Raw genomic sequence first — 42,112 nt, forward strand, 5'->3', positions numbered from 1 at the left:
GGAAGAACGAGTCACGTCTGGTGCTGGTGCCCGGGGACACTTTCCGCAAGCCCGTCGCCGCAGAGTGGGATGGCAAGGAGTTCGCCGTGCAGGGGCCTGGTTTCCACGAACCGCGGTCCGCCGGGCGGGTGGTATCGGACGACAGCGGGGCCTTCCTCCGCTTCGCCGGCACGGACCGCGCGGGAGCTTATCGGGTGACCGTGGCAGGTGAGCCGGCGGCGATGTTCGCCGTGCAGATGGCGGCGCAGGAGTCGGATCTGCGGCTGGTGGACCAGGAGAAGATCAAGACGGCACTCACCGTCACGCGGGCCCCTGGTGCGCTGGTGCCTGCCACACAGCTGGTGGTGAAGCAGGAGTTCTGGACCCCGCTGATGTGGCTGGTGGGGGCCTTTTTCCTGATTGAAGCCTTTTTTGCCCATCGCCTCAGCCGGGCCCGATCAGCATGAGTTTCCCGTCCCCCAGTTTTGACTTTGCCCTGGCCGCAACTGCTCCGCAGTGGACGTTGGGGTTCGAGGGCATATCACCCGGGCTGGCTGCCGGATTCTTCCTGGTGCTGTCCGTGGCTTGCATCTGGGCCTATGCTCGCTGGTCAACGGGGGTGGGCACGGGACGGCGCGTGGCCATGGTGATGCTGCGCGTGCTGGCGGCGCTGGTGCTCTGTCTGCTGCTGGCGCGCCCGGTGCTGCGGCTTTCTTTGAAGGAGCGGGTGCGGCAGCCCCTGCTGGTGCTGGTGGATTCCTCAGAGAGCATGCAGTTCCCTGATCAACGCCAGCAACGGGAGGATCTGCAACGGGCGGCCATCGCCACGGGCATGGCCTCGCCTGAAGGCGGTCTGGGACAGAGTTTGCCACCGAGTGCCGCCACGGAACTGGGTGAGGTGAGCCGTTGGGACCTGCTGCAGAAACTGGCGGCCAATGACCGCCTCGCGCTCTGGAACCGTCTTTCCGAGCAGGCGGATCTCCAGTTCTACCAGTTCGGCCGCAGTGCCTTCGCCCCCGCGCAGCCGCCTGCGATGGAGGAGGGGCGGCTGAGCACAGGCGAGGCGTCGGCTTTCTTCAGCCGGCTCAAACCGCTGGAGCAGGCCACGGCCATTGGCGAGTCCCTTCGGCAGGTGTTGCAGGAACCGCGGGCCCAGGCCCCGGTGGGCGTGCTCCTGCTGACGGATGGCGGAAACAACACCGGCACCTCGGCCATTGAGGCCTCGCAGATCGCCCTGGAGCAGAAGGTGCCCTTGTTCATCTACGGGCTGGGCGTGACCTCGCCACTGGATCTGCTGGTGAAGGAAGTGCATGCGCAGAAGCTCGCTTTTGCCGGGGAACGCACCGAGGTGAAGGCGCACGTGCTTTCCCAAAGCCTGCCAGAGCAGCGGGTGGTGGCCGTGCTGAAGGCCAACGGCGAGACGGTGGATGAACAGGAGCTCACGCTGGGCGGTGACCGGGATGTGGAAGTGGTGTTCCACTTCATCCCCCGCACCGCGGGCGAGCTGAAGCTGGAGGTGTCCGTGCCGCTCCTGCCCGGTGAGGCGGGGAAGGGGAACAACGTGGCGGCCAACACGATGCGGGTGACGGACACGAAATTCCAGGTGCTGCTCATCGAGCAGGAGCCGCGATGGGATTTCCGTTATCTCCTCGATTACCTGCAGCGCGATCCGCGTCTGGAGGTGAAGTGCGTCATGATCGACGGCGAACCCGGCCTGGAGCAGGCACCGGGGTCGCCCTTCCTCCCCAAGCTGCCGGAGGATCGTGAAACGTTCTTCAAATCTCACGTGATCATCCTGGGCGATGTGAATCCGGAATCACTGGGGCAGCAGCGCATGGAGATCATTGCCGAGTGGGTGGAGGCAGGGGGCGGCATCATTTTCCTGACGGGCTCAAATCACAACCCAAGGTCCTATGTGGGGACGCCCCTGGAACCTTTACTGCCGGTGGTGCCGGACACCGTGTCGCCGCGGGAGTGGGTGAGGCAGCGTGCGGCGGAGCCTTTCAAGCTGGAGCTTACCCGCCCGGGGCGGGAGTCGGCCTACCTGCAGATGGATCCCAACCCTGAGGTGAGCCAGGAGATCTGGAGCCGCTTCCCCGGGGTGCGGTGGACGGCACCGGTGTCCCGCGTGAAGACTGGAGCGGAAGTGTTATTGGTAGATACCCGGCCGGATCGCGAGGGCCGCTACGGACAGTTACCGGTGTTTGCCATGCAGGGCTACGGTGCGGGCCGGAGTGTGTACTTCGGGACCGATGAAACTTACCGCTGGCGGAGCCGCACGGGGGAGAAGTACTACTCTGTGCTCTGGGGCCAGATCATGCAGACGCTTTCCCTGCAACTGCTGGAGGGGGCCTCCCCGCTCACGCAGTTGAAGAGCGACCGCAAGCAGTACGTGGTGGGCGACCGGGTGGTGATCAGCGGCAATGCCTACACGGAAGGTTTCAGCCCGCTCATTCAGCCCTCTCTGGACGGGATGCTGAAGGTGGAAGGGGCGGAGGGGCAGCAGCCCTTCAGCCTGCATGCCACGGAGCGGAATGCCTTCCGCGGTGACTTTGTCGCAGAGAAGCCCGGACTCTACACCTATGTGACGCAGCGGGATCCAGATGGCATTGTTAGTTTCGAGGTGTTGGATGCCCGCTTGGAGCAGTCTCAAACTGCGCTGAATGACAAGCTGCTAAAGGCGATGGCGGATGCGGGTGGCGGGAAGTTCTTCCGTGAGGAGGATCTGCACACGCTGCCGGATCTGGTGGGGTCGCGTGCCGCCACGGTGACGTCCTTCAAAAAGCTGGACCTCTACCACTCAGGCTGGTTCCTCACGGCGCTGCTGGCGTTTCTGTTTGGAGAATGGCTGCTGCGACGTCTGAGCCGCCTCAAGTAATATTTGAATGCTGTCCTTTCCGAATGAGCACTGAAACCGCACCGCAACGACCCACTGCTGCCAGCAGGCCTGAGCTGCCCGTGGCCATCGGTCGCATGCTGGACCGCGTGCGCTGGCGGGAGGCCGGGCTGCAGGCGGCGGTGGGGCCGCTGTTGGTGCTGGCGGTCCTCGTGTTGCTCTGGGTGATCCAAGCTTGCCTGGACCGGCATCTGGATTTCTCGCTGCCGGTGCGTCGCTTGTTGATGGGGCTGGAGGTGGTGGCAGCGGTTGTTACTCTTTATTTCCTCGCCCTGCGTCCGCTGATGCGTTTGCGCTCCCGACGGCAGGCAGCGCAGTTGGTGGAGGGGCTGCGCCCGCAGTTCCGCTCAGCGTTGATCTCCGCGGTGGAGCTGACCTCACCACAGGCGCAGGTGGAGACCGCGCCGCAGTCCCGGGCACTGGTGGCGCATCTGTTGACCGATGTGTCTGAAGAGGTCGGGCGCTCCGATTTGGCTGCGGACCTGTTTCGTGCCGATCGGGTGAGGCGGTGGACGTGGATCTTACTGGCAATTCTGGTCGTGGCTGGCGGGCTCTGGCTGACGCAGCGGCCTCTCTCCACGCTGCTGGTGCAGCGGCTGTTCCTCTCCAGCGTCGCGCTGCCGGGTGACACGACCGTGGTGTCACTTACCGGGGACCTGCGTCTGGATCCGGGTATGGATGCGCGTCTAAGCGCCCGGGCGGAAGGACGGATCCCGCAGATGGGACGGCTCGTGGTAACCTATCCCGGTGGCCAGCAGGATGTGGTGGAAGTGACGCCTTCTGCCGAAGATGCCGCCGTCTTCACGCATACGGTCAAAAATGTGCGGGGTTCGTTTCAGTATCGTTTTGAGCTGAATGACGGCGTCGGTCCAGAGCATCGGGTGAGGGTGGTCATTCCACCCGCGCTGAAGGAGATCCGCTTCACCCAGATCTATCCAGGCTACACCGGACTGCCGGAGACGCGCATGGCGCCCTCGGCTCTGCGGCTGTTGCATGGTTCCAAGCTGCGCATCGAGGCGGTGGCGACTCTGCCTCTGGACTCGGCGGTTCTTGAAATAACGGGCGGAGAATCACGTCCGCTGGCCGTGACGGGTGAGGATCGGGCTGCCATGACGCTGGAGCTGCCGGTGCCGGCCCGTGGCTGGACGGGGCTGAGCCTGCACCTCAAGAGTGCGGATGGCACTCCGTCCGTGAATGACCCGGTGTACCGGATCGAGATCGCCACCGACCAGCCGCCGATGGTGGCGCTGCTTCAGCCGAAGAAGGACCGCCTCAGCTTGTTGCCCCGGGACAAGGTGCCGCTGGCGTTTCGTGTGACAGATGACTACGGCTTGAAGGGTCTCGTGCTGCAGTATCGCATTTTCCGACCGGGGTTGAGTGAACTGAGCGAGGCCACGGAGAAGGGCAGCGTGGGCATCGAGTTCCCTGCCGGTGAGAAGACCTTCGTTCACAAGATGGAATGGGACCTCGGCCGGGTGGTGCCGCCGCTCACCGCAGGCTGCCGCGTGACCTGCTGGATCGAGGCGGAGGACAATAACACAGTCACGGGGCCTTCCGTTGCGAAGAGCCTCGAGAAGCTCATCGACATCGTGACCGAAGAACAAAAGCGCCTGGAGCTGCTGGAACTCTTGGGTGAGCGTGCCCGCGCCATTGAGAAGCTCTATGACATGCAGCGGGCCACCAATGAGAAGACGGACCAGTCCATCCGCTAGAGAGCGCCCGTAGAAAAGTCGCCTGCCGCCACGTATTTATCCCCACCCTGAACGCCATGAAACCGCATCCCGCCCTGGCCACTGCGTTCGTCCTGCCCTGCTGCCTCACGGGCACCTTGCTGGCGCAGACCACCCTGCCGCCCCGCACGGCTGCCTACCAGCACAGCGTGTCCCAGGAGCAACTGCGACTGGAAACGCGGAGACAGGAGGTGGAGATGCTGGAGGTGCTGGGGGAACTGGGGCAGTACCAGTTTACCAAGACGGAGCACGGCGAACTCAAGGACGTGCTCGGGCAGCTGGACGGCGTGGCGGAGAAGAACATGCCTGAGGTGGTGCGCCTTTTGCGGGAGGCCAGCCGCCAGGATCAAGTGGACCAGACCAAGGCCCGCCTGGTCACTGCCAGCACGGGACAGAAGACCATCCAGGCTCAACTGCGCGCCATGGCGGATCGTCTGTTGCTTCAGCGCGATGAAGCCACCCTGCGGGAGCGGTTGCGGGCGCTGGCCCTGCGGCAGAAGACCAATCAGCGTGAAACGGAGCGGTTGGCGAAGCAGAATCATCGTCCTGAAGAGCTGCCCGCAGAACAAAGTGGGGCGCTGGCCCTGGCGAAATCCGAGCAGACCGGACTGCAGGAGGAGCTGCGTCTCATGAAGGAGTCGCTGGACCGTCTGGCCAATCATGCGAGCCCTTCACGGGATGCTTTCCGTGAGGCGCTCAACACGGCCAAGGGACGGGGGCTGGAGAATCTGCCCCGCGAAGCGGTGGAGAAGCTTCAGCGCAATCTCAACGAGGCCGCCCACGCGGAGGACCGCATTCATGAAGGGCTCATGGCAGTGATGGAGAACCTGGATGCGCGCAAGCCCAAGGAGCAGCAGTTGCAGGAGCTGGCGAAGGACCTGCGCCAGATGGCGGCCCAGCAGGAACGTCTTGCCCAATCCACTCCTCAAGCCAAGACGGCCGACCAACAGAGTTTGAAGAAGGAGCAGGAAAAGCTCTCTGACCAGATGGAGCTGGCTAGAGAGGCGCTTGAGAAGCTCGACCAACAAGCGGTGAGCGAGGCGCGAAAGATCGAGGAAACTTCCAATCAGCTTTCCGAGAAGCTGGACACCCAGGATCTGTTGTCCAAGGCCGACAAGGTGGCGGAAGTGGCAGACACCCAGCAGGCACTCGCGGACAAGCTGGAGGCCCTGGCTGAGAATCTCACCGCGCAGGCGAAACAGATTGCTGAGAACGATGCCTCGCAGCCGGAGCGTCAGGCCCGGGCTCTGGCGGAGAAACTCCAGGATCTGGCCAAACAACAAGACAACCTCGCCAAAGAAACGGCGGAGGCCACCGGAGCCAAACAGGAAGAGCTGAAGAAGCAGCAGGACCAGCTCGCGGCTCAGGTGGAGTCCGCGCAAAAAGCGATCGAAAATCTGAGCCCCGAAGCTGGCCAGAAGACGCAAGAAGCCGCCAAGGAATCCAACCGGGTTGAGGAAATGCTCGGGCAGCAAAGTTTCCTTGATACCCCGGAGAACAAGCCGCAGGTGGCAGACGCCCAGAAGAAAGTGTCGGAGCAATTGCAATCGGCCAGCAAGGCGCTGCAGGACAAGGCGCAAGCGCTGGCCGAAGCCCGCGCCCAGCAGCCGGATGCCGCGCAGATGGCAGAGCAGGCCGCGGCGGCAGCGGAGAAGCTGAAATCGCTGGCCCAGCAGCAGGAGCAACTGGCGGAGGCGGCGGAGGAAGCAGCTGGCGCAGAGGCCCAGGCAGATCTGCAACAGAAGCAGGCCGCGTTGTCGGAACAGATCCAGCAGGCTCAGGCGGAAGCGGCCCAGCTCAATCAAACGGCAGGGGCCAAGACGGCCGAGGCGGCCAAAGGTTCGCAGTCAGCCTCTGAGCAACTCAAACAGCAAAACATGCTGGCTCAGGCAGACCAGAAGGCGAAGCTTGGCGAAACGCAGCAGCAGGTGGCGGATCAACTCAACGCTGCCGGTGAGCAGTTGCAGGCGCAGGCTGAAGCGATGCTCCAGTCCCAGCAGGATGCTGCCCAGCAAGCCCTGGCCGCTGCGGTGAATGAGGTGATGAATGCCCGCAGTCAGGTGCAGCTCGCCCAGCGGCAGATGGAGCAGGGGACGGCTGCGGAGCAGGTGCAGGAGCGGCTCGGAAAAGCGGCGGAGGCTTTCGACAAGGCGAACCAGATGGCCGCGGCTCTGGCCAGCCCGGTGCCCAAGGCCGTGGGTGAGGCGCTGCAAGAGGGCAAGGAGAATGCCGGTGAAGCCAAAGCAGGACTGGACAAGAACACTCCGCAAGCCCTGCCCGCTGAGAAGGTGGCAGAGAAGACCGCAGAGGCGCTGCAAAACGCGGATCAGGCTCTGGCCGGACTGCAAGAGGCCGCCGCCCAATTGGCAGCGCAACAGGCGGTGGAAGATCAAAAGATGGCCCAGAACGCTGCCAAGCCGGGCCAGCAGCAGGGCAAGAACCAGCCGTCATCCTCCAAGAATGCGAACTCGCGGGGTGAGTTCATGGAAAGCAGGTCAGAGGTGTCGGATTTCTCTGCGATCTCGAAGCTGCGCGGTGGCCAGCGGGATGCCCTGGACCTGCTTAAGCAGGAAAAGGTCTCTCCCGAGTACGAGGCTCTGGTCCAGCAATACATTCGCAATCTGGCAGACGGCCAGGTGCCCACGCCCTGACGGGAGAGTCTTGATGAAACAACTTCTGCGCCACCTTTCCATCCTCTTCATGCTGGGCTGCTGTGTCGTCGCCAGGGCGGCAGAGGAGGATGAGATCCTCTTTGGCAGCAAGGAGAAGGATGCCGCTGGGCTGATTGCGATCATCTACGACCTGAAACAGACGCAGGCCCGCCAGCCGTCCAACGTCTCTGCAGGCGAGTACCCTGACGTCATCAAAGAATTCCTGCAGAAGGGCTGGGATGAACAGGTGCTCAACCGGTTCTTCCGCATCACCCGGCCGCTCTACTCCACTCAGATTTTCATTCCGCGCATCTCCGCCAATGTCGCGCCCAAGGCCTATGGCGTGGACAATGTGATGCGCCCCTCCGCCTGGGTCATTCATTACAAGGGCCAGGTCTCGCCCCCTGAGGACGGCACCTATCGTTTTGTTGGCTATGCCGATGATGTGCTGGCGGTGGCCGTGAACGGCAAGACGGTGTGCATTGGCGCCCGGCCAGACATGGAGATGAAGAGCGTCTGGAAATCCCCTGAGCCCTTGGAGGGGGCGGATGCCTTCAATGGCAATCTCGTGTATGGCGACTGGATCCCGATGAAGAAAGACGAGCCCGTCGATCTGGATGTGCTGGTGGGTGAGCGTCCCGGCGGTGAGTTCGGCGCCTTCCTGCTCTTCCAGAAACAGGGCGAGACCTATGGCAAGGACCGCCACGGCAAGCTCGTGCTCCCGGTGTTCCAACTCGCCCGACAGCCGATCCCTGGCAAGGACGACGGGAGGTCACCGCCTTTCCAGAAGTCGGACCTGCTGTGGAAGCAGCATCGGTAGGGGGGGAAAGACATTAATTAACCACAGAGGCACAGAGAACACAGAGACTGATTTTTTTGACAGAATTAACGGAATTAACAAAATTGAGTTTCCTGTTACGAACGCAGGTGAAAACACTCCTCACAGGAAGCTGAACCCTAATTCCGTAAATTTTGTTAATTCTGTCTAAACCTCAGTTTCATTCCTCTGCGTTCTCTGTGCCTCTGTGGTTTAACCGAAATTGCCGCCACATGAATCGCGCCCTTCTCCTCATCTTTATTTCCTTAATGCCCCTGGCCGTGCCGGCGGTTGTCGCGCAGGAGCTGGGGCCGGCGGCGTTTGGTTCTTCTGAAAAGACAGATGGGGCGATGATCGGCATTTTCTACGATCTGAAGCAGACTCAGAAGCGGGAGAACCTGCCCAATGACTATCTGAGAACCCTGGGCGAGTTCCTCGACAGCGGATGGGATGAGAACGTCTTGAGTCGTTTTTTCCGCGGCACCAAGCCGGTCTATGCCACCGAGGTGTTGATCCCCACGATGAAGGCTGCGGCAGCTCCGCAGGCGTTCCATCTGGAGAACGTGGTACGGCCTTCTAGCTGGTTCGTGATCTACAAGGGGCAGGTATCACCGCCTGAGGATGGCACCTATCGCTTTGTGGGCGTGGCCGATGACGTGCTGGCGGTGGGGGTGAATGGGCGCACAGTGCTGGTCTCGCACTTCAGCGGGATGACGGATCACAGTCACTGGGTGGAACCATCGCCCAAGGAGCGGATTCCCTGCTGGGCCGGCGTCATGAAGCGAGGCGACTGGTTTGAATGCAAAAAGGACCAGATCATTGATCTCGACATCCTCGTCGGTGAATTCCCTGGCAATCTCTTCGGCGCCTGGCTCCTCATTGAAAAGAAAGGAGAGACCTATCCGGTCGTCAAAGACTCCGGCGGGAAACCCATTCTCCCCCTCTTCCAAGTCAAAGCCCGTCCAGACAACGACAAGAAGAAGGACGTTCCCTTTAGCATCAACGACAAGCCCTGGACGTGTCACAGGTAGGCGATCCGGTTTTGGACTCAAAAGCTGTAAGACCAGCTTTTGCATGCCTGATCCCACGGTCACACGTAGGGAAAGTGCAATGAAATAAGTGCACAAAAAACCCGCAGCTCGGGCTGCGGGTTTTGCCAGCGAAAGGAGACTTACTTGCCGTCCCGATCGGCATCACCAGGCAGTGCTCGCTCCACCCTGTCCCACGCGGCTCGTGAGGCGTGCCTGGCTTTTTCCCAGGCGAGTCGGGACTTGCCTTTTACGGAATCCCAATTTCGTTCAAGGTCTGTTTCCGCCTCGTTGTACGAGGCATACTGGCCCGAGCGATAGCTTTCGTATCCGGTCCGGTAGGCCGGTCCCAGATCATCATAGGTGCTGTCGACATCCACGTAGTCCTCGTTTCGGTAGTTCTCATTCCAGTAGGCGTCTTCAACGGTGGGATCGACCGCTTCTGCGACGCCTTTGCCCGCGAGACCGCCTGCTACGGCACCAATTGCCCCGCCTACGATCACACCCACTGGGCCTCCAGCCGCGCCAATTGCGGCTCCAGCGGCGGCACCGCCTGCTGCACCGACTCCGGTGCCAACGGGATGGGCCCCAGGTTCACCCGTGATAGGGTCCTCGTTTCGGTCGCCTTCGGAAGGATTCTCTCTCTGTGGTTGTGATGTGCTCATGGGATTTTTTTGTTTGATGTTCGTGTTCAGTTTCTGATTGGGCTAAGCCACCCGGCGTCGGCCTGTCACCATCCGGTAGACGACCAGCAGCAAGACAGCCCCGATCACGGAGGCGATGAACCCCACCGGTTCACCTTCATTGTACCAGCCCAGGTTCCGGCCCAAGAAGCCGGCGACAAAGGCGCCTACGACGCCGATCACCATGGTGATGAAGATGCCGCCGGGGTCTTTTCCGGGCATCAGTAGCTTGGCGACAGCTCCTACGATAAGGCCGATGATCAACATCCAGATGAATGACATATTTTTAGGTGGTTGATTTTGAACGGGCTTGGGCCCAGTGCCATGAGATCGGCAAGTTATGGTGTCGCGCGCTTACATTATTTACGGATTGCGAAATTTTGATAAGCTCATCGAACCCGCGCTCTCGCCTCATGCGAGTCAGGTGCTGAGTGACCCCGTCCGACGCTTGCCTGCACTGTTGCACCGTTGAGCAGCAGGCGACGACATGCCTGTGTCCATGACCCAAAATCTGTGGTGACAGAACTGCTGGGGTCACTTGAAGTGCCCTGAGGGAACTATCCCTGCCGGGCAAAGGCCGCGGCTCTTGCAATGAGGGCAGGCTCTGGACGGATGCCGGTGTAGAGCACGAACTGCTCGACCGCCTGCAGGACAATGACATCCGCTCCCGAAATGCAGGGTTTGCCCAAACTGGTTGCCAGTTGGATCAACGGCGTTTCGGCGGGAATCGCGACCACATCAAACACGGCCTGTGCCGAGCGTACCTGTGGTTCGGTAAAGGCCAGTTGCCCTGCTTCAGTGCCGCCGGTCATGCCGATAGGCGTGACGTTGATCAGCAGGCCCGGGGTTTCATGCTTGAGCTCCTGCTTCCAGGCATAGCTGTATCGGGAGGCCAGCGCTTCTCCTGCGGATTGATTTCGCGCCACGATGGTGCCCTTGGTGAATCCCGCATCTCGCAAGGCGCAGGCGACGGCCTTGGCCATGCCTCCGCTCCCACGAAGAGCGAAATCCAAATAAGTCGGGATGGCGTGCGACTTCAAGAGCGAGAAAACCGCGGTGTAGTCGGTGTTGTAGCCTTTGAGTACCCCTGCAGTGTTGACGATTGTGTTCACCGACATGATGCCTGCGGCGGAAGGTTCCAGCCCGTCGAGGTATTCGATGCAATCTTCCTTGAAGGGCATGGAAACGGCGCAGCCGCGAATGCCCAGCGCCCGGATGCCAGTGATCGCCCCCGCGAGATTTCCCGTGGTGAAGGCCTTGTAAACAAAGTTCAGCCCCAGCTCGCGATAAAGGAAGTTGTGGAAGCGGGTGCCGAAGTTTCCCGGTCGCCCCGAGAGCGACATGCAAAGCTGGGTGTCTCTGTTGATGGAGGATTCCATGAGGAAACCAAATGATGCGGTTGAAAAGGTGAGTGGAGCCCTTCTATCGGATCCCTGATTACGAACACCACGGCCAATTGGGTGCACGTTTGCAAGTATCCAGGGGGCCGCGGAGCATAGCGGTTCATCTGGAATCTTAATCTGGAGCCGTGCCGTCACGAGTTCGAAAAACTATGATGGGGGGCAATTCCCAATGACAACTCCCCGGAGCGACACAATATGTCGACGGGCTGTCGTAATGCATCTGGCCGTGTCGCCTCGCTGTTTCTGGGAGGTGCGCTCAGCGGAGCTCTGCGAACGATGGCTCCAACAATTGGTCCTGTATTATGAGTGAGCGATCGAAGAGCACGCTATTTTTGGAATACGAAGGCAAGTTGGACCACGCTGCAGATGCTGTTCGGAGGGATCCCGAAAACAGGAAGTCCGTAGAGAATCTGCTTGGACTCTTGGAGTATTACGTTGGCCGTGCAATTCCAGGCGACTTCGAATTGGAGATGGAAGTGTATGGCGAGGCCAGATACTGGCTGGCAGAGGACAGGTGCCGCGATCAAGTATGGGCATGGATGCTGAAGATGGCAAGGGAGGCCAAAGGAGAGCAACAAGGTAGAATGTGCGTTAAGATCTTTGAATATCTTACTTTGCCCAATGTGGGGGTGGAGTGGATGACTTTGGTGTTCGACACTTGGTGCGATAATCGGCTGAAATGGATCTTGCCTGAAATTTACCGACACAAGCCTGAGCAGCTTTGTTGGGATATGCTGGCGGTCTCAAACGCTGTGGAGGCTAGAAATGGCAAATGAGAATACGTTGCGTGGTGGGTGGTGGCGTATCGGCTACCCATGCGGCACGCGGGTTCATTCGCGTAAAAAATTTAGGAGGGGCCCAATGTTGGTAATATCACAGACCCGCGCCAACACCTTGCCCAAGTCGTAGGGATGGTCAGATTAGAACCATGACCGAGAACCATGGTGTGCTGTGGCAAAGAGGAGAAGCAGGCCGTCGCATCTCATTCTAAACCAAATCCTTAGGAAGTATGAAGATGCTGAATAGACGTAGTTTCTTGTTACGGTTGATGTGCACGCTGCCCTCGCACAGTGTGTTTTGTGATGACGTGAAGGATCGTTCAAGCTATGTCAAGCTGTATGAGCAATGGGAGGCTGTGATTGAAAAGGCACATCGTGATGGTCGAAGCACCATCACGTTTGTGGATATGGATCTAAGGAAAAAGCTGGGCGAGGGGGCGTGGCTTGAAGCTCCCTTGCTCAAGAAGAAATTGGAGCACAATAGCTATGTGGTTTTCATTCTTGATGCCAGCCAGCAACTGGTCGCGTTCTCGAAACAACGTGGTGTGAATATTGAAGAAGGAGACCTTTCGGAAAAAGGTTTGAGTAGGTGGGGCGAAATCTTGGATGAGTGGATTGCCTTGAACAAGAGCAAGAATTCGAGTGGCGGCAAGTAGCGCCAGAAGACGGGCTATAGATGAATCTGCTGTGCGAAATTGCCGTGGAATCTTCAGAGGGCGTGGGAGATGTGAGGCGCAGCAGCTCAACTAAGCAGCTTGATCATCTTCTCCGCGACCCCCTGTGCTGATGCAGGGTTTTGTCCGGTGACGAGGAGCCCGTCAGTGATGCTGTTCGGTTGCCAGGGCGGTACGGTGTGGAAGATGGCACCCTGGCTGGTGAGCGCTGTTTCCAACTCGAAGGGCACATCGGTCTTGGCGTAGTTCTCCTCTTCCTCATTGGTGAAGGACGTGATGTTTTTGCCGTCCACGATGTAGGAGCCGTCGCTCAACCTCACGTTTAGCAGTGCCACGGGCCCGTGGCACACTGCGCCCACCACTGCCTTGCGCTCATACGTCTCACGGACGACTTGCTTGAGCAGCGGGTGTTCGGGCATGTCGACCATGGGGGCCAGTCCTCCAGGAACGAAGATGGCGTCGTAGGGGCGGACATCGACGTCCGAGAGCTTTCCGGCCTTCTGCATCCGGGCCCATCCGTCGCCGACGAGGAAAGACAGGTTCGCTGGATCATCGGCGAGATGGAGCGCATCAAGGTAGGGTGTGTCTCCCGTGAGACTGACGAAGTCCACTTGGTATTTGACCTTGTCGAACTCTGCATACGGATGCGCCACTTCGGGAAGAAAGATGCCCGTTCTCCGGTTGTGGGGACCGATGACGTTGGCGTTCGAAAGGATGATGAGAATCTTCTTGGACATAGTGAAGGTGAGTTTGGGTTGATAACGATGTGCTGGTTCAATGAAGCTTTCTGACGATGGTCACGGTGCGGGATTCCAGACGGGGGACGATCTCTCCCACCACGATCTGCTGGTAGTGGTCCGATTGCCGGTGAGCATCGGCGGCATACTGGTCGGCATAACATTCATGCAGGATGAACTCGTTGGGGTCAGTCTCTGACTGGTAGACGGAGTAAAAGAGGTTTCCCTCTTCCTTCCTGGTCTGTGCGGCCAGCTCTGGCAGCAGCTCCAGGACTCGCTGTGTTTCCGATACTTTGACCTTCCAGATGGCGATGATCTCTTTTTGCATGGTGTGCCTCCTCTCAATCACTGGGGATGCTGGCAAATCTTCACTTGGCGGTGCTCTTCACGGCATCGAGGATGACGGCGAGCACCTCCTTGGGTTTGGACAGCATCGCCACATGGCCCGCGTCAAGAACAGTGGTTTTTGATTTGGCCCGCTTCGCCATCCACTCTTCCAGCTTGGGGTTGATGGTCTTGTCTTCTGAGGCGACCACATACCAGGAGGGTTTCGTCTTCCATGCGGCCTGCTGGCTCACTCCGGCGAAGACTTTGGGCGAGGCGGGTTGCTGTACGGCGTAGATCATCTCCTGCTCGCTCTTCGACAAATCCCCGGCGAATGCCTTGGCCACTCCTTCTTTGGAAACCGTGAGGAGGCCGTTTGTTTCCTTGAGAAAATCGGAGAGCTGGGTTGCCGCGGCGTTCGCACTCAGGGTCGGCACGGTTTCGCCTTTGTCGGGAGCAAAGGCCGCGATATAGACCAGGCCTTTGACCTTGGGATGTACTCCTGATTCCGTGATGACAAATCCACCCCAGGAATGGCCCACCAGAATCACGTCGCCCTTGGCTCGCTCAAGCGCCGCGTTCGTTGCTGCCACATCTTCATCGAGGGATGTGGTAGGGTTCTGGACAGAGATGACTTCAAATCCGTCCTCGACCAGCGGAGTGATGACTTTGTTCCAGGATGTGCCGTCAGCCCAGAGGCCGTGGACGAAGACGATGGTGGGTTTTGCGTTCATGGCTTTTTCGGTTTGAGCAATAACACTTGAGAACAGGCCGCAGACGGCGGCAGCTAGGGCAATGGCGAGTTTCATATGCGGATGTCGGGTTATGGAGGGGTGGGTGTAGGGTGGAATTCAGAGACGACGATCCCCTTCGCCGCAGTCACTTCGGAATGCGGTTCGTGGATCCTGTCTGGAGATGTCTGACTGGAGCGGCTAAGGTGTGGCGGCAAACAAGTTGCCGTGTTGCCTGGGCTGGCAACGGAGGTATTGCTTGGGTGCCTTGATCTGTGCTCCGAGTGCGGCTGCCGCATGCCAGGGCCAGCGTGGGTCGTATAACATGGTGCGAGCCAGCGCGATCATATCGGCGTCACCCGTTCCGATGATGGCCTCTGCCTGCTCATATGAGGTGATCAGCCCCACAGCGACGACCGGCATCTTGACCGCTGCTTTGACAGCCCGCGCCAACGGTACTTGATAGCTGGGGCCCACCGGAATCTCCTGGGCTGGATGCAAGCCTCCGCTGGAGATGTGGATGGCGCTACAGCCGCGCTTCTCCAGTTCCCTGGCAAAGATGATGGACTGCTCCACATCCCATCCACCAGCGACCCAATCCGTCGCAGAGAGGCGCACGCTCACGGGCTTCTCTGCAGGAAACACGGCGCGCACGGCATCAAAAACCTCCAGTGGAAATCGCATGCGATTCTCGAGCGTGCCCCCGTATTCATCTTCACGCTGATTCGAAAGCGGCGAAAGGAACTGGTGCAGCAGGTACCCATGTGCCGCATGAAGCTGGATCAACTGGATGCCCAGCCGGTCGGCGCGGGTGGCGGCGGCCGCGAAGGCATCGCGGATCCGCGTCATGTCCTCGATTGTGAGCGCGGTGGGAGGATGATCGCTGCTCTCGAAGGGAATGGCGGAAGGTGCCACCGTCTGCCACCCGTGGGCGTCTCCAGGGGGAAGCTGGTCACCTCCCTTCCACGGCACATCGGTCGAAGCCTTCCGTCCGGCGTGAGCCAGCTGGATGCCGATGGGCATGTCGAAACAGTTTCGAATGCCTTCCAGAACCCGGCGCATCGCGGCTTCCGTCTCATCATTCCACAGGCCGGTGTCTGCGTAGCTGATGCGCCCTTCAGGCAGCACTGCTGTCGCCTCAATGGTGAGCAAGGCTGCGCCAGAGAGCATGAACTGGCCGAGGTGAACGAAGTGCCAGTCCGTCATGCAGCCCTCCACCGCCGAATACTGGCACATGGGTGCCACGACAATGCGGTTGGCCAGGGCGAGATTGCCAACCTGGATGGGCTTGAAGAGAGCAGGATGATTCATGAGAATGCGGCTTGATGTGGGAGGAGTACTTTTAGCTGTAAACCAATCACAGTTGGGAAGTTTCCCGCCACAGATCGATTCCCGCTTCCTTGGCGAACTGATCAATCTCCTCCAGCTCCGCGGTGCTGAATTCGAGGTTCTTCAGCGCATCGAGTGAGTCATCCAGTTGCTCGATGCTGCGAGCGCCGATGAGAGCTGAGGTCACGCGTTTGTCTCGCAACACCCAGGCGATAGCCATCTGAGCCAGAGTCTGCCCACGGCCTTTGGCAATGGCTGCCAACCCACGGACGTTGCCTAGATTCTGCTCCGACAGAAACTCCTGCAGGAAGGTGCCGCCATCAAGCACCCGGCCTGTGGGGGCAGCGCCGCTGAGATACTTGTTGGTCAGCAAGCCCTGGGCCAGTGCGGAGAAGCCGATGCAGCCCACCCCCAGATCTCCGAGGACCTCCAGAAGACCGTCTTCGATGTGACGGTTGAGCATGGAGTAGGAGGGCTGGTGGATGAGGAGGGGAACACCTTCGCTCTGCAAGAGCTCATAAGCGCGCCGGGTCCGCTCGGGGCTGTAGGACGAGATGCCCACATGCAGGGTTTTGCCTTGCTTCACGAGTTGAGCCAGGGCTGACATGGTCTCTTCCATCGGTTCCCCGGGCCAGGGACGGTGGGCATAGAAGATATCGACGTAGTCCACACCCAGTCGCCGCAGACTCTGGTCTATGGACGCGATGAGATGTTTCCTGGAGGCACCGATGCCGTAGGGGCCGGGCCACATTTCGTATCCTGCCTTGGTGGAAATCAGAAGTTCATCGCGCAGATGCCCGCGAAAGTCTTTTTTCAGGATCGCTCCGAGGTTCTCCTCAGCACTGCCGTTTGGTGGTCCGTACATGTTCGCCAGATCGAAGTGCGTCACCCCACGGTCAAACGCACGCTGGACGACAGCACGGCAAGTCTCGAAGACATTCACCCCGCCGAAATTCTGCCAGAACCCCAGTGAAATGGCAGGCAGGGACAGGCCGCTCTTTCCGCAGCGGCGGAACTTTGCACTCTCGTATCGGGTGGGATTGGGTTCGTAGGTATTCATCGGTGTGTCATGACCAAGTCAGTTTTCGTGCCATGTGATTTCGAGCTTCCTTATCCGCTGAGGAAGAGCGTCTTGCGCTCAGGTGAGCTGTGTCGGTACCTGCTGCGAAAATTCGTTGCTTGCGAGTTCTCGTGAGAAGATGACGAGACTTCACCTGAGCGTCATGGAGGGTCTCGGTCGCTCAATACTTGATCACCGCCCGTCCGACGACCTCGTTCGCTCGCAGCAGGTCGAGATACTCGTTGACCTGCTCGAATGCGATCGTCTTGATGGTGTGGCGGATCTTGTCCTGTGCGGCCAGTGCCATGACCTCGGTCAAGTCGGCATTGTTTCCCCAGAATGAGCCGTGGAAGGTCTGCTCGCGCGAGACTCGAGGAAACAGCGGGACGTCGATGCGATCTCCCACAAACCCTACATCGACATAGTGACCGGAGATGCCCAGCAAGCTGAATCCCAGCTGCATCATTTCCGGAGCGCCCACGGAGTCGATGATGGCGTCGAGATCACCCTGGCCGGTGGCCTTGCCAAGTTCCGCCGCGATCTCCTTGGGGGTCTTGTTCTTGACGCTGATGACGTGATCCGCACCATAGCCTTTGGCGATCGCGAGTTTGTCCGGATTGCGGGCGAAGGCGACGACCTGTGCTCCACCCCCCAGTAGCTTGGCATACTGCACCGCATAGACGCCAAGTCCACCCACCCCGAAAACTCCAATCACCCGGCCCGGACCCAGCGCCCCGGCATCACGGAGTTTCTTGACGCCTCGATAAGGGGTCAAACCCGCATCGGTGAGTGGCGCGAGTTCCTCGAACTTCAGACGGCGCTCCACCTTGATGGCATAGCGGGACGGGACGGGGAGGTATTCCGCGAACCCGCCGTGAAGTCCGAACCCGGGCCAACGCACGTGCGTGCAGATCTGCGTATTGCCCACCAGGCAATGGCGGCAGGTGCCATCACCCCAGCCGGGCGCGACGACCACATGGTCACCTTCCTCGAATCCCACCGATTTCGATACGGCTCCGCCGATCTTGCTGACAATGCCTGTGATCTCATGACCCGGGGTGACCGGAGGTTTGATGTCGCCGTAACCCTGGAAGAACTTGTCCACCAGGAGCACGTCGCTGCGGCACATGCCGCAGGCCTTGACGTTGACGAGGATTTCATCGCCCTGGATATCAGGAACCGGGATGTCTTCAAGGATGAGGGGTTTGCCATATTCGTGAATGCGGGCTGCTTTCATAGTGTTTTGCTTTCTACTGTGGTGGGTTATCACTGAAAGGTTGTGTGGTGAGGCGGCGGATACTGAGCCGGTCAGTCAGAGCTGCTGCGGATCACCTGGGCAGTTTGGTTTTGTGGCGGCGAACCGAGACCGAGGAGCTCGGCGAGCCGTGTTTCGTAGTTGTCGTAGATGGGCGAGGCACCATCGGGCTGCACCCAGCCCGGATTCTGGCTGCGAAGGGCCTCAAGCACTTCCTGCTGGAGCTCGGCCAAAGAGAGACGCTTGGCATTCATGGCGAAGATGGGTGGTTCGCCCCATCAGTTTCAGGTTTCGTGCCAGGTGAGATTGCCGGGAGTTTCTCACTCACTGCGAGCCTGTTGAGAAGACGATGCCCGCGAATGGAATTGCTTCGAAACTTCGCGGGCTGCGAAATGTCGATGTGGGGGATGCGTTAACTTGAACCCAGCTGAAACATCCGCCGATGTAGTGGTGACAAGCCGATTCCCGGTGTAGAGAATCCTGTTTGCCTCTGTAACTTCTGCCTGATTAAAAAGTGGCGTCGATCCGACAGCATGAAAAATCGCCCACCGTGTTTGTGGTGGATGATGACTCGTCGATGCGCGAGTCGTTGAGCGGTTTGATGCGCTCTGTCGGGCTGCGCGTGGAGACGTTTTCCACGGCCAGGGAGTTTCTCCAGCGACCTCTACCCACGGGGCCCTCCTGCCTGATCCTGGATGTGGGGTTGCCGGATCTCAGTGGCATCGAACTCCAGCGCGAACTTCTCAACGCGCAACGCGTCATCCCCATCATCTTCATCACCGGTCATGGCGACATTCCGATGACGGTGCAGGCGATGAAGGCGGGCGCGGTGGAGTTTCTGACCAAGCCGTTTCGCGAGGATGTCCTCCTGGAATCCCTCCATCAAGCACTGGCCCGCGACCAGGCAGCGCTCGCTGGTCGGGCGGATTCAGACGGGCTTCGTACCCGCTACGAGACGTTGACGCCTCGCGAACGTGACGTGATGACACTGGTGGTGCGGGGGCTGCTGAACAAGCAGGTGGCGGCAGAGCTGGGCACCCACGTCATCACTGTGAAGACTCATCGCGGCCGGGTCATGCGCAAGATGAAGGCGGAATCTCTCGCGGATCTGGTGCGGATGGCGGAGAAGCTCCAGCTCGGAGCGTGAACGTCGAGCCTCTGATCCAGGGTGTGAGACCTTGGTATAATAGATTTTGAGCGAAAGAAGACGCACTCTGGTGGAACGCCCATCCGATGACCAAAGTGCCCCTCATTTCCGTAGTAGACGACGACGAATCGCTCCGCGAATCGCTCAAGGGTCTGCTAAGATCGCTCGGCTACGGGCATGCCGTTTTCTCATCGGCCGAGAGTTTTCTGGAATCAGAGGCGCTGTTCACGGCGGACTGCCTGATTCTTGATGTCTGCATGCCGGGGATGAGCGGGCCTGACCTCCAGAGAGAGCTCATCCGGCGGGGGCTGAAGATTCCCATCATCTTCGTCACCGCGCATGGAGATGAGAATGCTGCACGCATGAAGGCTGCCGGTGCCGTGGACTGCCTGCTCAAGCCCTTCAGAGAGGAAGCTTTGCTGCATGCGATTGATCGAGCCCTTTCCGACTAACCGAATGACTCCGAGAAAAACAACCTGCCCACAATTGTGTCATGAAGCTTGTCGATGCTCTCGTCTGTGTAATTGATGATGATGCCTCCATCCGGGAAGCCGTTTGCGGATTGCTGCGGTCAGAGGGATTGCGCGTGGAGACCTACAGTTCCGCGGACGATTTCCTGACGCGGGACCGTGCCGAGCCACCTGGCTGCCTTGTCCTTGATGTGGAGTTGCCCGGACTAAGCGGCCTGCAGTTGCAGCGTGAACTCTTCCGTCAGGAGCCGCACATCCCCATTGTGTTTTTGACCGGACATGGGGATATCTCCATGTCGGTGCGCGCGATCAAGGCGGGTGCCTTCGAGTTCCTCACCAAGCCTTTCGATCCTGAGGAACTGCTCGATGCGGTGCAAGAGAGCCTGCTGACGCGCGAGTACCGAGGCCCTCGGACGAAGGACCAAGAATCGTCGCTATCTGGTGAGATTGTCGGACTCGGCCATGCTTACCGCGCGTTGATCAAACAGATCGCCGTGGTGGCGCCGACTGATTCCACCGTCCTGATCCAGGGAGAAACGGGCACAGGCAAAGAACTGGTAGCACGTGAAATTCACAAGCTGAGCCGCCGGAAGGAGAAGCCTCTGGTCCGTGTGAATTGTGCCTCCATCCCGAAAGAGCTGTATGAGAGTGAGTTCTTTGGGCATGTGCGTGGAGCCTTCACGGGAGCCGTCAAGGATCGCATGGGGCGCTTTGAAGCGGCTCACGGTGGCACGCTCTTCCTCGATGAGATCGGGGAAATTCCCATTGAACTTCAAAGCAAGCTCTTGCGTGCGCTCCAGGAGAAACAATTCGAGCGGGTCGGTGATGAACGAACGAGGCGCGTGGATGTGCGGGTCGTGGCCGCGACGAACCGTGATCTCAAGGCCGAGGTGGCTGCAGGGAGATTTCGCGAGGATCTCTACTATCGGCTGAATGTCTTTCCTTTGCGCGTCTGTCCGCTTCGTGATCGTCGGGAGGATATCCCGCAGCTTGCCCGATACTTCGTGGAACTGATCGCCAAGGAGATGAAATGCACCAAGCCACGTCTGACCGAGGCAGGGGTGATCCGGTTGCAGGAGTATGACTGGCCGGGCAACATCCGCGAACTGCGCAATGTCATCGAGCGTGCCACCATCCTGGCACGTGGCAAGGTGCTCGAATTCGATCTTCCGACTGCGGCGGCTCCCGCGAGCGTGGCACCGGTGCTCCCGGCCTATCGACTCGGCAGCCAGGCAAACGCAGAACCCGAGTTCATGACCGAACCGGAAATTCAGCGTCGCGAGCGGGAGAACCTGCGCATTGTTCTGAACAAAACCGGCTGGAAAGTGGGTGGCCCCAGTGGTGACGCGGAGTTGCTGGGCATCAAGCCCACCACGTTGATCTCGCGGATCAAGAAGATGGGCTTGAGTCGCGAGACGTGAGCCGGGAGGACTGCTAATCACGTAGCGGTTGCGCGCGCAGCGCCTCACGGTTGGGGCCGTGGCGTGGTGGCGGTCTCCACGGGAAGTTGAGGTATCTGCACGGCAGGCTGTTTTCCTGTGAGCGTCTGCAGGAATTCAGTGATTTCATCGATCTCCATCTCTGTCAGCGTTGCGCCGAGCTGGCTGGAGCCCATGATGGCCACTGCCTCCTTCAGATCCCACACCTGTCCCGAATGGAAATAGGGGGCCGTGAGAGCAATGTTGCGCAGAGGCGCTGCGCGAAACACGTAGTTGTCGGTTTCGGTCTTGGTCACGGCAAAGCGACCCCGATCACCGGGTGGCCGCACCTTTGCATCCGGTGCGGCCACGACACCAAACGGGAAATAGGATTGCCCGCCGAGATTCACTCCGCTATGGCAGGCCACGCAGCCTTTGCTCATGAAGTGTTGCAGACCACGCAGTTCCTTGGTCGAAAGCGCCTTGGAGTCCCCTTTGAGCAGTTGGTCGAATCGAGAATCGGGCGTGATCAGCGTGGCTTCGAATGCCTCGATGGCCTTGGCCACATTCGCAAAGGTCACGGGCTCGGCGTCATCCGCGAATGCCTCCTCAAAACGTCGCACGTACTCCGGCAGACTCTTGATCACGGCGACGACGGCGGCGGGATCGCTCGCCATCTCGACACTTGCCTGCAAAGGGCCGGGCGCTTGCGTCTTCAAGTCTTCGGCACGTCCATCCCAAAACTGCGCCACATTGAACACGGCATTGAGCACGGTGGGTGAATTGCGCGGCCCTCTCTGCCAATCATGGCCAATGGAGGTGACGAGGTTGTCATCCCCGCCCATGCCGAGGTTGTGGCAGGTGTAGCAGCTGATGACGCCGCTCTTGGAAAGTCGCGGATCGAAGAAGAGCATGTGGCCCAGTTCACTGCGGCCAGGAGTCACGGTATTGCCCTTCAGTTCGGGAATGCCGTAGGGCACAGGTCTGAACATTGCCTGGGCCTGGGTGATGAGCATCGGTTCTGTCGGCTCTGCCAGCAATCTCCCGACAGCAAGGGCAATGGCGACGATGGGCAGAAAGATGCCTGCAGAGGGGGTAGCCATGCAATCGCGCAAGGTGTTCCTCCTGGCAGCGGATGGGGATGTCGTGGAGAGCTTCGGATTGGGCTTCATCTCGGCGCGGCAATTGAGGGCCCGGGACATGTGTCCCGGGTCCTGAGTTCGAGGTTTGTTTTACTTGGCGATCAGCCAGTCCTTCAGCGCGACTGAGAAGTCAGCCACATCGATGGGATGTCGGCTGGTGATGAGATTGCCATCGACCACCACCGGTTGCTCCAGCACCTGCCCGCCGGCGTTGGTGAGGTCACTCTGGATGTTCCAGTAGCCGGTGAGTTTTCTGCCCTTGAGGATGTCCGCAGATGCCAGCACGACTGGTGCATGGCAGATGGCGGCGATGAGCTTCCCGGATTTGTTGAACTCCTGGACGAAGCGGATCACATCCTTGTCGTAGCGCAGGTTGTCAGGATTCCATGCGCCACCAGGGATGAAGATGGCATCGTACTCGGCAACCTTGATCTGATCGGCAGTGCGGTCGACCTTGATCCAGCCCACCGGGTTGAGGTACTGAATCGCCATGATGTGATCCTTCGCCATATCCGGCGTGCTGAGGCCATATCTCGCGGGTGCTGGATTGAACTTTGGCGCCACGATATCCACTTTGGCTCCCAGCGCCTTCAGGTACCACACAGGTCCGGTGAGCTCGATCTCTTCGAAGCCGTCGGCGGCCAGCACCGCGATGCGTTTCCCTTTGAGCACCTCCTTGTCCTTGATCGGGGTGAAGAAGAAAGCCTTCAGCGCTTCATTGCCCGGCGCATTGAGCAACTGAGAGACGGGCATCGTGGACACGGCCGTCTTGGTCGCGAGTTGATTCATAACATCCAGCTCATAGGAGCTGTTCCCCTGGGCTGGGGCGTCGAATGCGGTGAGTGCACTGAGCGCGCCCGCGATGAGGATGGTGTTCAAGGTTTTCATGGATTCTGTCGGTCTGTGTTTAGCGGTTATGGCGAAGCGCGGGCCCACCGCTGGAATGGCGGCAGCCTCACGCGTGGTTTTTAAGGACGCATGTCCCGCCACACTCTTAAGCAAGGCAGATGCCACTTATGTTATTTGGCATAACCACCTGTCCGACAACGCTTTGGGAAATGCCGGACCCCCTGCGGTCAGCTTCGATATTTTGGAGCCCAACGAAAGTTCGTTGCCTCGATGCAGCGATTCGTGCCCGGTAGACGAAAACTGTAGCAGGGAGTGCTTCTTAACCTTGGCCTCAACCTCTGCTTGCTACCTGTCGTGCTACTCGATCGGCAAGGTGAAGAGAAATGTCGCGCCATGGCCCTCATTGGACTTGGCGGTGAGGCGTCCTCCATGGGACACGACAATCGACTGGCAGATGGTGAGGCCCATGCCCAGTCCATCTGCTTTCGTGGTAAAGAAGCGGTCAAAGAGGCGCTCGACCGTGGACGGGCTTAATCCTATTCCGGTATCCTGCACCTGCACCGAGACAGCTTCCGCCTCGCGTCCGGTATGGATTCGCAACACCCGGGGTCGGTCCGCGATGCCATTCATGGCATCGAGACCATTCCGCACCAGGTTCATGATGACCTGCTGGATCTGGACGCGGTCTATCGCCACTTCAGGAAGGTCCTCGCTGAGGTCGCATTCCAATTTTACGCTCCGTTTCCGGATGTCGGTGGTGAGCAGCGGCAGGATCTCTTCGATGACCGCATTGATGCTCGACGACTCACGAATGGGCTTGTCTTTTGCGAGCAGGGCGCGGATGCGCATGATGATCTGCCCGGCGCGATCACCATCGCTGATGATCCGCTGGACCGCGGCCCGCGCCTCTTCAATGTCGCAGCGCTCTGGGCTCAGCCAGCGCAGACAGGTGCTGGCGTTGGTGGTCATGGCGGAGAGGGGCTGGCTGATCTCGTGAGCAATGGATGCGGTGAACTCCCCGAGCGTGGTGGCGCGAGCCATGCGATTCATCTCCACCTCTGCTTTGCGCAGCGCCGCCTCCTTCATCTTGTTGAGTTCTTCACGCAGCCGCTGATGCGCAATGTATCGGCTCAACCCAAAAGCCAGGGCACTGATGCCGAACACTGCCAGGGTCCACACCTGAGGCTGCTTCCACCAGGGAGCGAGCACGGTGATGGAAAGGGTGGTCTCCGCGCCATTCGGCAGGCCCTGGAGATCCACCGGCTGGACGCGCAGTTTATAGGTCCCCGGTGCGGGGTGGTTGTAGTCCTGAACCGAAAGGGTTCCTCCGCCCACGCTATGAGCCTGGCTCCATTCGATTTCCAATTGGTCGTTCCCGGCCACGGCGGGGGCATTTTCCTTGACCGAGCGCCATTCCGCATGAGCGCCCACGTCGTCATCGATAAGTGCAAAGCATTGCTCCCCTTGTCCGCCCGGTGAAGCTGGCGCGAGGGTGAGGAGCCGGGCCATTTTCGGATGGATTCCATCGGCGACGAACCCATTGGGCGCAGGCAGTACGGGTGAGAAGCGGGTATCGTTCCCCACCGGAGCGCGCAGGATGACCTCTGGAGGGCCACCTTCACGGGTGCGTGTGATTTTGAGATCCTTCACCAGCAATGTGCCCAGAGTATCCGGCGGGCCCCCACCTGAGGTAATGATGAGCCAGAGATTCTGGCTGCCCGGGGGAACGGTCACCGTCGCCTTCCGGGTGGTGAACACGGGTTTCTCCAAGCTGCCATTCCAGTCCGGTGTTTCCCCAATGACACTCTCTATTTCCTGCTCCACTGGTTCTCGCTTTTCATTGAAGAACCGGAGGCGGATGCCCATCTGGCAGGTGTTTTCACGCCACTGTGTATCAATCCCTTCCAGCAGGTACTTCCGCCGCCGCGGCTGATCCGGCTTCATGTAAACGGCGAACCGTCGAATCGCAGGTGGCAGTGAAAGGGACGGCATCCCGAGTGTCGGAAAGATCTCTCCATCAATGGCGACTTCGATGATTTCCGCCCCTGGCTGGGCAGGCAATGAAAGGGGAATCGACTGGGCCTGTACGTCCTGGGCCAACACCAACCCCACCGTGGCAGTCACGCAGCAAAGCGGCCGTGCAAGCGGGTGATGCCAACGGTCAATATTGGGACGGAATACTCTGGACATGGACGCATGAATTATCCTCAACAGCAGACTCAAAGCAACCATCCAACGTATAGGTGTGGCAAAACCTTGGCAGCAGGTCCAATGGACCTGCCGCCTCGCTGTGCTGTGCCGGGGGAGAGAGGCGTTCCGATCCCCAAAGGTTCCTCGGTTCACTCGCGCGCAGGCGATGCAAACTCGACAAGGAGATGCAGACCTGCCTGAAAGGGTTGTTTCTGGATGCTCGTCTGCAGGTATGCCAGCACTGGCTTGATGGGTGGGAATTCCAGGTGGCGTTGGAAGGCGTCCTTGCTCCGGAACTTCTCGAAGGTGACAAACTTCGTGTCTTCACCTTCCACCCGGGACAGCTGGTAAGTGACCACGCCAGGCTGGCTGCGGAATGGCGGCATGGCCACGTGATAGGTATCCATGAAGGCCTGCTGCGTTCCCGGTTGCGAGTCAACGAAGAGCATCACGGTGAGCGGTTGATCCTCCACGCGTGGTGCCCGGCGCCACTGCTCCTTCGAGAGCGGTTCCAGATCCTTTACATAGTAGATCTCCGCTTTGGCATCCAGCGCTGCGGTCTTTAACACATCGATGGCTTTTGCGTGCTCACTGAGGTCGAATTGCCGGAGCTCATTCCTGTCTGTCCATCTTTCGATCAGCCAGAACACGGAGATCTTATCCTGCTCTGAGAAAGCTTCTGCCTGGATGTTGCCCTCCTCGTTTCTGGCTTGCGTCACATAGTCCGTCAGCACTTTGCGGAAGTCATCACGTGATGCCGGTTTCACAGAATATCGGGTGAGCCTACCCACCACGGTGAGATGCTTTACCTGCTCAAGCACCGCTTTTCCCACAGCCGTTGCCGACTGCGGGTTCTGTCCGGTTACGACTCGCTGGTCGGCGACGGCATGAGGAAGAAACGGACCGGACTTCTCGAAGATGGCGCCACGTTCTTGCAGCTTCGACTCCAGCAGAAAAGGAACCACCTTGTCCAGCTTCACAGCCACCTCTTCTTCATTGGTGAAGGCATTGATCTTCTTGCCCTTCACGAGGTATTCGCCGTTGGAGAGTTTGAGGTTGACCAGTCCCGCCGGACCATGGCACACCGCGCTCACGATGCCATTGTTCTCGTAAATGGTGGTCGCAAGCTTCGCCAAGGTGACATCGTCTGGGAAGTCCCACATCGTGCCATGCCCGCCGGCGAAATGAATGGCGACATACTCCCTGGGGTCAATCTCCGACGGCTTCTTGGTGTGCTCGATCTTGTCCCGATACACTTTATCCCCCAGAATTTTCGGTTGATCGGGTCCGCAAGGTCGAAGCCATCCACGGGAGCTTTCCCGCCCTTGGGACTTACGAAGTCGATTTCATAGCCGGCACTCACCAGCACCTCCCAAGGGTGTGTGACTTCCGACAGGTAGAAGCCCGTGGGCTCTCCCGTGTCGCCCTTCTTGTCATGACTGGTGACTGCAAACAGCACCTTTCCCTTCCGCGACTCCGATGGTTGTGCCTGCGTGGATGCAAGATTCATGATGATCATAAGGCTTGTGATCGTGATCACCATCCAGCGTCTGGATCCCAGTGTCAGCGTGCTTGAGTTTCTCTCTGTGGATGTGTTCATGCGTGTTGTTGTGATCAGGTTTGGTGGAGGGGTGCTGGGGGCGTCGTGTGAGGCACCACCCGTTTCGTCGGTGAGAGATACTCAGATTCCATGCCATTCACTTCCCACTCGCGTTGGACGCTCAGGTTGAGGGATTTCGTCGCCATCGACTCGCTGCTGCGGCCGACGCAGAATCTCGCAGACTACGAAAAATTGTTGCTCGCTGACGAGGGCTCGCTGTTTCAATGCCTCTCCGTCATCGATCATCTGTAGCAGCAGGCATTACCTCTCTGCCACCGCTCCAACCCCCACCTCTGCGTCGGAGAGTCGTGTCGTCGATATCCCAGCCACCTTTTCCGCAAGCCGCTGCACCACGACATACAGCCACGGGATGAAGAACACGCCGACCACGGTAGCCAGGGTCATGCCAAAACACACTGCCGTGCCCAGGCTCTGGCGACTGGCTGCGCCAGCACCGGAGGAGATCACCAAGGGCACCACTCCGAGGATGAACGCCAGTGATGTCATCACGATGGGACGCAAACGCAGTTTCGCCCCTTCCAGCGCGGCCTCTTCAATGGTCATGCCCTGCTCACGTCGCACTTTGGCGAATTCAACGATGAGGATGGCGTTCTTTGCCGCGAGCCCAATGAGCATGACCAGACCGATCTGCACATAGACATCATTCGTAAGTCCGCGCAGCCACGCGCCGAGGAACGCTCCGAATACGCCAACAGGCAGGCCGAACAACACGGCAAACGGCACCGCCCAGCTCTCATACTGCGCGGCCAGCACGAGGAACACGAACAGCAACGCCAGCGCAAGGATCGTCGTCTGTTGCCCTGCGGCTTGCTGCTCCTGGAGGGCTGTCCCGGTCCACTCGTAGCCGTAGCCTTCAGGCAATTGTTTCCTCGCCAGTTCCTCCATGGTGGCGATCACCTGACCGGAGCTGTATCCCGGCGCGGCAGAGGCCGTGATCTCTGCCGCGCGGTAGACATTGTAGTGGGGCAAGAGGTCCGCACCGGTCACGGGCTCCACCCTGGCGAAGGTGCTAAAGGGGACCATGCTCCCATCCATGCTGCGCACATAGATTTCATCGATATCCCCCGGACTCATCCGGTAGCCAGGCTCCGCCTGCACCTTCACCTGGAAGGTGCGGCCGAAGGCGGTAAGGTCATTCACATACAATCCGCCCAGATAGGACTGCAGCGCGCCAAAGACTGTATCCAGGGGAATGCCCAGTGTCTTGATCTTGTCGCGGTCCAGCTCGACGGAGAGTTGCGGCACCCGCGTGCTGTAGAAGGTGTAGGCCCTGGCGATGCCTCGTTGATTCGAGACCGCCCCCAGAAATTGATCCGCGACCTGCTGCAACTCCTCGGCGGTTCCTCCACTGCGATCTTGCAGCTCAAACTGCACCCCGCCCGCATTTCCCAAGCCCTGGATGGGCGGAGGAGCGGTGGGAATGATGATCGCCTCGGGGATCTTGCTCAGTTTCGCAAACAATGACGGCACGATGTGCGCCATCTGCTCCTCAGGCTTCAGACGCTCGGACCAATCCTTCAGGGCGACAATGCAGGCACCGGAGTTCGAGCTGCGAGCGCCGCTCAGCAAGTTGACGCCGCCAATGGTGATCACCTCGCTTACGCCAGGGGTGTCTCTCAGGACAGCCTCCACCTGATGCAGCACGCGATCTGTGCGCTCCTGGGAGGCACCGTCTGGCAGGGCGGTGATCACGAAGAGATAGCCCATGTCCTCATCCGGCAGAAACGAAGTTGGGAGGCGCTGGAGAAGTCCCACCGCTCCTGCGTAGATGGCGGCCAGGAGCACTGCTGAGATGAGGCCGAAGCGAATCAGTCTCCGGCACACGCTGACATACGTGCCTGTCACCCGGTCAAAGAACCGGTTAAAGGCCGCAAGCGCTCTCCCCACCGGACCGCGGCTGGGACTGCGATGGCGCAGCAACATCACACAGAGGGCGGGGGTCAAGGTCAGGGCCACCAGCGCGGAGATCAAGACTGCGATGGAAAGAGTGACCGCGAACTGCTGATACAATCTGCCCGTGATGCCGCCCATGAAGGACACCGGGATGAATACCGAGCACAGCACCAGGGCAATGGCGACCACGGGGCCGGACACTTCAGTCATGGCGCGCTGGGTGGCGAGCAGCGGGCTCAGCCCTTGCCCAAGATGATGTTCCACCGCCTCCACCACCACAATGGCGTCATCCACCACCAGGCCAATGGCCAGCACCAGTGCAAAGAGGGTCAGTGTATTGATTGAAAATCCGAGCGGACCCAAGATGGCGAAGGTGCCGATCAGGGACACCGGTACTGCCAGCATGGGGATGAACGTCGCACGCCAGTTCCCCAGAAAAAGGAACACCACGATGACGACCAGCGCAAAAGCCTCAGCGAGCGTGTGAATCACCTCCTCAATGGAGGCCGTGACAAAGCGGGTGGTGTCAAAGCTCACTGCCACTTTCATGCCTGGCGGCAGTGCCTTCGCGAGCTCGTCCATGCGGGCCTTTGTGGCATTCGCCGTATCCAGGGCATTGGCCGTGGGCAACTGAAAGATGCCAAGCAACGCCGCAGGCGATCCATTGACGCGGCCAAAGCTGATGTAGTCCTTTCCACCGAGCTCCGTTCTCGCCACATCCCGAATGCGCACGACGGTTCCGTCTGGCAACGTCAGGATCACGATGTTGCCAAACTCCTCCGGACTGACGAGGCGTCCCTTCACGTTGACGGAGAATTGGAACTCCACGCCTTTCTCCGCAGGGGGCGACCCGATTTGCCCGGCCGCCGCCTGTACATTCTGCTCCTGAAGGGCGCGGGACACGTCATTCGCAGTGAGCCCCAGTTTTGCCAGCTTGTCCGGCTGCAACCACACACGCATGGAGTAGTCTTTCTGTGTGAAGATCTGTACCGCGCCCACGCCCGGTACGCGGGCCAGTTCGGATTGCAGATTCAGAAAGGAATAGTTGTTGAGGAAGAGATCATCATAGACGCCGTCAGGCGAGCTGAGAGAGAAGACGAGGAGGATGTCCGGCGACTGCTTGGTAACGGTGATGCCGTTCTTGGTCACGTCCGTCGGCAGCTTCGGCTGGGCACGCGCGACGCGATTCTGCACGTCCACCGCAGCATCATCGATGTTCTTGCCCACCTTGAAGGTGACCTTGATGCTGCATTGTCCATCGCTGGTGCTGCTGCTGGACATGTAGATCATGTCCTCTGCACCATTGATCTCCTGTTCCAGTGGGGTGGTCACCGTTTCCTCTACCACCTTGGAACTTGCGCCGGGATAGATCGCCGTCACCTGGATGGTCGGCGGGGTCATGTCCGGATAACGGGCAATAGGCAGCGAACGCATTCCCAGATACCCCACGAGCACGATGAGGATCGAGAGTACCATCGCAAACACACGGCGCTGGATGAAGAAATGGGCCATGATTCGGTGGGATAGAGGCTAGTTCACCTTGGGGAGGTCTGACTGGGCGGCAGCAGGAGGTGGCTCTGTCCGATCCTCTGCGAGGGACGGTGGGCTCTGGGGCACGGGACTCACCCGCATACCGGGCCTCGCCTTCTGCACTCCCTCCACAATGACCTGCTCGCCCTCCACGAGCCCCTTCGTCACCACGACGAAGCTCTCAAACGGCTCAGCCGTCTCAATGGCGCGCTGCTCCACCTGGTTCTCCTGTCCCACCACATAGACGAACCGCACGCTCTGTGTGGTCACCACCGCCCGCTGTGATACGAGAATGGCGCCGGAGCGCTCCTCCGGCCGGGCGCGTACGCGAGCGAACTGTCCCGGTCGCAGCAGCCCTTGTTCATTGGGAAATGCCACGACCACCTTGAGCGTGCCGGCGCGTGCATCGAGTGTGCGATCCGCGAAGTCGAATTTCCCATCCTGCGCATACACGGATGCATCCCCCAGGATCAGCCAGAACGGCATGGCCACGCTGTAGCGCTCCTGCGCATCCTTGTCCCCCAGGAAACGTCTTTGGTACCGGAGGAACCATCCTTCTGGCACATGAAACACAGCCCTCATGGGATCCACCGTGGAAACGGTCGCCAGCAGAGTGGCGCTGCCCATGTTCCCCACGTAGTTGCCCACATCCACCTGGCGCTCACCGATGATGCCATCAAATGGCGCGTGCATTTCCGTGTATCCTAGATCCAGGGTCGCCTTCTTGAGAGCGGCCTTTGCCCCCATCACATCCGCTTCTGCCACCTGGGCGACGGCGAGCGCGTCATCCAGATCCTGCTGCGAGATGGCGCTCTGCTTCACCAGCGGGCGGAGACGTTCCACATCCGCCTCGGCCCGTGCGAGCGTGACCTCAGCCCTCCTCACTTGGGCGCGAGTCTGCTCCACGATCGCCTGGTAAGGCTGCGGATCGATCTGGAAGAGCAGGTCGCCCTCCTTCACGCGTCCTCCTTCCTTGAAGGGAGCTTGGGTGAGAAACCCCTGCACTCGCGCACGGATCTCCACCGTGGAGAATGCCTCCGTCTGCGCCACATGCTCCACGTAGATGGGCACATTCTTCTTCTGCACGGTGGTCACGAGGACTGTCGGCGGAGGCGGATCAGCATGGCCCTCGTCCCGCCTGCCCCTGCAACTCGCGAGAGCCAGCGCGACGAGGCCTGCGATTAGATGAAGGAGTAAAGTGGTTGTAAAGGTCCTCTCGATCCTGATCCTCATGCCCCCCTTTCACTCACCTTCTGTGCCAGGGGACATGTGCTTCCATTTCTCTCTCAGCGCCTGCATCTTAGGTCCCACCCCCAAGCGCCGTGGCAGCATGCGAAACATCGTGTGCGACGAACTCTCGATGCCGTCACAACGACAATTCGAGCGCCACCTCGGCACAACTCATCTGGACTTGCGCCTGCGCAGCGGCTTTTCAGATCGGGTGCGGAGTGGGAACCGCCGATTCCGCATCACCTGTAATTTCCTGTTACCCTTCGTCACTTGGCCGCGTCCAGCTAGCCTGAGCCATCCTTTCAGCTTGCCTGTTCTCATTTGGCTCCACTACCTCTCGCCGCCTTGATTCCCACAATCATAGGCTATTGGGAATGATCTCCTCTACTCTTGCCACTGTAAGCTTGCGCGTCTGTGTCACCTGCGTCAGGCTGATGTGTTTTGGCAAAGGAACAATCAGTCTGTCCGAGGCTCCGGCCAAGGATGGGCGACTCGCTAGCGTTGCGTAGCCTATTCATTATGAGATGCCGACAGCGGGACTCGAACCCGCACGGTGGTCACCCACCAACAGATTTTAAGTCTGGTGCGTCTACCGATTTCGCCATGTCGGCCGGTTGATCGGGGAAGGCGGAAGTGTCCTTGAGAATCGACGGCAGGCAAGTCGGAATCTGGTGATTCTCGCCGTTGTGTTTGAAGGCGCTGGGGCAGGGGGGCTGTTGGCGGAGAGAGGTCTTCCATTGAACATTCTGAGGTCTCGGCGCACTCAAGAGAAAACTTGTCCCCCCATGTCCCTGTTTCGCTGCGTCCTGTCGGTGCTGTTTGTTGGCTGTCTTGGTACTTGCTTCTCGCCCTCGATGGCGTCCGCCCAAGGAGAGCCGTTTGCCACGTTTGACCGGGTGAAGGCGCGTCTGGCCAAGGGGGATGTGGAGGCGCTGACGGAGGTCAAAGCGCTGCCGGGCGACACGGCGATCTCGGGTCTGGTGAGGTTCTTTCGGGAGAACCATGAGGTGCCCCAGCCCACGGCGAAGCAGAAGGAAATTGCCACGAGGGCGGCCGTGTTGCTCACTGAAGCGCCGACGGCGGAGGAATACATCAAGAGGCTCTACAAGAAGGTCGAGGACCGACCGAACTCACCGCAACTGGTGCGGCAGCGGACCACGGTGCTGCAATGCCTCGTGATCGCCCGTAACCGGTTTGCCGTGGGACAACTCGTGGAACTGCTGGAGGAGTCCAACCTGGAGGTGCCAGTCAGTCAGTTCGTTGCAGCGCTTGGCCAGATGAATCTGCCCGGAGCCCCGTTTGGAAACACAAACGCCAACCCGGCGACAGTGGCGTCATGGGAGACGTGGTGGAAGGCGAATCAGGGCAACGTGCCCAAGTAGGGCGGCGCAGGTTCGTGGTGGGCGAGAGGGGCACGCGCGCGTCTCTCGCGACCCTTCAGGCCCGGATGGTCGTTCAATCTGAACTCAGAACTTGAACCCGCTCATGCGGGCGCGCCACGCACCCAGCGCGGTGAGTTCTGTGGGGAGGGAGTTCCAGCCCTTCCAGGTGTAGTTGCCGATTATCCCGTAGAGCAAGAAGTCGGCGTACACTGGCTGATCGCCAATAAGGAAGGGCCTTTCCTGCACCATGGCATCGAACCGCGCGAAGTGTGTGGCGGCACCGGCCCGGAGCTGGTCGATCTGTTGGCGCCACTGGTCCACGCACCCTTTCCCAAACTTCCGCTCCTTGTGGCGGATCAACATGGTGCGGGCGACCAAGTCTGTGATGGAGGGGACATAGAAGACATCGGTGGCGCGGAAGGTGGCCCCTTCCACTTCGTTGTCGAGATAGTCCACGAGGATGTCCTGGAGCCCGGCGTATTTGGCAGGGAAGAGTCTGCCACCGGCAAACGTGGCGTCGAGATACCGGGCAACGTCCTGCGTGTCCGCACCGGTTTCATAAACCACGCGATCTCCGTGCTTCAACGCAGGCATCTGGTAGTAGGCCCCCTGGGTGAGCTCAATCACCTTGGAGCGATCCCAGTTGGGAACGTCGATGACCTCATACGTCACGCCCGCGGCATCGAGGATGCGCTTAACAGGAATGCAGTAGGGGCTGTGGGAGAGGTCGTAGAGAGCGAGAGACATGGCGGGCGGGTGAAAATTAGGAATTGGGAATGCGGAGTGGTGGAGTGGTGGAGTGGTGGAGTGGTGGCGCAATTTCAGAATGAGGGATCGAGAATACAGAATCGTGCGGCACAGAATCATACGCTCTACGCATGCACACAAAAAAGGGACGCGTCTGGAAGAGCGTCCCTTAGAAGGAAGAAATGGGTGGGGAGAAGCGAGACCTACCGCCCGTTGTAGGGGCGGAAGAGGCCGACCATCACGCCCTGGATCATGAGTTCCCGGGCGGGAATGAGATCGGGGTAAGACGGGTTCTCAGCGCGGAGGAAAGGCTGGCCGTTGTCCACAAGGTACCGCTTGAGGGTGGTCTCACCGTCCATGAGGGCGGCGACGATGTCCTTGGGCCGGGGATCGCGCTGCTCGAGGATGACATAGTCTCCCTGCACGATGTGAGCGCCGGTCATGGAATCGCCTCGCACCTTGAGGGCAAATGGCTTGGACCGTGGGGAGAGTCCCATGGTGCGGAGGTCGAGGGTCAGATTGCCATCGGACTGCTCCGGGTTGTCCGCCGTGAAGCCAGCGGGAATGAGACCGAAAATGGGAATATCCACAGTTTCGCGCTCCATCACCTCCGGGAAAACCACAGCACGGGCCTTGCCTGCGAGTCTGCGGATGACGCCTTTACGCTCCAGGGCCTTGAGGTGACTCATGGCGGCTGTTTGACTGGCGAAGCCGAAGTGGAGTTGGATATCACGCGTGGAGGGCATGACGCCCTGTTGGCGTTGATAAACTCTCAGGAAATCCAGTAGCTCTTGTTGCCGCTCCGTAAGCATGGTTAGATGTGAACACTGTTCGATTGTGCAGTCAAGAGTTTTTTGGCCATTTGTGTTTTCCACTTGGAGCCGGGCGCAAGCAGGCGTTATTCCCCGCATCCTATGAAGCGCCTCATTGTGCCCCTCCTCCTTGCCTCACTGGCTCTGCCTCTGGCCGCGGCCCAGGAAAAGAAGAGCGAAGCCAAGAAGCCCGCTGCCGCTTCCTCCAAGAAGAGCGCGGCGAAGCCGGCTGAGGACACGACCAGCAAAACAGAGGCGGCCTCTGACACGAAGAAAACCGACGGCGGCAAGGCCACGGAGCTGGGACTGCCTGACCAGAAGAAAGCGGGGGCGTTGCCTCCTTTGACCACAGGCCTCTCTGAACTGGCCTCCCAAGCTTTCGCACGCAAGGACTGGAAATCAGCCCGGAAGTATTACCAACAGATGCTGGAGGTGGACCCTCTCAACGCCCTGACCCATGCCAACCTCGGGGCTGTGGAACAGCAAGCGGGCCGCTTGAAGGATGCTCAGTCTCTTTTCAGCCGGGCCGTGGCCATCAACCCCTCCCTCCAGCAGACCTGGGTGGCGCTGGGCATGGTGAGCTATGAAAACGGGGATCTCTACTATGCACTCTCCGCGCTCGGTCGCGCCATCCATGAGGATCCGGCGGATGCCCGCGCCCACAACTACCTGGCCATCGTGCTGAAGAAGCTCGGGTGGCTGGATGCGGCGGAACTCGAACTGCTCCGCGCCATTGAGCTGAACCCTGACTACGCCAATGCCAACTTCAACCTGGCGCTGATGTATCTGGAGCGGAAGCCCCCGGCGATCGAGCTGGCCCGCCGCCACTATGACCGGGCCGTGGCCCTCGGTGCGGCCAAGGATGAGCTGGTGGAAGAGAAGCTGAACCAGCAGTAGCCGCAGTGAATCAGGGTCTGTTGACTCCTGAATCTCTATCGTTCTTACTTCGATCCCCAAAGATGTCGGAGCCCCTCCCGTCAGGTGATGCCGCTGCTGCGCGCGATGTGGCGGATGAGCTGGCAGACCTGGAGGCGCAGGGCCTGCGTCGGCGCCTGCGAACGTTCCTGCCGCTCCCGGCCATGTCGGTGCGTGCAGAGAGCGGGGCCGAGGTGATCAACTTCTCCTCCAACGACTACCTCGGTCTTGCTGCCAGCGAAGAGCTGAAAGCGGCGATGTGTGAAGGGGTGGGACGTTATGGCAGCGGCTCCGGGGCCTCCCGTCTGGTCTGTGGTACTCTGCTTCCGCACCAGCAACTTGAGGAGCGCCTGGCGGACTTCAAGAAGACCGAGGCGGCGCTGACCTTCTCCAGCGGCTATGCGACCTCCGTGGGCGTGATCCCTGCGCTGTGCGGCAAGGATGACGTCGTGATTCTGGACAAGCTCAGTCATGCGTCGCTCATCGATGGTGCAAGACTGAGTGGGGCTACCATCCGTGTGTTTCCTCATAACCATCTGGAAAAACTGGAGCGGTTGCTCGCCGGGGCCCGGGCGGATCACCCATGCAGGCGGGTCTTGATCGTGACGGAATCGATTTTCAGCATGGACGGCGATGCAGCCGTCTTGCGCGAGATTGTCGCGCTAAAGGAGCGCTACGGTGCCTGGCTGATGCTGGATGAAGCCCATGCGGTGGGCGTGCTGGGGCCACAAGGGCGGGGCCTGGCCGCCCAGTACGGCGTGGAGGATCGCGTGGAGATTCAGATGGGCACGCTGAGCAAGGCGCTGGGGGTGAGCGGAGGCTACATCGCCGCCAGTCGCGCCATGGTGGATCTCTGCCTAAACAAGGCGCGCAGCCTCATCTACAGCACCGCGCCGCCACCCGCGGTCGCGCATGCTGCGCTGGAGGCGGTGAACCTCGTTGCCGGCGCTCACGGAGACGCTCTGCGCGCCCGATTGTTTGCGAACCGGCAGACGTTGGAAAGCGGTCTGCGCACCTCGTTTGCGGATCTTCCTGCGGCGATTCTGCCACTGCTGGTGGGGGATGAAAGGGCGGCGCTGGATGCGAGCACCCAGATGCTTGCACGGGGCTATCTCATCCCTGCCATCCGCTACCCCACGGTCTCGCGAGGTTCAGCGCGGCTGCGGCTGACGATGAGCGCTGCCCATGAAAAGCTCCAGATCGAAGGTCTTGTCGCGAGCCTTCTCCACATGATGCCGCAGTTGCGGCAGGGCGGAGAGCAAACGCTTTGAGTAGCCGAAGAGCAGCCCATGGCGGATGGCCAGGGCCCCCTCGAAGCGCATGCCGCTCTTCTCCGCAAAGGCCTTCAGCAGATGTTTGCTGGTCGTTTCCTTGGCAAAGTGCTTCTTCGCATGCTCCAGACCAGCCTGGCCCATCGTTTCGCAACGGGCGGGGTCCTTGAGCAGTGTTTCTAGGTGATTGGCAAAAGCTTCTGGCTGACCTTCTTCGGCGACAAGGCCGTTCACGCCGTCCAGCACCATCTCCGGCACACCGGCCAGACGGGTGGAGACGCAGGGGAGCCGCGCGGCCATGGCTTCCATCAGGACGGTGGGCAGGTTGTCTTTGCCGCCGTCATGTTCTGTCTTGCAGGCCAGGGCGAAGACTTGAGTTTCCTCGGCCAGCAGCTTGATGATGGCGGGCATGGGAAGGGGACCGGTCAGCGTGACGCGATCTTCCAGGCCCAGGCGGCTGATTTGGCTCTTGAGCTGGGCTTCCAGAGGCCCTTCGCCCACGATCCGGCACTGGAAGGGCACGCCGCGGTCGCGAAGGATGCCGCAGGCGGTGATTAGGTCATCGTAGCCCTTCTTCTCAATGAGCCGGCCAACGCTGAGGATGCCCCCCGGAGCCTTGGAGCGGTCGGCGGAAGCCCGGGCGGCCATGAAGGGCTCCAGGTCCAGCCCGTTGTACACCCGGCGCACCCGGTCGGCGGAGTCGGGATATCTTTCCCGGAGATCGCGTGCGGTGAAATCGCTTACGGTCACCACCAAGCTGGCGTCTCTCACGAGCTGACTGCAGCTGGGAATGGACTCGGACTGCTTGCAGAAGATGTCGTTGGCGTGGGCGGTGAAGCTGAAACTCGTGCCGTGAAACTTCCTCAGCCACCAGCAGGTGCGTGCTCCGATGCCTGCGAAGTGGGAGTGGGTGTGCCAAGGGGCGTCGCTGCCCATCTTCTTCAGCACGTGGCTAATGTAGGCCGCCTCATACACCCGCATTTTGTCCGGACGGTCCCCCCACTGGCGCAGCGTCAGCACCACGCTCTGGGGCAGCAGTTTGGATTCCTTCCACTGCTTGATGAGCTCGATCAGGCACTCCTCCTTGGGGAGGAAGTGCACCCGGTCCATCAGTTCGGCGGGGAAGTGGCGGATGCTCTCTTCCCGGGTATCGTGAATGGAGAAGATCTGCACCTGCACACCCAGGCGCTCGAGTTCCAGGATTTCCCGCACGCAGAAGGTCTGCGTGAACGTGGGAAACCGTTCGAACACATAAGCGATGTGAGGGGATGGCATTGTTCTGAGTTAGGCTTTTCCGGCAGCGAGCGCAAGCCCGGAGCGGGGGCCGGGCGCGTTTCCTGCGATGTTACTTTATCGTCACCGTTTGGACGAACGATCTCCTTTTTTCTTCGCACGCTTGCAGTTTTTCCCAAGGGTCCTAAAATCGCCCGTCACGGTGGTATCCACCCTGACAAACAGACTCAAACCATGAAAACACTGCCTCTTCTGCCGTTGTTTGTACTCACGCTTGCCACTGCGCAGGCTCAGGAGCTGGAAAAAATCACCCAACCGGGGGCGATTTCCGGCACGGTGAACATCAATTTCGCCACCCGCACGCGCCTGACCGACGAAGGCAAGCCTCAGGTGGGCGCCAAGGACACGTACGATCTCGCCCTCGCGGTGGCCAAGACGACGGAGTTCAAGGGCAAGGTGGAGCGCCAGCCGCTGCTCACCAGCAAGCTGTTGGGCCGCGTGGAACAGCCCGGGCAGCTCTTCTACTCCCTGGATCTGGCTGTGATCAACCCGGCCAACATGACCCAGAAGAAGACCGTGGGCAAATGGGTGGGCACCGTACCGATCACCTCCGAGGGCGTGTACGAACTGGAAGGCTCCGGCGAGAGCAAGCAGCGTATCAGCGTGGACGCGATCGGCAAAGCTCCGGCCTTCACCGACAACTTCGGTGGCCGCCTCTACGGCAAGGGCAAGAAGACCCAGGGCGTGATGTCTTATGTCCGCCAGCTTCAGGGCAAGGAAGTGAAGATCGAGGTCAAGAACACGGACCCGATGCGTTTCGAAGGCGTGCAGGTCGCCTCCGGCCCCTCCCAGAACTATCCCAAGACGACCGTCAGCGGGAATCTGGACTTCGACTACGAAACCGGCAACTGGCTGACCAACGGCATCCGCTTCAGCTACAGCGTGAACGGCAAGGCCTATGAAGATGTGGTGACTGGCTCCATCAAGTGGGTGGAAGATCCGAACCGCGCTACCAACGGCAAGGGCCAGTACGAGTTCAACCTCCGCTGGAACGAGGCCGCCAACAAGCCCGCCAGCACCGAGGCCGATGCCTTCAAGGGTGCGACCGATGAAGAGGCCTTCTTCGCCGTGGACAACAGCATCCCCTCCCTTACCGGGGTGGTGAAGTACGAAGACACCATGACCAAGATCAAGGGCGAAGACTCCTGCACCGCGAGCAAGATCACCTACCAGCTTGACGCCAACCAGCTCACCAAGCAGCAGGTCATGAACTTCCTCAAACTCTGGCTCATCGGCATCGGACCCACGAACGACGAGTAAGATCTTGAACTCCCTCTGGGGTGTGGAGCGAACCTCCACGCCCCTTTTTTGATCCCATTTCCAACGAACTCACCGACGACTATGAACAAAGGACGCACCCCGCTTTTCCGCTCCCTCATGCGTGCCATGCAGCAGGCCGGCCCTGCCGTTTCCGGCAAGACCCGCCGTGACTTCATGCGCCTGGCCGGCGCTGCCATTCCCGCCACCGTGGTGGGCCTGCGCGCCCAGGAAAAAGAGGCGAAGAAGATCTCCGGTGCTGTCGCCGTGGTCGGTGGGGGCATTGCGGGTCTCACGGCCGCCTACCGCCTGCAGAAGGCCGGGGTGGAGGTGCACCTGTATGAGATGCAGGACCGCTTCGGCGGCCGCATGTTCACCAAGCGGGACTTCAACAAGGACGGCATGTTCGTGGAGTTGGGCGGTGAGCTCGTGGACTCCAATCACGAGGACCTCATTGCCCTCGCCGCGGAGCTGGGTGTGGAGCTGCAGAGCCTGAAAGAGGGCGAGCAGGGTGTGGATTTCTACCACTTCGGCGGGAAGGTCTATACCGACAAGGACGTCATTGCCGCCTTCGGGCCTCTCGGGACGAAGATTGCCGCCGACGCGGAAGGCCTCTATGACGACAAGGAGGAGTTCACCGCCAAGGCCAAGCAGTTCGACAACATCAGCCTGAAGGACTACCTCAAGAACGTGGGCGCTGGCACCGACCGCTGGCTCATCAACATGCTGGAGACCGCCTATGTGCCCGAGTACGGCCTGGACTCCGACCAGCAGTCCGCGCTGAACCTCATCGATTTCATCAACCCGGACACTCGCGAAGGCTTTGAAATCTTTGGTGACAGCGATGAAGCCATGCGTGTGAAGGGCGGCAACGACACGCTGCCCACCGCAGTGCATCGCGCTCTGGACGGCAAGGTCAAGTTGAACGGCGGCCATCGCCTCGTTCGTATTCAGGAGGACGGCAGCAAGCTCAAGCTGACCTTCAGCACGGATGCCAAGACCGTGGTGGCGTCCTATGAGAACGTCCTCATCACTGTTCCCTTCACCATGCTGCGCAGCGTGGACGGCATCTATGACCTGAAGCTGAGCGACGAGAAGAAGCGCTCCATCAAGGAGATGGGCTTCGGCACGAACCTCAAGGTCATGTACGGGTTCACGGAAAAACTCTGGCGCAAACCCGGTGCCGGCCGTGACTTCTTCTGCAACGGCAGCGTGTACGCGGACCAGCCCTACCAGACCATCTGGGAGACCAGCCGTGGCCAGTCGGGCGAGAGCGGCATCATCACGAACTTCATGGGCGGCTCCCCCGGTGCCCAGTACACGCCAGATCGCGTGGACAAGTTCCTCTCCGAGGTGGACGTGGTGTTCCCGGGCCTGAAGGGCAAGTTCGACGGCAACAAGATCATGATGAACTGGCCGCAGATCAAGTTCATGAAGGGCAGCTACAGCTGTCCCAAGGTGGGCCAGTACACCTGGGTGTACACCGCCGCCGCTGCTGCCGAACTGGATGGTCACCTGCACTTCGCCGGTGAGCACACCAGCTCCGAGTCCCCGGGGTATATGAACGGTGGGGTCGAGTCCGGCAACCGCGCGGCGAATGAGTTGCTCGGGGTTGAGGAGGCGTAAGAGAGTGTTTTGATTTTGAGAACGCTCCGCTGGGCTTTGAGCCCGGCGGGGCGTTTTTGTTTGGGGGAAGGGGTTGGAAGTTAGGAGTTAAGAGTTATGAGGTGAGTGGTGAGGGGGATTGGGAGTTGGTGGGGTTTCGCGGGGCGTGACCGCATAAATGCGGAACTCCAACCCTCTCCGCTCCCATCGCACGATCGGAGGTGCTTCAACAGGGTTGGAGTCCCGCATTTATGCGGTCAGGAGGCGAATGTCCAAGACGTATCCAGTATGCGATGCCGGCGGAGACGGTGGCCACTATGGGCCTACCGCTCCGCGGTAGAGCGCGCGGTGCAGGTTTCCATGGGTTGCACTCGCTCCGCTCGCTTCACCCATGGCTATGCATGGTGAACCCTCCGGGTTCAGGGGGATGCACGGCGGCTGTCGGAAAAAGATGCGGAAGCTGCATTGACGCAGTGTCTGCGCCCGCACTGAGTTATTCCAAGAACCAAGAACCAAGAACCAAGAACCAAGAACCAAGAACTAAGGCCCTCCGCCTCTCAAGTCATAGCAAATCATCCGCTGCCCGGTGCTTCCTCGTACCTGCTCATCATAGTTCTGGGTCACGTAGAGCAGGCCGCGGCTCACGGCGGGGAGGCACCAGGTGTGGGGGGCGTAGAAGAGCTGGGTCTTGGCGGTGACTTTGCAGCCTTGGGCATTGAGGTCCAGCCAGAGCAGGCTGCCCAGCTCACCCAGGCACAGGAACTGGCCGTCCACCAACAGCAGGCTGGCGCGCTGGGCACCCATGCGGGCGGTGCGGCCGGGGTTGAGCTCGGTGTCATCCCAGTAGAGGTCTTCACGCCAGTTCTCCTTGCCGGTCGCGACGTCGTAGCAGACGAGAACCGCCTGGCGCTCGGTCTCGCCGTGGATGCCGTAGAGGCAGCCGTCTTTGTACACGGGGTTCATCCAGTGCACGGCGAACTTCTTGGAGTTCCAGAGTTCCTTGGATTTCAGTTTTTCATCGAACTCCAGCATGACGCCGCCGAGCGGGCGGTTCTTGGGATAGGCGGTGGAGATGAAGACTCGGTTTTGACCGGGAATGGCCACCGGGGAGGTGCCCGTGGCCTGGATGTACTCTTCCGCACGCCAGGCGTGGCGATCATACACAGAGCCATCTTCAGGATTGATCGTGAGGAGGCCTCCGGTGGCGGGATTGCCTTCGCCTCCGGCATAGACCAGTACCACCGGCTTGCCATGGATGACGGCG

The 42,112-nt window shown here is 60.0% G+C and carries 37 protein-coding genes, 1 tRNA gene and 1 pseudogene; 17 read left to right on the plus strand and 22 right to left on the minus strand.

Annotated features, from left to right (window positions below; translation table 11 throughout):
• The 6 genes from BV106_RS09645 to BV106_RS09670 all read left to right on the plus strand — a co-directional run.
• A partial coding sequence (locus BV106_RS09645) for a hypothetical protein (RefSeq protein ID WP_038163900.1) occupies nucleotides 1-446 on the plus strand: 446 nt, incomplete at its 5' end.
• Complete coding sequence (locus tag BV106_RS09650) at nucleotides 443-2,857, plus strand: hypothetical protein (protein ID WP_038163902.1); 2,415 nt, start codon at nucleotides 443-445, stop codon at nucleotides 2,855-2,857. The genes BV106_RS09645 and BV106_RS09650, both read left to right, overlap by 4 nt.
• Nucleotides 2,858-2,880: 23 nt before the next feature.
• The gene (locus BV106_RS09655) at nucleotides 2,881-4,587 is read left to right on the plus strand and encodes a DUF4175 family protein (RefSeq protein WP_038163904.1); all 1,707 of its coding nucleotides are present in this window, start codon (nucleotides 2,881-2,883) and stop codon (nucleotides 4,585-4,587) included.
• A gap of 56 nt (nucleotides 4,588-4,643) precedes the next feature.
• Nucleotides 4,644-7,256: a hypothetical protein gene (locus BV106_RS09660; RefSeq protein ID WP_038163907.1), complete on the plus strand. Its 2,613-nt coding sequence runs from the start codon at nucleotides 4,644-4,646 to the stop codon at nucleotides 7,254-7,256.
• A gap of 13 nt (nucleotides 7,257-7,269) precedes the next feature.
• Nucleotides 7,270-8,076, plus strand: coding sequence for a hypothetical protein (locus tag BV106_RS09665; protein WP_038163909.1), 807 nt, complete (start codon nucleotides 7,270-7,272; stop codon nucleotides 8,074-8,076).
• Nucleotides 8,077-8,306: 230 nt separating this feature from the next.
• Entirely contained in the window at nucleotides 8,307-9,104 is a 798-nt protein-coding gene (locus tag BV106_RS09670) for a hypothetical protein (protein ID WP_265595496.1), read from the plus strand.
• Nucleotides 9,105-9,244: 140 nt separating this feature from the next.
• Here the strand turns inward: BV106_RS09670 and BV106_RS09675 are convergent, their stop codons facing one another.
• The 3 genes from BV106_RS09675 to BV106_RS09685 form a co-directional block, all read right to left on the minus strand.
• Nucleotides 9,245-9,766 (minus strand): hypothetical protein, encoded by a 522-nt coding sequence (locus tag BV106_RS09675; protein WP_038163913.1) that lies wholly within the window; start codon nucleotides 9,764-9,766, stop codon nucleotides 9,245-9,247.
• A 42-nt stretch (nucleotides 9,767-9,808) separates the two neighbouring features.
• Entirely contained in the window at nucleotides 9,809-10,066 is a 258-nt protein-coding gene (locus BV106_RS09680) for a GlsB/YeaQ/YmgE family stress response membrane protein (protein WP_038163915.1), read from the minus strand.
• Between the two features lie 275 nt (nucleotides 10,067-10,341).
• Nucleotides 10,342-11,163, minus strand: a complete 822-nt coding sequence (locus BV106_RS09685) for a shikimate 5-dehydrogenase (RefSeq protein ID WP_038163918.1) — start codon at nucleotides 11,161-11,163, stop codon at nucleotides 10,342-10,344.
• 326 nt (nucleotides 11,164-11,489) lie between these two features.
• Here BV106_RS09685 and BV106_RS09690 point away from each other — a divergent pair, with 326 nt between their 5' ends.
• Together BV106_RS09690 and BV106_RS09695 are read left to right on the plus strand one after the other, a co-directional pair.
• A complete protein-coding gene (locus BV106_RS09690; protein ID WP_038163920.1) occupies nucleotides 11,490-11,963 on the plus strand; it encodes a hypothetical protein in 474 nt (157 codons plus the stop codon).
• A gap of 233 nt (nucleotides 11,964-12,196) precedes the next feature.
• On the plus strand, nucleotides 12,197-12,622 hold the full coding sequence (locus BV106_RS09695; RefSeq protein WP_265595497.1) for a hypothetical protein: 426 nt from the start codon (nucleotides 12,197-12,199) through the stop codon (nucleotides 12,620-12,622).
• Nucleotides 12,623-12,708: 86 nt separating this feature from the next.
• On the opposite strand, the gene BV106_RS09700 is transcribed toward BV106_RS09695, so the two are convergent.
• From BV106_RS09700 to BV106_RS09730, 7 genes are all read right to left on the minus strand, one after another.
• Nucleotides 12,709-13,377: a type 1 glutamine amidotransferase domain-containing protein gene (locus BV106_RS09700; protein ID WP_038163925.1), complete on the minus strand. Its 669-nt coding sequence runs from the start codon at nucleotides 13,375-13,377 to the stop codon at nucleotides 12,709-12,711.
• Nucleotides 13,378-13,414: 37 nt separating this feature from the next.
• The gene (locus BV106_RS09705) at nucleotides 13,415-13,705 is read right to left on the minus strand and encodes a putative quinol monooxygenase (protein ID WP_038163929.1); all 291 of its coding nucleotides are present in this window, start codon (nucleotides 13,703-13,705) and stop codon (nucleotides 13,415-13,417) included.
• A gap of 40 nt (nucleotides 13,706-13,745) precedes the next feature.
• Nucleotides 13,746-14,435, minus strand: coding sequence for an alpha/beta hydrolase (locus tag BV106_RS09710; RefSeq protein ID WP_038163932.1), 690 nt, complete (start codon nucleotides 14,433-14,435; stop codon nucleotides 13,746-13,748).
• A gap of 198 nt (nucleotides 14,436-14,633) precedes the next feature.
• A complete protein-coding gene (locus BV106_RS09715) occupies nucleotides 14,634-15,743 on the minus strand; it encodes an NADH:flavin oxidoreductase/NADH oxidase (protein ID WP_038163935.1) in 1,110 nt (369 codons plus the stop codon).
• Nucleotides 15,744-15,789: 46 nt separating this feature from the next.
• The gene (gene mgrA, locus BV106_RS09720) at nucleotides 15,790-16,821 is read right to left on the minus strand and encodes an L-glyceraldehyde 3-phosphate reductase (RefSeq protein WP_038163937.1); all 1,032 of its coding nucleotides are present in this window, start codon (nucleotides 16,819-16,821) and stop codon (nucleotides 15,790-15,792) included.
• A 181-nt stretch (nucleotides 16,822-17,002) separates the two neighbouring features.
• Nucleotides 17,003-18,058 (minus strand): NAD(P)-dependent alcohol dehydrogenase, encoded by a 1,056-nt coding sequence (locus BV106_RS09725; RefSeq protein WP_038163939.1) that lies wholly within the window; start codon nucleotides 18,056-18,058, stop codon nucleotides 17,003-17,005.
• Nucleotides 18,059-18,129: 71 nt separating this feature from the next.
• On the minus strand, nucleotides 18,130-18,330 hold the full coding sequence (locus tag BV106_RS09730) for a hypothetical protein (protein WP_038163941.1): 201 nt from the start codon (nucleotides 18,328-18,330) through the stop codon (nucleotides 18,130-18,132).
• Nucleotides 18,331-18,590: 260 nt separating this feature from the next.
• Here BV106_RS09730 and BV106_RS09735 point away from each other — a divergent pair, with 260 nt between their 5' ends.
• The 3 genes from BV106_RS09735 to BV106_RS09745 all read left to right on the plus strand — a co-directional run bounded on the left by BV106_RS09735 (nucleotide 18,591) and on the right by BV106_RS09745 (nucleotide 21,114).
• A complete protein-coding gene (locus BV106_RS09735) occupies nucleotides 18,591-19,223 on the plus strand; it encodes a response regulator transcription factor (protein ID WP_265595498.1) in 633 nt (210 codons plus the stop codon).
• Between the two features lie 86 nt (nucleotides 19,224-19,309).
• On the plus strand, nucleotides 19,310-19,675 hold the full coding sequence (locus tag BV106_RS09740; protein ID WP_038163942.1) for a response regulator: 366 nt from the start codon (nucleotides 19,310-19,312) through the stop codon (nucleotides 19,673-19,675).
• A gap of 41 nt (nucleotides 19,676-19,716) precedes the next feature.
• Entirely contained in the window at nucleotides 19,717-21,114 is a 1,398-nt protein-coding gene (locus BV106_RS09745) for a sigma-54 dependent transcriptional regulator (RefSeq protein WP_051945537.1), read from the plus strand.
• Between the two features lie 44 nt (nucleotides 21,115-21,158).
• Here BV106_RS09745 and BV106_RS09750 read toward each other — a convergent pair whose 3' ends face one another.
• The 5 genes and pseudogenes from BV106_RS09750 to BV106_RS39255 form a co-directional block, all read right to left on the minus strand.
• Nucleotides 21,159-22,214 carry a cytochrome-c peroxidase gene (locus tag BV106_RS09750; RefSeq protein ID WP_038163944.1) on the minus strand — a complete coding sequence of 352 codons (1,056 nt, stop codon included), beginning with the start codon at nucleotides 22,212-22,214 and terminating at the stop codon, nucleotides 21,159-21,161.
• 129 nt (nucleotides 22,215-22,343) lie between these two features.
• Nucleotides 22,344-23,141: a type 1 glutamine amidotransferase domain-containing protein gene (locus tag BV106_RS09755; protein ID WP_081891632.1), complete on the minus strand. Its 798-nt coding sequence runs from the start codon at nucleotides 23,139-23,141 to the stop codon at nucleotides 22,344-22,346.
• 318 nt (nucleotides 23,142-23,459) lie between these two features.
• Nucleotides 23,460-25,292, minus strand: a complete 1,833-nt coding sequence (locus BV106_RS35345) for an ATP-binding protein (RefSeq protein WP_265595499.1) — start codon at nucleotides 25,290-25,292, stop codon at nucleotides 23,460-23,462.
• A gap of 149 nt (nucleotides 25,293-25,441) precedes the next feature.
• Complete coding sequence (locus BV106_RS39250; RefSeq protein WP_343123373.1) at nucleotides 25,442-26,113, minus strand: antibiotic biosynthesis monooxygenase family protein; 672 nt, start codon at nucleotides 26,111-26,113, stop codon at nucleotides 25,442-25,444.
• Nucleotides 26,096-26,802 (minus strand): annotated as a pseudogene (locus BV106_RS39255) (type 1 glutamine amidotransferase domain-containing protein); the annotation flags it as partial. The gene BV106_RS39250 and the pseudogene BV106_RS39255, both read right to left, overlap by 18 nt.
• A gap of 180 nt (nucleotides 26,803-26,982) precedes the next feature.
• On the opposite strand from BV106_RS39255, the gene BV106_RS38255 reads away from it, so the two are divergent.
• Complete coding sequence (locus BV106_RS38255) at nucleotides 26,983-27,144, plus strand: hypothetical protein (protein WP_265595500.1); 162 nt, start codon at nucleotides 26,983-26,985, stop codon at nucleotides 27,142-27,144.
• Nucleotides 27,145-27,153: 9 nt separating this feature from the next.
• On the opposite strand, the gene BV106_RS09770 is transcribed toward BV106_RS38255, so the two are convergent.
• The 3 genes from BV106_RS09770 to BV106_RS09780 form a co-directional block, all read right to left on the minus strand.
• A complete protein-coding gene (locus BV106_RS09770) occupies nucleotides 27,154-30,318 on the minus strand; it encodes a multidrug efflux RND transporter permease subunit (RefSeq protein WP_038163947.1) in 3,165 nt (1,054 codons plus the stop codon).
• 18 nt (nucleotides 30,319-30,336) lie between these two features.
• Entirely contained in the window at nucleotides 30,337-31,431 is a 1,095-nt protein-coding gene (locus tag BV106_RS09775; protein WP_051945540.1) for an efflux RND transporter periplasmic adaptor subunit, read from the minus strand.
• Nucleotides 31,432-32,091: 660 nt separating this feature from the next.
• Nucleotides 32,092-32,177 (minus strand) — tRNA-Leu (locus BV106_RS09780).
• A 174-nt stretch (nucleotides 32,178-32,351) separates the two neighbouring features.
• Here BV106_RS09780 and BV106_RS09785 point away from each other — a divergent pair.
• Nucleotides 32,352-32,948, plus strand: coding sequence for a hypothetical protein (locus BV106_RS09785; RefSeq protein WP_265595501.1), 597 nt, complete (start codon nucleotides 32,352-32,354; stop codon nucleotides 32,946-32,948).
• An 84-nt stretch (nucleotides 32,949-33,032) separates the two neighbouring features.
• On the opposite strand, the gene BV106_RS09790 is transcribed toward BV106_RS09785, so the two are convergent.
• Together BV106_RS09790 and lexA are read right to left on the minus strand one after the other, a co-directional pair.
• A complete protein-coding gene (locus tag BV106_RS09790; RefSeq protein WP_038163950.1) occupies nucleotides 33,033-33,695 on the minus strand; it encodes a glutathione S-transferase family protein in 663 nt (220 codons plus the stop codon).
• A 203-nt stretch (nucleotides 33,696-33,898) separates the two neighbouring features.
• Nucleotides 33,899-34,507: a transcriptional repressor LexA gene (gene lexA, locus BV106_RS09795; protein WP_038163953.1), complete on the minus strand. Its 609-nt coding sequence runs from the start codon at nucleotides 34,505-34,507 to the stop codon at nucleotides 33,899-33,901.
• 102 nt (nucleotides 34,508-34,609) lie between these two features.
• Between lexA and BV106_RS09800 the strand changes: the two genes are divergently transcribed.
• Both BV106_RS09800 and BV106_RS37190 read left to right on the plus strand, forming a co-directional pair.
• Nucleotides 34,610-35,404, plus strand: a complete 795-nt coding sequence (locus tag BV106_RS09800) for a tetratricopeptide repeat protein (protein WP_038163955.1) — start codon at nucleotides 34,610-34,612, stop codon at nucleotides 35,402-35,404.
• Between the two features lie 62 nt (nucleotides 35,405-35,466).
• On the plus strand, nucleotides 35,467-36,693 hold the full coding sequence (locus BV106_RS37190) for an 8-amino-7-oxononanoate synthase (protein WP_038163957.1): 1,227 nt from the start codon (nucleotides 35,467-35,469) through the stop codon (nucleotides 36,691-36,693).
• On the opposite strand, the gene BV106_RS35355 is transcribed toward BV106_RS37190, so the two are convergent.
• On the minus strand, nucleotides 36,574-37,968 hold the full coding sequence (locus BV106_RS35355) for a glycosyltransferase family 4 protein (RefSeq protein ID WP_051945544.1): 1,395 nt from the start codon (nucleotides 37,966-37,968) through the stop codon (nucleotides 36,574-36,576). The genes BV106_RS37190 and BV106_RS35355 overlap by 120 nt on opposite strands.
• 192 nt (nucleotides 37,969-38,160) lie before the next feature.
• Between BV106_RS35355 and BV106_RS09815 the strand changes: the two genes are divergently transcribed.
• The gene (locus tag BV106_RS09815) at nucleotides 38,161-39,246 is read left to right on the plus strand and encodes a hypothetical protein (protein WP_038163960.1); all 1,086 of its coding nucleotides are present in this window, start codon (nucleotides 38,161-38,163) and stop codon (nucleotides 39,244-39,246) included.
• An 81-nt stretch (nucleotides 39,247-39,327) separates the two neighbouring features.
• Entirely contained in the window at nucleotides 39,328-40,869 is a 1,542-nt protein-coding gene (locus BV106_RS09820) for an NAD(P)/FAD-dependent oxidoreductase (protein WP_038163962.1), read from the plus strand.
• A 519-nt stretch (nucleotides 40,870-41,388) separates the two neighbouring features.
• Here BV106_RS09820 and BV106_RS09825 read toward each other — a convergent pair.
• The coding region (locus tag BV106_RS09825; RefSeq protein WP_038163963.1) for a PQQ-binding-like beta-propeller repeat protein at nucleotides 41,389-42,112 on the minus strand (724 nt) is incomplete at its 5' end.

The organism is Verrucomicrobium sp. BvORR106 (assembly GCF_000739655.1).
Lineage (GTDB): Bacteria > Verrucomicrobiota > Verrucomicrobiia > Verrucomicrobiales > Verrucomicrobiaceae > Verrucomicrobium.

Coding starts and splice junctions, on each gene's coding strand:
- BV106_RS09650 (WP_038163902.1), top strand. CDS start 443: ATGAGTTTCCCGTCCCCCAGTTTTGACTTTGCCCTGGCCGCAACTGCT.
- BV106_RS09655 (WP_038163904.1), top strand. CDS start 2,881: ATGAGCACTGAAACCGCACCGCAACGACCCACTGCTGCCAGCAGGCCT.
- BV106_RS09660 (WP_038163907.1), top strand. CDS start 4,644: ATGAAACCGCATCCCGCCCTGGCCACTGCGTTCGTCCTGCCCTGCTGC.
- BV106_RS09665 (WP_038163909.1), top strand. CDS start 7,270: ATGAAACAACTTCTGCGCCACCTTTCCATCCTCTTCATGCTGGGCTGC.
- BV106_RS09670 (WP_265595496.1), top strand. CDS start 8,307: ATGAATCGCGCCCTTCTCCTCATCTTTATTTCCTTAATGCCCCTGGCC.
- BV106_RS09675 (WP_038163913.1), bottom strand. CDS start 9,766: ATGAGCACATCACAACCACAGAGAGAGAATCCTTCCGAAGGCGACCGA.
- BV106_RS09680 (WP_038163915.1), bottom strand. CDS start 10,066: ATGTCATTCATCTGGATGTTGATCATCGGCCTTATCGTAGGAGCTGTC.
- BV106_RS09685 (WP_038163918.1), bottom strand. CDS start 11,163: ATGGAATCCTCCATCAACAGAGACACCCAGCTTTGCATGTCGCTCTCG.
- BV106_RS09690 (WP_038163920.1), top strand. CDS start 11,490: ATGAGTGAGCGATCGAAGAGCACGCTATTTTTGGAATACGAAGGCAAG.
- BV106_RS09695 (WP_265595497.1), top strand. CDS start 12,197: ATGAAGATGCTGAATAGACGTAGTTTCTTGTTACGGTTGATGTGCACG.
- BV106_RS09700 (WP_038163925.1), bottom strand. CDS start 13,377: ATGTCCAAGAAGATTCTCATCATCCTTTCGAACGCCAACGTCATCGGT.
- BV106_RS09705 (WP_038163929.1), bottom strand. CDS start 13,705: ATGCAAAAAGAGATCATCGCCATCTGGAAGGTCAAAGTATCGGAAACA.
- BV106_RS09710 (WP_038163932.1), bottom strand. CDS start 14,435: ATGAACGCAAAACCCACCATCGTCTTCGTCCACGGCCTCTGGGCTGAC.
- BV106_RS09715 (WP_038163935.1), bottom strand. CDS start 15,743: ATGAATCATCCTGCTCTCTTCAAGCCCATCCAGGTTGGCAATCTCGCC.
- mgrA (WP_038163937.1), bottom strand. CDS start 16,821: ATGAATACCTACGAACCCAATCCCACCCGATACGAGAGTGCAAAGTTC.
- BV106_RS09725 (WP_038163939.1), bottom strand. CDS start 18,058: ATGAAAGCAGCCCGCATTCACGAATATGGCAAACCCCTCATCCTTGAA.
- BV106_RS09730 (WP_038163941.1), bottom strand. CDS start 18,330: ATGAATGCCAAGCGTCTCTCTTTGGCCGAGCTCCAGCAGGAAGTGCTT.
- BV106_RS09740 (WP_038163942.1), top strand. CDS start 19,310: ATGACCAAAGTGCCCCTCATTTCCGTAGTAGACGACGACGAATCGCTC.
- BV106_RS09745 (WP_051945537.1), top strand. CDS start 19,717: ATGAAGCTTGTCGATGCTCTCGTCTGTGTAATTGATGATGATGCCTCC.
- BV106_RS09750 (WP_038163944.1), bottom strand. CDS start 22,214: ATGGCTACCCCCTCTGCAGGCATCTTTCTGCCCATCGTCGCCATTGCC.
- BV106_RS09755 (WP_081891632.1), bottom strand. CDS start 23,141: ATGAAAACCTTGAACACCATCCTCATCGCGGGCGCGCTCAGTGCACTC.
- BV106_RS35345 (WP_265595499.1), bottom strand. CDS start 25,292: ATGTCCAGAGTATTCCGTCCCAATATTGACCGTTGGCATCACCCGCTT.
- BV106_RS38255 (WP_265595500.1), top strand. CDS start 26,983: ATGCCATTCACTTCCCACTCGCGTTGGACGCTCAGGTTGAGGGATTTC.
- BV106_RS09770 (WP_038163947.1), bottom strand. CDS start 30,318: ATGGCCCATTTCTTCATCCAGCGCCGTGTGTTTGCGATGGTACTCTCG.
- BV106_RS09785 (WP_265595501.1), top strand. CDS start 32,352: ATGTCCCTGTTTCGCTGCGTCCTGTCGGTGCTGTTTGTTGGCTGTCTT.
- BV106_RS09790 (WP_038163950.1), bottom strand. CDS start 33,695: ATGTCTCTCGCTCTCTACGACCTCTCCCACAGCCCCTACTGCATTCCT.
- lexA (WP_038163953.1), bottom strand. CDS start 34,507: ATGCTTACGGAGCGGCAACAAGAGCTACTGGATTTCCTGAGAGTTTAT.
- BV106_RS09800 (WP_038163955.1), top strand. CDS start 34,610: ATGAAGCGCCTCATTGTGCCCCTCCTCCTTGCCTCACTGGCTCTGCCT.
- BV106_RS37190 (WP_038163957.1), top strand. CDS start 35,467: ATGTCGGAGCCCCTCCCGTCAGGTGATGCCGCTGCTGCGCGCGATGTG.
- BV106_RS35355 (WP_051945544.1), bottom strand. CDS start 37,968: ATGCCATCCCCTCACATCGCTTATGTGTTCGAACGGTTTCCCACGTTC.
- BV106_RS09815 (WP_038163960.1), top strand. CDS start 38,161: ATGAAAACACTGCCTCTTCTGCCGTTGTTTGTACTCACGCTTGCCACT.
- BV106_RS09820 (WP_038163962.1), top strand. CDS start 39,328: ATGAACAAAGGACGCACCCCGCTTTTCCGCTCCCTCATGCGTGCCATG.